Annotated in this window: 35 protein-coding genes and 1 other RNA gene; 24 read left to right on the forward strand and 12 right to left on the reverse strand. The window is 69.8% G+C overall.

Going from position 1 to position 51,109, the window contains the following annotated elements; all coding sequences use genetic code 11:
• The first annotated feature begins 329 nt into the window (after positions 1 to 329).
• The gene (locus ITJ60_RS19300) at positions 330 to 6,659 is read left to right on the forward strand and encodes an RHS repeat-associated core domain-containing protein (protein ID WP_194647625.1); all 6,330 of its coding nucleotides are present in this window, start codon (positions 330 to 332) and stop codon (positions 6,657 to 6,659) included.
• A gap of 2 nt (positions 6,660 to 6,661) precedes the next feature.
• Positions 6,662 to 7,123: a DUF4265 domain-containing protein gene (locus tag ITJ60_RS08415; protein WP_194647626.1), complete on the forward strand. Its 462-nt coding sequence runs from the start codon at positions 6,662 to 6,664 to the stop codon at positions 7,121 to 7,123.
• 406 nt (positions 7,124 to 7,529) lie between these two features.
• On the opposite strand, the gene rnpB is transcribed toward ITJ60_RS08415, so the two are convergent.
• From rnpB to map, 3 genes are all read right to left on the reverse strand, one after another.
• An RNA gene (gene rnpB, locus ITJ60_RS08420) (RNase P RNA component class A) lies at positions 7,530 to 7,890 on the reverse strand.
• Positions 7,891 to 8,153: 263 nt separating this feature from the next.
• Positions 8,154 to 8,903 (reverse strand): polyphosphate--glucose phosphotransferase, encoded by a 750-nt coding sequence (gene ppgK, locus ITJ60_RS08425; protein ID WP_111087008.1) that lies wholly within the window; start codon positions 8,901 to 8,903, stop codon positions 8,154 to 8,156.
• 58 nt (positions 8,904 to 8,961) lie between these two features.
• Positions 8,962 to 9,825, reverse strand: a complete 864-nt coding sequence (map, locus tag ITJ60_RS08430) for a type I methionyl aminopeptidase (protein WP_194647627.1) — start codon at positions 9,823 to 9,825, stop codon at positions 8,962 to 8,964.
• A gap of 184 nt (positions 9,826 to 10,009) precedes the next feature.
• Here map and ITJ60_RS08435 point away from each other — a divergent pair, with 184 nt between their 5' ends.
• From ITJ60_RS08435 to ITJ60_RS08460, 6 genes are all read left to right on the forward strand, one after another.
• Complete coding sequence (locus ITJ60_RS08435) at positions 10,010 to 10,189, forward strand: SPOR domain-containing protein (protein WP_111087009.1); 180 nt, start codon at positions 10,010 to 10,012, stop codon at positions 10,187 to 10,189.
• A gap of 109 nt (positions 10,190 to 10,298) precedes the next feature.
• Positions 10,299 to 11,636 (forward strand): type I glutamate--ammonia ligase, encoded by a 1,338-nt coding sequence (gene glnA, locus ITJ60_RS08440; protein WP_111087010.1) that lies wholly within the window; start codon positions 10,299 to 10,301, stop codon positions 11,634 to 11,636.
• 13 nt (positions 11,637 to 11,649) lie between these two features.
• Complete coding sequence (locus ITJ60_RS08445) at positions 11,650 to 14,601, forward strand: bifunctional [glutamine synthetase] adenylyltransferase/[glutamine synthetase]-adenylyl-L-tyrosine phosphorylase (RefSeq protein ID WP_194647628.1); 2,952 nt, start codon at positions 11,650 to 11,652, stop codon at positions 14,599 to 14,601.
• A 503-nt stretch (positions 14,602 to 15,104) separates the two neighbouring features.
• Positions 15,105 to 16,706, forward strand: a complete 1,602-nt coding sequence (locus tag ITJ60_RS08450) for a glycosyltransferase family 2 protein (RefSeq protein ID WP_159574059.1) — start codon at positions 15,105 to 15,107, stop codon at positions 16,704 to 16,706.
• Complete coding sequence (locus tag ITJ60_RS08455) at positions 16,699 to 18,261, forward strand: glycoside hydrolase family 26 protein (RefSeq protein WP_194647629.1); 1,563 nt, start codon at positions 16,699 to 16,701, stop codon at positions 18,259 to 18,261. Before ITJ60_RS08450 ends, ITJ60_RS08455 begins: the two co-directional genes overlap by 8 nt.
• Positions 18,258 to 19,685, forward strand: coding sequence for a UDP-glucose dehydrogenase family protein (locus ITJ60_RS08460; RefSeq protein WP_194647630.1), 1,428 nt, complete (start codon positions 18,258 to 18,260; stop codon positions 19,683 to 19,685). Before ITJ60_RS08455 ends, ITJ60_RS08460 begins: the two co-directional genes overlap by 4 nt.
• A gap of 180 nt (positions 19,686 to 19,865) precedes the next feature.
• Here the strand turns inward: ITJ60_RS08460 and glnA (ITJ60_RS08465) are convergent, their stop codons facing one another.
• On the reverse strand, positions 19,866 to 21,290 hold the full coding sequence (glnA, locus tag ITJ60_RS08465) for a type I glutamate--ammonia ligase (RefSeq protein WP_194647631.1): 1,425 nt from the start codon (positions 21,288 to 21,290) through the stop codon (positions 19,866 to 19,868).
• Between the two features lie 141 nt (positions 21,291 to 21,431).
• Here glnA (ITJ60_RS08465) and ITJ60_RS08470 point away from each other — a divergent pair, with 141 nt between their 5' ends.
• A complete protein-coding gene (locus tag ITJ60_RS08470) occupies positions 21,432 to 21,887 on the forward strand; it encodes an RDD family protein (RefSeq protein ID WP_123292673.1) in 456 nt (151 codons plus the stop codon).
• A 201-nt stretch (positions 21,888 to 22,088) separates the two neighbouring features.
• Here the strand turns inward: ITJ60_RS08470 and ITJ60_RS08475 are convergent, their stop codons facing one another.
• A complete protein-coding gene (locus ITJ60_RS08475) occupies positions 22,089 to 22,802 on the reverse strand; it encodes a DUF4191 domain-containing protein (protein WP_111087017.1) in 714 nt (237 codons plus the stop codon).
• Between the two features lie 128 nt (positions 22,803 to 22,930).
• On the opposite strand from ITJ60_RS08475, the gene ITJ60_RS08480 reads away from it, so the two are divergent.
• On the forward strand, positions 22,931 to 23,761 hold the full coding sequence (locus ITJ60_RS08480) for a hypothetical protein (RefSeq protein ID WP_194647632.1): 831 nt from the start codon (positions 22,931 to 22,933) through the stop codon (positions 23,759 to 23,761).
• Positions 23,762 to 23,872: 111 nt separating this feature from the next.
• On the opposite strand, the gene sucB is transcribed toward ITJ60_RS08480, so the two are convergent.
• From sucB to ITJ60_RS08495, 3 genes are all read right to left on the reverse strand, one after another.
• The gene (gene sucB, locus ITJ60_RS08485) at positions 23,873 to 25,372 is read right to left on the reverse strand and encodes a 2-oxoglutarate dehydrogenase, E2 component, dihydrolipoamide succinyltransferase (RefSeq protein ID WP_194647633.1); all 1,500 of its coding nucleotides are present in this window, start codon (positions 25,370 to 25,372) and stop codon (positions 23,873 to 23,875) included.
• A gap of 73 nt (positions 25,373 to 25,445) precedes the next feature.
• Positions 25,446 to 26,819 carry a dihydrolipoyl dehydrogenase gene (gene lpdA / locus ITJ60_RS08490; RefSeq protein ID WP_123292677.1) on the reverse strand — a complete coding sequence of 458 codons (1,374 nt, stop codon included), beginning with the start codon at positions 26,817 to 26,819 and terminating at the stop codon, positions 25,446 to 25,448.
• 154 nt (positions 26,820 to 26,973) lie between these two features.
• Positions 26,974 to 28,452: a leucyl aminopeptidase gene (locus tag ITJ60_RS08495; protein ID WP_194647634.1), complete on the reverse strand. Its 1,479-nt coding sequence runs from the start codon at positions 28,450 to 28,452 to the stop codon at positions 26,974 to 26,976.
• 75 nt (positions 28,453 to 28,527) lie between these two features.
• On the opposite strand from ITJ60_RS08495, the gene ITJ60_RS08500 reads away from it, so the two are divergent.
• The 6 genes from ITJ60_RS08500 to ITJ60_RS08525 all read left to right on the forward strand — a co-directional run bounded on the left by ITJ60_RS08500 (position 28,528) and on the right by ITJ60_RS08525 (position 34,994).
• Positions 28,528 to 29,457, forward strand: a complete 930-nt coding sequence (locus tag ITJ60_RS08500) for a proteasome assembly chaperone family protein (protein WP_194647982.1) — start codon at positions 28,528 to 28,530, stop codon at positions 29,455 to 29,457.
• Between the two features lie 156 nt (positions 29,458 to 29,613).
• Positions 29,614 to 30,933, forward strand: a complete 1,320-nt coding sequence (locus ITJ60_RS08505; RefSeq protein ID WP_123938178.1) for an MFS transporter — start codon at positions 29,614 to 29,616, stop codon at positions 30,931 to 30,933.
• Positions 30,934 to 31,126: 193 nt separating this feature from the next.
• A complete protein-coding gene (locus tag ITJ60_RS08510) occupies positions 31,127 to 32,377 on the forward strand; it encodes an RNA polymerase sigma factor (RefSeq protein ID WP_123292681.1) in 1,251 nt (416 codons plus the stop codon).
• 4 nt (positions 32,378 to 32,381) lie between these two features.
• Positions 32,382 to 33,641 (forward strand): MurT ligase domain-containing protein, encoded by a 1,260-nt coding sequence (locus ITJ60_RS08515; RefSeq protein WP_194647635.1) that lies wholly within the window; start codon positions 32,382 to 32,384, stop codon positions 33,639 to 33,641.
• The gene (locus ITJ60_RS08520) at positions 33,638 to 34,411 is read left to right on the forward strand and encodes a type 1 glutamine amidotransferase (protein ID WP_194647636.1); all 774 of its coding nucleotides are present in this window, start codon (positions 33,638 to 33,640) and stop codon (positions 34,409 to 34,411) included. Before ITJ60_RS08515 ends, ITJ60_RS08520 begins: the two co-directional genes overlap by 4 nt.
• Positions 34,412 to 34,508: 97 nt before the next feature.
• On the forward strand, positions 34,509 to 34,994 hold the full coding sequence (locus ITJ60_RS08525; protein ID WP_194647637.1) for a hypothetical protein: 486 nt from the start codon (positions 34,509 to 34,511) through the stop codon (positions 34,992 to 34,994).
• A gap of 79 nt (positions 34,995 to 35,073) precedes the next feature.
• Here the strand turns inward: ITJ60_RS08525 and ITJ60_RS08530 are convergent, their stop codons facing one another.
• Complete coding sequence (locus ITJ60_RS08530) at positions 35,074 to 35,298, reverse strand: hypothetical protein (protein ID WP_071255055.1); 225 nt, start codon at positions 35,296 to 35,298, stop codon at positions 35,074 to 35,076.
• Between the two features lie 168 nt (positions 35,299 to 35,466).
• On the opposite strand from ITJ60_RS08530, the gene ITJ60_RS08535 reads away from it, so the two are divergent.
• On the forward strand, positions 35,467 to 37,593 hold the full coding sequence (locus ITJ60_RS08535) for a DNA gyrase/topoisomerase IV subunit B (protein WP_194647638.1): 2,127 nt from the start codon (positions 35,467 to 35,469) through the stop codon (positions 37,591 to 37,593).
• 456 nt (positions 37,594 to 38,049) lie between these two features.
• Here ITJ60_RS08535 and ITJ60_RS08540 read toward each other — a convergent pair whose 3' ends face one another.
• A complete protein-coding gene (locus ITJ60_RS08540) occupies positions 38,050 to 40,536 on the reverse strand; it encodes a DNA gyrase/topoisomerase IV subunit A (protein ID WP_194647639.1) in 2,487 nt (828 codons plus the stop codon).
• A 26-nt stretch (positions 40,537 to 40,562) separates the two neighbouring features.
• Here ITJ60_RS08540 and ITJ60_RS08545 point away from each other — a divergent pair, with 26 nt between their 5' ends.
• The gene (locus ITJ60_RS08545; RefSeq protein ID WP_194647640.1) at positions 40,563 to 41,729 is read left to right on the forward strand and encodes an alkaline phosphatase family protein; all 1,167 of its coding nucleotides are present in this window, start codon (positions 40,563 to 40,565) and stop codon (positions 41,727 to 41,729) included.
• A gap of 48 nt (positions 41,730 to 41,777) precedes the next feature.
• Here ITJ60_RS08545 and sepH read toward each other — a convergent pair whose 3' ends face one another.
• Entirely contained in the window at positions 41,778 to 42,803 is a 1,026-nt protein-coding gene (sepH, locus tag ITJ60_RS08550; protein WP_194647641.1) for a septation protein SepH, read from the reverse strand.
• A 276-nt stretch (positions 42,804 to 43,079) separates the two neighbouring features.
• Here sepH and ITJ60_RS08555 point away from each other — a divergent pair, with 276 nt between their 5' ends.
• Positions 43,080 to 43,379 carry a DUF4193 domain-containing protein gene (locus ITJ60_RS08555; RefSeq protein WP_031263038.1) on the forward strand — a complete coding sequence of 100 codons (300 nt, stop codon included), beginning with the start codon at positions 43,080 to 43,082 and terminating at the stop codon, positions 43,377 to 43,379.
• Positions 43,380 to 43,482: 103 nt separating this feature from the next.
• Here the strand turns inward: ITJ60_RS08555 and ITJ60_RS08560 are convergent, their stop codons facing one another.
• Entirely contained in the window at positions 43,483 to 43,914 is a 432-nt protein-coding gene (locus tag ITJ60_RS08560) for a DUF3093 domain-containing protein (RefSeq protein WP_111086383.1), read from the reverse strand.
• A 69-nt stretch (positions 43,915 to 43,983) separates the two neighbouring features.
• Here ITJ60_RS08560 and dut point away from each other — a divergent pair, with 69 nt between their 5' ends.
• The 5 genes from dut to dxs all read left to right on the forward strand — a co-directional run bounded on the left by dut (position 43,984) and on the right by dxs (position 51,033).
• Positions 43,984 to 44,472, forward strand: a complete 489-nt coding sequence (dut, locus tag ITJ60_RS08565; protein ID WP_194647983.1) for a dUTP diphosphatase — start codon at positions 43,984 to 43,986, stop codon at positions 44,470 to 44,472.
• Complete coding sequence (locus ITJ60_RS08570; protein WP_228510001.1) at positions 44,469 to 45,206, forward strand: DUF3710 domain-containing protein; 738 nt, start codon at positions 44,469 to 44,471, stop codon at positions 45,204 to 45,206. The genes dut and ITJ60_RS08570 overlap by 4 nt, the downstream gene beginning before the upstream one ends.
• A 25-nt stretch (positions 45,207 to 45,231) precedes the next feature.
• On the forward strand, positions 45,232 to 46,023 hold the full coding sequence (locus tag ITJ60_RS08575; RefSeq protein WP_194647642.1) for a DUF3159 domain-containing protein: 792 nt from the start codon (positions 45,232 to 45,234) through the stop codon (positions 46,021 to 46,023).
• Positions 46,024 to 46,152: 129 nt separating this feature from the next.
• Positions 46,153 to 48,969, forward strand: coding sequence for an aconitate hydratase AcnA (gene acnA, locus ITJ60_RS08580; RefSeq protein ID WP_194647643.1), 2,817 nt, complete (start codon positions 46,153 to 46,155; stop codon positions 48,967 to 48,969).
• Between the two features lie 132 nt (positions 48,970 to 49,101).
• The gene (dxs, locus tag ITJ60_RS08585; RefSeq protein WP_194647644.1) at positions 49,102 to 51,033 is read left to right on the forward strand and encodes a 1-deoxy-D-xylulose-5-phosphate synthase; all 1,932 of its coding nucleotides are present in this window, start codon (positions 49,102 to 49,104) and stop codon (positions 51,031 to 51,033) included.
• Positions 51,034 to 51,109: the final 76 nt, after the last annotated feature.

Raw genomic sequence — 51,109 nt, forward strand, 5'->3', positions numbered from 1 at the left:
TGCGCGAGCACACCGTAGCGAGACCCCGAACCCGGCGAAGACCCCCGAACACGGCACAGCGCACAGCCACGAGGCGGAGTTCGCCCGAACCGGCGGGCATGGCCAGGTGGGTGATAGTCCTCACAGCTGCAGAGGCGCGAGGCCCGGATCTCCGCGGATCAGGCCCGGATCACCCGCGTTCGGGGGGCACCTGTCTATGTGTTCCTGATCGATACGATCCGGAAGCCATGTGAGCCGGGGTGCTCGGTGGTCGATCATCATCGAGCAGGGGGACAGGTGCGCAGAGCATCCGCTTTCATCGTCGCGACCACGTTGCAGGAGCGTGACGCGTGAACCGGCATCGCGCACGTCGGCGAACGAAGCAGCAGACGATCCTCCGAACTGGAGTCGCAACCGTCGCTGCCGGAGCGCTCATCGTCACCGCGCTGGTGTTCATCCGCACAGGTGAACTGCCGGTCGTCGCGGACCTCGGTAAGCCGGTCGCTGGCCGCTCGGCTCCGAAGGTCGAAGCAGAAGCGAAGTCCGCGTCGTGGAACTCGCAGACGACGAAGACCAGGCATCTGCAGAAGCGCACCTGGAACCTCGAACTCGATCGCTCCGGAGCGGACGACGAGGCTTCCTCCGCTGCCGTGGGAGCAACCTCCGCGACACGCGCCGGGGCGTGGACTGCCGTCGGTGACACGTCGATCTCCGTCGCGTCCGCGACCTCGAGCGGTGCCTCGTCGAAGGGTGCGATCCGCGATGTCACGGTAGCGGTTCGTTCACAAGCCGCTGCGAAGAAGCAGCACCTGCAGGGGGTCGTGCTGACCCTGCGCCGATCGGACGGCTCCTCGAAGCGCGCACCCGTCGCTGTGCGCATCCCCAAGAAGCTGCTGGCCCAGCAGTTCGGAGCGGACTACGCAGCACGCACCCGCTGGGTGCAGATCGACGGCAAGCGGAAGTACTCGCAGACCACAGCGACACCGGTCGCGACCAAGACGACCGCCTCGGCCATCACACTGACGCCCTTCGTGTCGTCGCGGTTGATGACGCTCGCAGCGACGGCGGCGGCGACGTCATCGTCGGGGACAGGATCGTTCTCGGCATCGTCGCTGAAGGAGTCGGGCAAGTGGGACGTCTCCGCGCAGACCGGTGACTTCTCGTGGGAGTACCCGCTCACGGTTCCCCCCGCTCCTGGGGGACCGTCGCCGTCGCTCGCGCTCACCTACGACTCCCAGTCCATCGACGGTGAGACCGGATCGACGAACAACCAGCCTTCGGCCATCGGCGACGGCTGGGAGCTCGGCGGCGGTGGCTTCATCGAACGGCAGTACGTCTCTTGCTCGCTCGACGACGGAGCGAGCGGCCCGGTCAAGACCTCGGGTGACGAGTGTTGGAAGGCCGACAACGCCACCCTCTCGCTCGGCGGGCACAGCGCGCAGCTCGTGCGCGACTCCGCGAGTGGGGTCTGGAAGATGTCGTCCGACGACGGCTCACGGATCGAACACCTCGTCGGCACGGCAGCCGGGTGCTCGGCGAACGGGACGCACGACACCGATTGCTGGCGGGTGACCACCACCGACGGAACGCAGTACTACTTCGGCAAGAACCAGCTCCCCGGCTGGGCGAGCGGAAAACCCACGACGAACTCGACCTGGACCGTTCCGGTGTTCGGCAACGACGCCGGCGAACCCTGCCACGCCTCGACGTTCGCGGCCTCGTCCTGCATGCAGGGGTGGCGCTGGAACCTCGACTACGTCGTCGACGTGCACGGCAACGCTGAGGCGCTGTACTACGACGCCGAGACGAACAGCTACGCGAAGAACGGTGCCACGACGACGTCGTACACGCGCGGCGGTCAGCTGGACCACATCGACTACGGCCTGACACCGTCCACCGTCTACGCGGCCAGTGCGGCCGTGGGCAGAGTCGCCTTCGGCTACGACGCGTACGGGCGATGCAGTGACACCACCCACGCCAACTGCACGAAGGAGGACCTTTCAGCAGCCGCGACCAAGCCCGCGAAACCCGCTTCGTACCCTGACGTCCCCTGGGACCAGTTCTGCACCTCCGCGTGCACCGCGAACAAGGCGCCGACCTTCTGGACGGACGGCATGCTCAACACCATCACGGCGTCGGTGAAGTCGGGTTCGACCTACGCGGCCGTCGACAAGTGGACCCTCTCGCACTCGTTCCCCGCGCCCGGCGACGGCACGACGGCTGCCCTCTGGATGACGCAGGTGCAGCACACGGGCTACCAGGGCAGCGCATCCGCTTCGACCCCTCCGGTGAAGTTCAACGGTGTGCGTATGCAGAACCGTGTCTGGGCGGTCGACGGGCTCGCACCCCTCGACAAGCTCAGGATCTCGTCCATCACCGCCGAGACGGGTGCGGTCACCTCGGTGAACTACTCGGCACAGGACTGCACGGCGGCGGAAGCCGACGCCATCGAGAAGGGCGCCGCGACGAACTCCCGTCGGTGCTACCCGCAGTGGTGGTCGCCGGACATCACGCCGCCACAGGAGCCGAAACTCGACCTCTTCCACAAGTACGTCGTCATGAGCGTCGTCGACGACCCGAGGACCGGCGGCGGCGCGGATCGGCCAGTCGAGACGTCCTACGTCTACACGGGCACCCCGGCGTGGCGGTACAACTCGTCGCCGACCGTGCCCGTGAAGAAGCGGACGTGGTCGCTCTACGCCGGCTACGACACCGTCGAGGTCCACACCGGCAGCGCTTCCGATCCCGCTGCTCAGGGCGACACGGAGTACACGTTCTACCGAGGGCTCGACGGTGATCGCGCCGGGACCTCCGGAGGGCAGAAGTCCGTCGACGTCAGCGGAGCTCCGGGGGTCACCGACTCCGCGTGGCTCGCAGGCCAGACCCGCCGCACGGTGGTGCGCAACGGTGGCGGTGGCGCGGTCGTGTCGGACACGGAGTCCACGCCGTGGGTCGGGGATGTCGAGGCAGACGACGGAGCGGACACCGCGCGCATGGTGCGTGACGGCTCGGAACGGATGTCCGAACCGCTCGCGAACGGCGGCACCCGCACGAGGACGACGGTGACGACGTCGAACGATGACGGCAACCCGACGCAGGTGGCAGTGTCTTCGTCGGACGCGGGAGCGACCTGCACCACGACGTCGTACGTGCCGAACAACACCTCGGCTTGGATCATCGGGCTGCCGCTCGAGCAGAAGAGTGTCGGCACAGCATGCGGCGGTGGCGCTCCCGCTCCGAGAGATGTCGTCTCGGATCAACGCACCAGCTACGACGGCGCGGCCATCGGGGCGACCCCCACCAAGGGTGATCCGACCCAGGTCCAGCAGGTGACGGGTTTCTCGGAGAGCGATCCCGTTTGGACGACGACGGCGACGAAGAGCTACGACGCCATCGGCCGTGAGCTCTCCAGCAAGGACGCGCTCGGGCGTGCGACGACGACGTCCTACTCGCCGTCGACGGGTGGCCCGGTGACGTCGACCACGAGCGTGAACCCGAAGGGGTGGAAATCCACGGCGGTCACCGACCCCGGGCGCGGGTCAGTGACGTCCTTCACCGACTTCGACGGCAGCGTCACGACGGCGGACTACGACGCGCTCGGGCGGCGGGCCAAGGTGTGGCTCCCGGGTCACGCCAAGGCGGACAACCCCACCACGCCGAACTACGCCTTCGCGTACACGGAGACGCCGACCGCTCCGCTCGCGGTGGCGACCACGACGCTGAACTCCACGGGGACGACGACCGGCTACGTCCTCTCCGACGGGCTCGGCCGACAGGTCCAGAGCCAAGACCCGTCCGGTGCAGGTGGCAGCATCGTGACCGACGTCGGGTACGACGACCAAGGCCGCTCGGTGAGCCAGAACAACGCCTACTGGGCGAGCGGCACCACGCCGTCGGCCACCTTGTTCGTGCCGGTCAGTCAGCAGCAGGTCCAGTCGAGCGAGGACACGTCGTACGACGCGGTCGGACGTCCCACCGCGGTCATCGCGAGGAGCTACGCCAAGGAGCGGTTCCGTGCGACGACGCGGTACCTCGGTGCCGACGAGGTCGATGTCGTGCCGCCCTCCGGAGGGACCCCTTCGAGTACGTTCTCCAACTCGATCGGGCAGAAGACCGTCCTCCGGCAGTACCTCGGAGGAGGTGCCATCGGCGCATCGGCTCCGCACCAGGACACGACCTACGGGTACGACGCCCGCGGTGACCTCACGTCGATGATCGACCCCGCGGGGAACAAGTGGTCGTGGACGTACGACGTGACCGGCAAGGCGGTGGCCAAGACCGATCCTGATGCAGGGACGACCACCTCCGTCTTCGACGCCGTCGGCAACGAGACCAGCACGACGGACGCGCGAGGAGTGACACTCGCCACGAGCTACGACGACCTCAACCGCGCGACAGCGATCCGGACCGGCTCATCGACGGGACCGCTCGTGTCGTCGTGGTCCTTCGACACGGTCAAGGTGGGCCAGCTCAGTTCCGCGACACGCTACGTCGGTTCGACGGCGAGCACCCCCGGGGTCGCCTACACGACCTCCGTCACGGGGTACGACGGCGGCAACCGGCCGACAGGGCAGACCCTCTCCATCCCGGAGGGCGCTCCTGCGTTCGCGGGGACGAGCTTCACCACGAAGACCGCGTACACCGCGGACGGGAGCATCGGCTCGTACACGACGCCTGCCATCGGAGGCCTCGCTGCCGAACGCTTGTCCTACACCTACAACGCGCTCGGTGAGGTCTCGAGCCTGAGCGGGATCAAGAGCTACGCGGGAATCACCTACGACGCGCTGAACCGCCTGACCCAGACGAGCCGGGACGGTACGGTGCCGAACACCTCGTCGTACACGCGCGATCCGCTGACCGGTGACGTCATCGGCATCCAAGACCAGACCGGTACCGGCTCCTCGACCGTGACCCAGGCAAAGCGGACCTACACGCGGAACGACGTGGGTGCGGTCACGTCCGCTTCGACCGTCGGTGCCGCCGGGGCCGAGACGCAGTGCTACAAGTACGACTCGCTCCTCGAGTTGACCAGCGCATGGACGCCGAGTGCTTCGGACTGTGCAGCGTCGCCGACGGCGCAGGCCCTCGGCGGTCCGTCTCCGTACTGGGTCGAGTACTCCTACGACAAGGCGACCGGCAACCGCACCAGTGCGACAACCCACGGGGTCGGTGGCACGGCCGACGAAGTCGACACGTACCACTACGGCGATCCGGGGAGCCCAAGGCCGCACGCCGTGCAGTCGGTGGACAAGCAGGTCGGGGGTGAGACGACGTCCGAAGGGTTCGAGTACGACGCCGCGGGTGACACGACCGCTCGGGGGACCGCTGCCCTCGAGTACGACGCGACCGCGAAGGTGACGAGTATCTCCGACGGGGCACAGTCGCAGTCGACCGTGTACGACGCCTCTGGCAGTCAGTTGCTGCAGGTCGACCCGAAGGACGGCGCGACGCTCTTCCTGGGCGACATCGAACTGCATCAGGCGAACGGGTCGAGCACCACGACCGCAACACGCACGTACTCCATCGCGGGAACAGCGGTTGCCGAGCGCGACGCGACCGCTCTGGCCAACACGGTGTACGCACTCGACACCGACGTGGACGGCACCGTAGACCTCGAGACGAACGTGCTGACCGGTGAAGTGACCCGTCGTTGGTTCACACCATTCGGTGAGCAGCGAGGAGGTGCGAGCAGCTGGACGTCGAACCACGGCTTCCTCAATCAGGCGGCATCGAGTTTCACGGACCTGACCCACCTCGGTGCCCGTGCGTACGACCCGTCCCTCGGGAGGTTCCTGTCCGTCGACTCGGTCCTGAACCCGGACCAACCGCAGCAGAACAACGGGTACAGCTACAGCGGCAACAATCCCGTCTCGAACCCCGATGTCAGCGGCATGTGCCCGGCGTGGCTCTGCGCGCTCACGAAGGCGATCAACAAGATCGTGAAGGCCGTGCGAACGATCGTCTCGGCGATCAACAACTGGCTGCGTCCGTCGACACGGCCGGCGCCGGTACACGCTGCGTCGTACACGCCCTGGTCCGGCCACTACGCCACCGCCGCGTCGTCCCGTGCTCCGACCTGCACGTGGGGTGCGTCGTGTGGCATCGGGATCTCGCCACCCCCACCGAAGAAGTCCAACGCGACGACACCCGAGAAGTGGGTGATCTTCGGGTCCGCAGCCGCCCTCGGAGCGGTCTTCCTCGCTTGCCTGCTCCTCACCGAGGGGCTGTGCGGGTTCGCCGCTCCTGAGTTCGGTGCGGCCGAAGCCGGCGTCCTGGCGGGCGACGTCGCTGCGGCGAGCACCGTCGAAGGAGGCGCGGCCACCGGGGCCGCGGAGGCGGGTGCTGCGGAAGGCTTCGGCCTGCCGAAGGGATCGGCGGGCGGTGCTCGCGCCGGCAAGAACTTCACCCCGAAACTGAAGGCGGGCACGAAGGCGAAGGGAAACGTCGGGAGCCCCGAGGCGCCGAGTTACAAGTGCACCTACTGTGGCGAAAACACGCAGACCCCCCATCTCGACCACGTCATCCCGAAGAGCAAGGGCGGCGATGGCGCAGAGAGCAACATCACCCTCGCGTGTCCGCCCTGCAACCTGTCCAAGGGCGCGAAGGACTTGCCCGGCATGGGGCAGGAAGGCTACAACTACAGGGAGTGGATCCCACCGCTCATGCGAAAGGAACCATAGGAATGCCGGACTACACCGTCGTCACGCACGAGAACCCAGTGCTCGGGGTCGAGAAGGTCGTCCGGGTGGAGCTTGATCCGTCGTGGGACCCGATCCGCTACGAAGACTTGACGATCATCATCCTCGACGACGGCCGCAACGTTGTGAGCTGTGTCCCCTTGTTCGCGAAGAATGTACACCTGGGAGACATCATCAATACGGTCGAGAATCCTTCGACCGGACAGCTCGAGTACGGGGGTCGTGTCGACCGGGGACAGTCTTGGGTCTTCAGAATCAGTCCTCGCGATGAAGAGGCTTTCCGCATCGCTCACGACGTCATCCACGAATTCGGCGGTGCCGTCGAGACGTGGGGCTCGATCACAGGAGTAGCGATCCGAGGGGATGCGGCTGCCGACCAGTTCGCGGACCGGTTGCAGCAGCTGGAAAACGACGGACTCCTCGAGTACGACACCGCAGAGCGCTGAGAGGCGGACACGGGACAGCACCCGTTGCGCACGTCCCCCGGGCCCGGGGGAAGTCCGATCGGCGAACGCCGATCTCGACGGCTCGGCGGTCACGGTCAACGATGTGAGCGGAACGAGCTTCCGGCTGTGAGTGCCCCTGCGCCGCCGGTTGTCGCGTTCGAGGCCGACAACCCGCACTCGTCGTTCGCTGCGACGTTTTGGAGGCGCGGTGCCAGCGGGCACCGCGCCTCCCGTCTGTGGTGCACGGTGCGGGGTGTGGTGGCGCGGGGCGCACGATGCGGGGTCCGTCGCCTGGTGCGAGCTTGCACGCTCGGTGCGACGTTGTGGCGCTGCACCGAGCGTGCAACGTCGCACGGGATCGCGAGCGCCGCACCGTGCGTCGAGCACCGGTCTCGTGGAAGTGGGGCGAATGGGCCGGCCGTACGCCGGGTTCTGTCCCGCCGCTTGCACGGCGGTGACGGCCATCTCTCTCGGACCGACGTTGCCGTCGGCCTCCAGCGGTCTACCCGAGGACTCGGCGAGCAGCCTCAGCGTCCTCTGTCTGACCTTGCTCCGGGCGAGGTTTACCGAGCGGATCCGGTCACCCGGACCCCTGGTGGTCTCTTACACCACCGTTTCACCCTTACCGACGTTGCCGCCGGCGGTCTGCTTTCTGTGGCACTGTCTCGCGGATTGCTCCGGGTGGGTGTTACCCACCGCCCTGCTCTGTGGAGCCCGGACGTTCCTCGGCACTCCCGGGGGAGTGACGCGACCGTCTCACCGACCCATTCGCAGGTCCGAGTCTACCGGCCCCGCGCCCGTGTCTCGGCCCGGCCCCGGCCCCGTCCCCGTCCCCGTCCCCGAGGTTCCGAAATCTCGGCATGTCGGCGCGCACGAGGGGTCTCCGTCGAACCTCGGCGAACCGCAGACGGCGAGTCGTGGAACCTCGGCGCCAGCGGCCGGGCGCGTCGAATCGCACCGACGCCGCCCGGTGCACGCCGCACGGTGCGGGCCGGTGGGAGCGGGGTCGACGGCCCGACCGACCTGCGGGTCAGGCGCTGCGGGCAGCCAGGGTCGCGGCACCGATGATACCGGCGTTGTTGCGCAGCGTCGCCGGGATGATCTCCGCCTGCAGGTCGAGCAGCGGCAGGAACTCCTCGTACTGCTTCGACACGCCGCCGCCGACGACGAAGAGCTCGGGGGAGAGCAGGGCCTCGAGCGTCGAGTAGTAGGTCTGCAGACGCTTCGCCCAGTGCTTCCACGACAGGTCGTCGCGCTCCTTGGCAGCGAAGGACGCGCGCGACTCGGCGTCGTGCCCGTCGATCTCCAGGTGTCCGAGCTCCGAGTTCACGATGAGCACACCGTCGTTGATGAGCGCGCTGCCGATCCCGGTGCCGAGTGTCGTGACGATCACCAGGCCGTCCTTGCCCTTCGCCGCACCGAACTGCTGCTCGGCGAACCCGGCGGCGTCGGCGTCGTTCACGAAGTGGATGGCGCGGCCGAGTTCCTTCTCGAACAGTGCCTCGGCCTCGAAGCCGATCCACTTCTTCGAGACGTTCGCGGCCGACATGGTCTTGCCGTCCCGCACGATCGCGGGGAAGCACACGCCCACGGGGACGTCGGCCGCCGGTGCGAGCTCGTCGAGGATCGAGGCGACGACGGCGGTGATGTCGTGGGGCTTCCCGCCTTCCGGAGTGGCCTTCTTGATGCGGTCCGTGGTCAGTTCACCGGACGCGACGTCGACGATCGCGCCCTTGATGCCCGTACCACCGATGTCGACGCCGACTGCGAGGGAGGTCATGAGGTTGTCGTGCCTTTCGGTTGCCTGCCGGAGTGCCCGGTCAGGAAGGGGTGTCCGGTCAGGAGACGGTGAGGAGCTCCGCGCCGCGTTCGGTGACGACGAGGGTGTGCTCGAACTGCGCGGTCCACGACTTGTCGCGCGTCGAGACCGTCCAGTCGTCGGACCAGATGTCGGCCTCGATCCCGCCGAGGGTCAGCATGGGCTCGATGGTGAACACCATGCCCTGCTCGATGACGTCGTCGTACTGCGGCGCGTCGTAGTGCGGGATGATCAGACCGGAGTGGAAGGCACGACCGACTCCGTGGCCGGTGTAGTCGCGGACGACGCCGTAGCCGAAGCGCTTCGCGTACGCCTCGATGGCGCGGCCGATGACGTTCACCTGCCGGCCGGGGGCGACGGCCTTGATGCCGCGCTCGAGGGCGAGCCGCGTGCGGGTCACGAGGTCCTCGACCTCCTGCGACGCCTGCCCGACGATGAACGTGCGGTTCGTGTCGCCGTGCATCCCGTCCTTGTAGGCGGTGATGTCGATGTTGACGAGGTCGCCCTCCTGCAGGACGGAATCGTCGGGGATGCCGTGGCAGATGACCTCGTTGAGGCTCGAGCACAGCGACTTCGGGTACCCGCGGTACCCGAGCGTCGACGGGTAGGCGCCGTGTGCGACGACGAACTCGTGGCCGATGCGGTCGAGTTCGTCGGTGGTCACGCCCGGACGGATCGCTGCGCCGACGGCGTCGATGGCCTGCGAGGCGATGCGGCCAGCGATGCGGATGCGCTCGACCTCGTCGGGGGAGTACGTGTCGCCGAGGCCGTGCTCGTGCGGTTCGACCTTGCCGACGTACTCCGGGCGTTCGATGTCCTTCGGGACGGTCCGGAGCGGGGAGACGCGGCCGGCGGTCAGGTGTCCGTGTTGGTCCCGGGGCATGCCGACCACTCTAGCCGCGGCGCGCCGCGCCGAGCGCAACCGCCCTACGGTGCGGCCCGACGGGGTGGGCGTGACCGCCCTGGGGTGCGGCCCGACGGGGTGGGCGTGACCGCCTGGAGGCCCGGTGCCGGTCCGCCGGGCCGGCACCGGGCCTCCAGGCAGTCACCTGGGTACGGTGGGCGACATGAGCGACGAACGCATCGAGTCCCAGTGGTGGTTCAACGACAAGACCGGCCAGGTCGAGCAGGGTCCGCAGTCCCCGCAGCGCGACCGCATCGGCCCGTTCGACACGCGCGAGGAAGCGCAGCACGCGCTCGACCGGATCGCGGCGAACAACGAGAAGTGGGACGCCGACGACCAGTGACGGCACGGTGACGGACCACTGACGCGTCGCACGGCCCCGCGCACGCCGCGGGACCACTAGCCTGGGACGAGGCCCGCCCGCGGCCACCCGATACACGGAAAGGTCGTGCATGGACAAGCAGACGGACTTCGTGCTCCGCACCATCGAGGAGCGCGGCATCAAGTTCATCCGACTCTGGTTCACGGACGTCATCGGGACGCTGAAGTCGGTGGCGATCGCCCCGGCCGAGGTCGAGGGTGCCTTCGCCGAGGGCATCGGGTTCGACGGCTCCGCGATCGAGGGCCTGTCCCGCTCGTACGAGGCCGACGTGCTCGCGCACCCGGACCCCTCGACGTTCCAGATCCTGCCGTGGCGCGGCGAGGTCGACCCGACCGCGCGGATGTTCTGCGACATCACGACGCCGGACGGCCAGCCCGCCGTCGCCGACCCGCGCAACGTGCTGAAGCGCACGCTGGCCCGGGCGAGCGAGCGTGGCTTCACGTTCTACACGCACCCCGAGATCGAGTTCTACCTGCTCAAGAGCCGTGAGTGGAAGGACGGCGGGCCGCAGCCCGTCGACCAGGCCGGCTACTTCGACAACGTCCCCGGCGGCAGCGCGCACGACTTCCGTCGTCGCTCCGTCCGGATGCTCGAGGACCTCGGCATCTCGGTGGAGTTCAGCCACCACGAGGCCGGCCCGGGCCAGAACGAGATCGACCTCCGCTACGCCGACGCACTGACGATGGCGGACAACATCATGACCTTCCGCACGGTCGTGAAGGAGGTCGCGATCGAGCAGGGCGTCTACGCGACGTTCATGCCGAAGCCGATCTCCGGGCAGCCGGGTTCGGGCATGCACACGCACGTCTCGCTCTTCGAGGGCGACCAGAACGCGTTCTACGAGGCCGGCGGCGAGTACCAGCTGTCCCGGACCGCCAAGCACTTCATCGCCGGTGTGCTCAAGCACGCACCGGAGATCACCGCGGTCACGAACCAGTTCGTGAACTCGTACAAGCGCCTCTGGGGTGGCGACGAGGCCCCGTCCTTCGTCACGTGGGGCCACAACAACCGTTCGGCGCTCGTGCGCGTGCCGCTGTACAAGCCCAACAAGGGGCAGTCGTCACGCATCGAGTACCGCGGCATCGACTCGGCGGCGAACCCGTACCTGGCGTACTCGCTGCTGCTCGCGGCGGGGCTCAAGGGCATCGAGGAAGAGTACGAGCTGCCGGCCGAGGCCGAGCACGACGTCTGGAGTCTCACCGACGCCGAGCGTCGTGCCCTCGGGTACAGCCAGCTGCCGTCGAGCCTCGACCACGCCCTCAGCCTGATGGAGGACTCCGAGCTCGTCGCCGAGACGCTCGGCGAGCACGTGTTCAACTTCGTGCTCCTCAACAAGCGCCAGGAGTGGAAGCGCTACCGCGACCAGGTCACACCGTTCGAGCTCGACACCAACCTCGGCGCCCTCTGAGCGAGCGCACCACATGACCGGTCGGACGACGTCGTCGCGTTCCGAGTTGGCCCGCCTGGGCTTCGCCGAGCTGTCGGAGAGCCTGGAGCGGATCGCCGACCTGGAGGCGCGGTTCGGCTCCGTCGTGCCGCTGCCGGTCAGCGGCACCCCGGCGCTCTGGGGCATCACCGCGGATCCCGACGGTGCGCTGCGGCTGCTGGAACGGCTGTTGGAGCGCGCTCCGGACGAGCTCCGCCCCGTCCTGGCGGACGAGGCCGCGACGGAGCGGCTGATCCGCCTGCTCGGCGCCTCGGTCGGCCTCGGTGAGTTCCTGCACCGTCGCCCTGCCGAACTCGCACTGCTGCTCGAGCCCGTCGTCGCACCCTGGTCGCAGGAGCGGTACACGGCGTCCTTGCTCGAGGCGATCGACGGTGCCACCGGCGAGGACGCACGGATGTGCCTGCGGGTGCGGTACCGCCGGCACCTCGCGCAGATCGCCCTGTACGACGTGCTGCACTCGTCGCCGACCGAGGCGTTCCCGGCCGTCGCTGCCGGACTGGCCGACCTGGCCGGCGCAGCGCTCGATGCCGCGGTCGACGTCGCCCGGCGCGAGGTGCCGTTCCCGGCGGCCGACGTCGCCGCGACCCCGCTCGCGGTGATCGCGATGGGCAAGGCCGGCGCGCGCGAGCTCAACTACGTCAGCGACGTCGACGTCATCTTCGTCACCGAGGCCACCGACGACATCGGCACCGACCGTGCCGTCCTCATCTCGACGCGGATCGCGATCGCCGCGACCCACGCGATCACCGACCTGGCCGCCGAACCCGGTCTGTGGGAGGTCGACGCGAACCTGCGACCGGAGGGCAAGGACGGCGCCCTCGTCCGTACGCTCGACTCGCACGTCGCGTACTACGAGCGCTGGGCGAAGTCGTGGGAGTTCCAGGCGCTCCTCAAGGCCCGGCCGATCGCCGGCTCGGCCGACCTCGGTTCGCGCTACGCCGAGGCCGTCGCACCGTTCGTCTGGAGCTCGTCGGCGCGCCCCGGGTTCGTCGAGTCGGTGCAGCGGATGCGCGAGCGCGTCACCGACCACATCCCCGACGGCGAGGTCGACCGGCAGCTGAAGCTCGGTCCGGGCGGCCTGCGCGACGTCGAGTTCACGGTGCAGCTCCTGCAGCTCGTGCACGGACGTGACGACGAGTCCGTGCGCGTCCGTTCCACCCTCGAGGCGATGGACGCCCTGACCGCCGCCGGGTACGTCGGACGGGCCGAGGCCGCCCACTTCGGTCCGGACTACGCGCTGCTCCGCGTCCTCGAGCACCGCATCCAGCTCCGCCGACTGCAGCGGACGCACCTGATGCCGACCGATGAAGAGGAGCTGCGCGTCCTCGCCCGGTCGAGTGGTCTGGCCACCTCGGCCGCAGCCCTCGAGACCCGGTGGCGCGCGGTCAAGCTCGAGGTCCGCGGCCTGCACGAGCGGCTGTTCTACCGTCCGCTGCTGTCCGCCGTCGCCACGACCGAGGGCGAGATCGTGCTGACCGACGACCAGGTCGTCGACCGGCTCGGCGCGATCGGGTTCGTCGACCCGCCCGGTGCGCTGCGGCACATCCGGGCGCTCACCCAGGGCACGAGCCGACGCGCGGCGATCCAGCGGAACCTGCTGCCGGTGCTCCTGCGGTGGATGGCCGAGGGGCCGGCGCCGGACCGGGCCCTGCTGGCGTTCCGACGGCTCAGCGACACGCTGGGGGAGTCCAGCTGGTTCCTCCGGATGCTCCGCGACTCGTCCGGGGCTGCGCACTCGCTGACCACCGTGCTGTCGGAGTCGGCGTTCCTGTCCGGTCTGCTCGAGCGGTTCCCCGAGGCCGTCGCCTGGCTCGACGAGCCCGAGTCGCTCCTGCGGGCCCGCCCGATGGACTCGTTGCTCGCCGAGATGACCGCGACGACGGCGCGGCACGGCAACGACGTCGACGGTGCGGCGAGCCTGCTGCGCTCGGCGCGCCGCCGCGAGACCCTCCGCCTCGGCATGGCGGCGGTGCTCGGCCACCTCGACGTGGACGCCCTGGGCGCCGCACTCAGCGACGTGACCGAGGCGACGCTCGCCGGGGCCCTCGCGCTCGCCCGACGTGACGCCCCCGCGGACTTCGAGTTCGGGATCATCGCGATGGGCCGCTACGGCGGACGGGAGCTCGGCTTCGGTTCCGACGCCGACGTCCTCTACGTGTACCGCGCGCCGGACCTGGCGACCGAGGTGGCCTCCCGGACGGCACAGACCATCGTGCGCGAGCTGAACCGGCTCACCGAGGACACCGTCCACCCGCTCGACCTCGACATCGACCTGCGCCCCGAGGGCAAGAACGGCCCGGTGGCGCGCACGCTGGAGTCCTACGGCGCCTACTACGCCCGGTGGTCGCTGACGTGGGAGGCGCAGGCGCTGCTCCGTGCCCGTGGCGCAGTCGGCGACGCCCAGCTGCTCCGGGACTTCGAGCACCTGGCCGACCGCACGCGCTACCCGGAGCGCATCGACGAGAACGAGGTGCGCGAGGTCCGGCGGATCAAGGCCCGCGTCGAGTCCGAGCGACTGCCGCGCGGTGCTGACCCGGCTCGTCACCTGAAGCTCGGGCGCGGCTCGCTCAGCGACGTCGAGTGGTTCGTCCAGCTCCTGCAGCTGCAGCACGCACTCGAGTTCCCCGCGCTCCGCACGACCTCGACGCTCGAGGCACTCGACGGTGCCGTGGCCGCCGGGCTCGTCAGCGCCGAGGACGGCGAGCGGCTCGGCGCGGCCTGGCGCTTCGCCTCGCGGACGCGCAGTGCGCTGGTGCTCTGGTCGGGGAAGACGACCGACGTCCTGCCCGTCGACCGCGTCCAGCTCGAGGGTGTCGCGCGGCTGATGGAGTACCCGCCCGGCTCGGCGAGCGAGCTCGAGGAGGACTACCTCGGCGTGACCCGACGTGCACGACAGGTCTTCGAGCGCGAGTTCTACGGCGCCTGACCCAGCGGCGACACGCCCGAGGTCGCGCGCACGGCACGGAACCGAGCAGTCGTCGGAGGTTAATTCCCCGTGTCGCGCGGTGTCCCCCGTTGCGACGACGGCCGTACCCCTGTTCGGACCGCGCCGGTACTGTTACCACGTCGTGACCGAACTCCCACCGGACCTCCAGGCGCTCATTTCCGGTGCCCCCCGACACGCCACGTGACCACCTGCTGACCGGGGCTTTCCGTCGGAGTCGACCCGCGCCTCCCGGCCCCGGTCCACGTGTGTACCGGCGGCCGATGTCGGGCAGGTGGTCCACAGGAGTGCTGTCAGCACGAGGGGGGACCACCGGTCCCGGTGGAGATGGGGACAAGTGTGTACCCCGTAACGCGCTCGTAACGCCCCCGGACGGGGGTCGCGTTGCGCCGGGGTTCAGGTTTCTGCGTCAATGGGGTCACCCGAACCGACCCTGATTCCCCAACGTCGCGGAATCTCCACCTCGAACGTTGAAGCAGGGATCAGTGTTCACCTTCATTCTGCAGATCAGGCAGATGGTCGAAGGCCACCCCGAGTTCTACCTGTTCGCCGTGTACTCCGCGGTGATCTGGTTGCTCTGGTTGGTCAAGGTCGTCATCTCCGCCCGCTACCGCCCGTTCACCGGCACCTTCGTCGGTACCACCAGCGTCGTCGTCCCCGTCGTGGACGAACCGCTCGACCTGTTCCGCGACGTCATCGGTCGCATGGTCGAGCAGCGACCCGGCGAGATCATCGTCGTCATCAACGGCGCCCGCAACGAGGCGCTCGAAGCCGTCTGCGACGAGTTCGCCCCGCTCGTCCGCTGGACGCACACGCCCATCCCGGGCAAGCGCAACGCCGTCAAGGTCGGCACCGAGATGTCCAACGGCGACATCACGGTGCTCGTCGACTCGGACACCGTGTGGACCCCCGGCGCGCTCGAGGAGCTCCTCAAGCCGTTCGCCGACGAGTCCGTCGGCGGTGTCACGACCCGGCAGCGCATCCTCGAACCCGAGCGCAGCTGGATCACGCGCTGGGCCGACTGGCTCGAGAACTCGCGGGCGCTCTACTCGATGCCCGCGCAGAGCGTCCTCGGGCAGATCGGCTGCCTGCCCGGGCGCACGATCGCCTTCCGGCGGAACATCCTGATGCGCGTCATGGACAAGTTCATGCACGAGAAGTTCATGGGTGTGTTCCTCGAGGTCTCCGACGACCGCACGCTCACGAACCTCACGCTCAAGGAGGGCTACCGGACCGTCTACCAGTACACCTCGCTGGTCTACACGGACGCTCCGCTGCAGGTGAAGAAGCTGTTCAAGCAGCAGCTCCGCTGGGCCCGTGGCTCGCAGTACAACACGCTGCGCATGCTGCCGTGGATGCTCGGTCACGCCCCGGTGCTGGCGGCGTTCTTCATCACCGACATCATCCTGCCGTTCATGCTCTTCGGCGTGATCGCCGGCTGGATCTACCGGGCCTTCACCGGGCAGGGCGAGAACCTGTACCAGGGCATCCTGTCGCAGTACGGCTTCTCGACGGGCTTCGTCTACGTCGCCGCGCTGATGGTCGTCTCGTCGGTGCTCAGCATGGCCATCCGGCAGATGCGTCACCTGGCCGAGAAGCCGAGTGACTTCTTCCGCCTGCCGATGTTCATCATCGTGTCGACGTTCTTCCTCATGCCGATCCGGCTCATCGGCTTCTTCCGCCTGGCGCACGCGTCCGGCTGGGGGACCCGCGCCGGTGCCTACGCCGGCGGTCCGATGCAGGAGGACCCGTCCGACGCCGCGCAGCCGTCGTCCTTCGGCACCGAGACCCCGGTCAGCCCGATCGACGCCGCGGACCGTGCTCGGGCCGTCGACGGACGCGTGCCGCTCGGCAGCGACCAGGTGGCCGTGGACCGCGCGTTCGACGAGCTCTTCGGGGCCGACGCCACCACCAACTCCACCACGACCGTGCTCGCGACCCGGCGCGAGGCCGCTGCCGCAGCAGCAGTGCAGCCCGCAGCCCCACGGACCGCCCCCGTGAAGGCCCGCCGGTACAACCCGTACGCCGCGATCCCGTACTGCATCGGCATCGCGATCTTCGTCCTGGAGGCCTTCCTCATTGTCTGACATCATCCGCTCCTCCAGTACCTGGTGGGCGCAGTCGAGCAAGCACGCCCGCTGGACGGCCGTCGGCACGACCGCCATCGTCCTCGCCCTCGCACTCATCACCTGGTCGGTCTGGGTCTCCCCGGCCGGCCCCGTCTCCACCGCCGTGCACCAGGCCCTCGGGGTCACCGCCCCGAAGGCCAAGAAGGTGTCCGCCGCCGAACTGCAGACGCAGCTGGACGCCGCCCAGGACCGCATCTGGGCGCTCGAGGGAAAGCTCGACTCCCGCACCGCCCAGGCCGGGTCGCGTGGCGACCAGATCACGGAGCTCAAGGCGCAGATCGCGTCGCTCCAGTCCCAGCTCGGTGCCGCGAAGGGCTCGGGAGGCTCGTCCTCCGTCAACGCGTCGGGTTCCGGTGCGAACGGGGCCGGCGCCTCGGGCTCCGGTACCGGGTCCGGGTCGGTCGCGTCCGACAACGGGTCGGGCAGCGGCTCCGCCGGTGGATCGGGTACCGGTTCGGGTGGCGGCAACGGTGGGGTGACCAACCCCAACCCCGGCCCCTCGACCGACCCGGGCACCACGCCCGTCGCCGTGCCGACCAAGGCCGAGATCCTCGGGCAGCAGTCGCGCTGGTACGGCCTGTACACGGCGCAGTCCCCGTTCAACTGGGCCGAGTACGACGAGGTCTCCCGGCAGGTCGGCACCGCGTCGAACATGACCGGGTTCTTCCAGGGCTTCGACCAGGCGTTCAACGCGAGTGCGATCCAGCGCTCGTGGGCCAACGGCCGCGTGCCGCTCATGACCTGGGAGACCGCCCCCGCGCAGACCGGCAACGACCAGAAGTACGTCGCCGGCTACACGAACCAGGACATCACCGACGGTGACTTCGATGCGTACCTGACGAAGTACGCCAAGGCGCTGAAGGCCAACGGGCAGCCGATGGTCATCCGTCTCGACCACGAGATGAACGGTTCTTGGTACAACTGGTCCGAAGGTGACGCCCAGCAGAACGCGAAGCAGTCGTACGTGAAGATGTGGCAGCACGTGCACGACGTCTTCCAGGCGAACGGCGCGAACGACTACGTCATCTGGAACTGGGCGCCGAGCCGCATCGACAAGCTCGGCAACGCGAAGTACCAGACGCTCGAGTACATGCAGAACTACTACCCGGGTGCCGACTACGTCGACTGGGTCGGCATGAGCGGGTACTACCGCACGGCCTCCGAGGACCCGACCTTCGCGAACACCTTCGCCGCCACCGTGCAGCAGCTGCGCGAGGTCGCACCGGGCAAGAAGATCCTGCTCAGTGAGATCGGCGCCACCGAGAGCGGCACCACCGTCTCGGGCGGCCAGAAGTCGAAGTGGATCAACTCGCTCTTCGACGCCCTGGCCGACCCCGCCAACGCCGACATCATCGGGTTCTCGTACTTCAGCGAGACCGCGACCACGGTCGTGGACGGCGTCCGCTCCACCAACGACTGGCGACTCAACTCGCGAGCCGACTCCCTGCAGGCATTCGCCGAGGGCATCAAGCGCAACGACATCGACTACGACCTGCAGGAGGTCACGCCATGACCGCGTCCAAGAAGTCGCCCGACCACGCCGACACCCGTCCCGCACCCGTCATCAGCGTCATCGGCACCGGCTACCTCGGTGCCACCCACGCGGCCGCCATGGCCGAGATGGGCTTCGAGACCATCGGCGTGGACGTCGACCCGGCGAAGCTCGCCGCGTTGTCCGCCGGCGAGGTCCCGTTCTTCGAGCCCGGCCTGCCCGAGCTCATCACGAAGCACGTCGCGAGCGGCAAGCTCCGGTTCACCGCTGACATCGCCTCGGCCGTCGCCGCAGCCGACGTCCACTTCGTCTGCGTCGGCACCCCGCAGAAGGCGGGCTCGCACGCCGCCAACCTGGCGTACGTCGAGAGCGCCACCCGCGGCGTCGCCGAGAACCTCACCCACCCGGGACTCATCGTCGGCAAGTCGACGGTCCCGGTCGGCACCGCGGCGCGACTGCGCGGCATCGTCCGCGAGTTCACGCCCTCGGGGATCGACGCCGAGCTCATCTGGAACCCGGAATTCCTCCGCGAGGGCAAGGCCGTCGAGGACACCCTGCACCCGGACCGCCTGGTCTGGGGCGGCGCGTCCGAGGCTGCTGACGCCGTCATCCGCGAGGTCTACGCCGCGCCGATCAGCGAGGGCACCCCGGTCATCACCACGGACCTCGCCACCGCGGAGCTCGTCAAGGTGAGCGCCAACGCGTTCCTCGCCACGAAGATCTCGTTCATCAACGCGATCTCGGAGATGTGCGCGATCACCGGCGCCGACGTGTCGACGCTGGCGGATGCCCTCGGGCACGACGCCCGCATCGGCCGGAAGTTCCTGAACGCCGGCCTCGGGTTCGGCGGCGGGTGCCTGCCGAAGGACATCCGAGCGCTCATGTACCGCGCGAACGAGATCGGGGCGGGCCAGGTCGTCGGCCTCATGCAACAGGTCGACGAGATCAACATGGGCCAGCGTCAGCGGGTCATCGACATGGCGATCGACTCGGCCGGGGGATCGGTGCTGAACCGTCGAGTGGCCGTGATCGGTGCCGCGTTCAAGCCCCTCACCGACGACGTGCGGGACTCCCCGGCGCTCAACGTGGCCGCTGCGCTCCACCTGCGCGGCGCCCAGGTCACCCTCTGGGACCCCGAGGCGATGGAGCCGGCGAAGCGCTCGTTCCCGACACTGAGCTACGCCGCGTCGATGACGGACGCGATCGAGGGCGCCGACGTCGTCCTGGTGCTCACCGAGTGGGACGAGATCATCACCGCCGACCCGGTCGCCCTCGGTGACCTCGTCGGCCGCCGCGTCGTGATCGACGCGCGCAACTGCCTCCCGGTCCACGACTGGGTCAAAGCGGGGTGGACCGTCCGTTCCCTGGGGCGGCCCACGCCGGTCACGGGTGCACCCGTGAGCGTCGCAGCGGGGACGAACGACTCGTTGGCCACGGCTCGCTAGTCACCGTTCGCGAAGCGGGGTCCGTGCCGGACCGGCACCGGGCCTCCAGGCAGTCGCCGCAACTGCCCGACCCGCCGAAGCGACAGATTCCTGCGGATGGTTCGCGGCACACAGTCGCTGTCGCGGAACACACGAGGGCCCCGCACCTGACGGTGCGGGGCCCTCGTGTGTCAGCGACGATCAGACGCCGAAGTACAGCTCGTACTCGAACGGGTGCGGGCGCTGCGCCAGCGGGAGGATCTCGTTCTCACGCTTGTAGTCGATCCAGGTCTGGATGAGGTCCTCGGTGAAGACGTTGCCCTTCGTGAGGAACTCGTGGTCCGCCTCGAGGAAGTCGAGCGCCTCGTCGAGGGAGCCGGGGACCTGCGGGATGTTCTTCGCCTCTTCCGGCGGGAGCTCGTAGAGGTCCTTGTCGACGGGCTCGTGCGGCTCGATGCGGTTCTGGATACCGTCGAGGCCCGCCATCAGCTGTGCGGCGAAGGCGAGGTACGGGTTGCCCGAGGCGTCCGGCGCGCGGAACTCGATGCGCTTGGCCTTCGGGTTGGTGCCCGTGATCGGGATGCGGATCGCAGCCGAACGGTTGCCGGCCGAGTACACCAGGTTGACCGGCGCCTCGAAGCCCTTGACCAGACGGTGGTACGAGTTGATCGACGGGTTCGTGAAGGCGAGCAGCGCCGGAGCGTGCTTCAGCAGACCGCCGATGTACCAACGGGCGAGGTCGGACAGGCCGCCGTAGCCGTTCTCGTCGTAGAAGAGCGGCTTGCCGTCCGACCAGAGCGACTGGTGGGTGTGCATGCCCGAGCCGTTGTCGCCGAAGAGCGGCTTCGGCATGAACGTGGCGACCTTGCCCCACTGGTCCGCCGTGTTCTTGACGATGTACTTGAACTTCAGGATGTCGTCCGCAGCGTGGACCATCGTGTCGAACTTGTAGTTGATCTCCTGCTGGCCGCCGGTGCCCACCTCGTGGTGCGAGCGCTCGAGCTCGAAGCCCGCGTCGATCAGCTTGAGGGTGATGTCGTCGCGCAGGTCAGCGGTCTTGTCGACCGGCGACACGGGGAAGTAGCCGCCCTTGTACGGGGTCTTGTTGGCGAGGTTGCCGCCCTCTTCGTCACGACCGGTGTTCCAGGCGCCCTCTTCGGAGTCGACCGCGTAGAACGACTCGTTCTGGGTGACCGAGTAGCGGACGTCGTCGAAGATGTAGAACTCGGCCTCGGGGGCGAAGAACGCGGTGTCCGCGATGCCCGTCGACGCGAGGTACTTCTCGGCCTTCTTCGCCACCTGGCGCGGGTCGCGGCCGTAGATCTCGCCGTTCCGCGGGTTGTAGATGTCGAAGATCATGATGAGCGTGCGCTCGGCGCGGAACTGGTCCACGTAGGCGGTGGTCACATCGGGGATCAGCTGCATGTCGGACTCGTGGATCGACGCGAACCCGCGGATCGAGGAGCCGTCGAAGAGCTGGCCGACCGAGAAGAAGTCCTCGTCGACGGTCGAGGCGGGGATGTTGAAGTGCTGCTGCACACCCGGCAGGTCCGTGAATCGGATGTCGAGGAACTTGACGTCGGTGTCCTTGATGAAGGCCAGGACCTCGGAGGAATCGCTGAACATGGGGGCCGATCTCCAATGGGTTGGGTGATGTCGGAGGTACCGATCAAGGCACCTCCGACGAGGCTATTGACACGGGGTTTCCCGGACGTGACTGAATTGTTTCGGGCGTGTTACGGGCGGCCGGTCGCCTACGCTTGGGGCATGGCTCGCAGCTCCTCCAGTCCGTCCGCGCCCTCCGAGCACCCCGACGGCTGGCCGGGCAAGGACCTCGGTCTGCCGGAGGAAGGACCCCGCAGCGTCGGGCGGATCGGACGGCGGATCGTCGCCCTGCTCATCGACGGTGCACTCGCCGACCTCATCGCCTACGTGACCGGGGTCTGGTCGCCGGTGAACGGTTCCGGGGACATCGCGCACTCGTGGGTGCAGCTGGCGATCTTCGCCGCGCTCCAGGTGCTCTTCATCTGCCTGCTGTCCGGATCGTTCGGGCACATCTGCGTCGGGCTGCGCGTCGTGCCGATGCGCGGGGGCTACGTGGGGGTGTGGCGTCCGGTCGTCCGGACCGTCCTGCTCTGCCTGGTGGTGCCGGCGCTCATCATCGACCGGGACAGCCGTGGCGCGCACGACCGCATCGCCGGCACGGTGCTCGTCCGCCGCTGACCCCGGCCCGCGCCCGCGCCCGCGCCCGCGCCGGCGCGCGCCGCACCGCACGGTGCGAGGTTGATCACTCCGTGCGTCGTTCCTTCCTCGCACCGAGTGAACAACCTCGCACCACCCGCGGCGACCACCGACCCCAGCGCGCGCAGAACGCCCCCGACCTGGCACGGTCGGGGGCGTTCTGCGTGGTGGTTCGGGGACGGGTCAGCGCGGACGTCCGGCGCGGGCACGCATCGGGTCCATGCCCTTCGGGATCGCGGCGGCGGGGCTCTGCGTGAGCGAGTCGAGGCGGTTCGCGACGGCCAGGACCTCGTTGCGGTTGAGCGACTTCTTGAACTTGTTCATGGCACGGGGGAGCTTGTGCAGGGTGAGGGTGTCGTCGCCGTCACCGACGCTGACCACGTGGACCGCGACGTTCGGGACGATGCGCTGCACCTTGCGACGTTCTTCGTCGACCTGACGCTTCAGGTTGCCGCGCTGGCCCTCGGTGATGAGGACGACGCCGGGACGCCCCACCGCGCGGTAGACCGCGGACTGCGAGCGTCCGTGCACGGCGACGGGCATCTCGCTGGAGCGCCACTGTCGACGCAGCGAGTTGGAGAGCACCGCACCGACGGCGCCGGGCTGGCCCTCGATCTGCGAGTACGCCGCCCGCTCGGCCAGCCGGCCGAGGACGATGAGGAAGAGCAGCACGCCCATCAGGACACCGGCGACGATCCACAGGATCATCGCGAGCCAGTTCTGGCCCGGGAGCACCAGCGCCAGCACGATGCCGAGGACGACGGGGCCGACGAATGCGAGGGCGAACCACCAGACGGACGACGGGTCGGCCCGTCGGGTCATCTGGAAGACCTGGAACATCTGCTTGAGACGCCCCGGCTCCTTCGCCTTCGTGTCTGTGGAAGTGCTGCGTGCCATGCTGACAGGATACGGCCTCCGCGGTCCGGGGGAGACCGCAGTCGGTCCGGCTGTGCGCGAACACGCGTTGTCCACAGACCGGACAGGACGGACAGGAGGCCCGAGCCGCCTCCGCCACGCTCGTCACCATGGACACGAGCACCGACCAGAGCGTCGACGACGCCCGAATCGACCGTTGGGTCGCGCCGGCCGACGACGCTGCCGTGGCGGCCTGGATCGCGGACCGGTGCACCACCGGGCACCGCCACCTGGTCCCCGTCGAGGCGGTGGGCCGCACCGAGGCGGGCGGGCTCGTGACCCTGCTCGACCGCCCACGCGGGACGCCGCTCCCGGTGGCGCTGGACCGCCTCGGCACCCCGACGACCGGGGTCGCGGTGACGCTCTGCGTGCCGCTGCTCGAGCTCCTCGTCGCGGCGGTGGACGGTGCGGTGCGGCTCGGCGTCGCCCGGATCGACGACGTCCTGGTGGACGACGCGGGTGCCGTGGTGCTGTGCGACCGCCCGGCTGGAGCCGTCCGCGACGGGACGGAGCTGCCCGGTGACGATGCTGCACGGGTCCTCGTGCTCGCCGCGCGGGTCGTCTGGGACCGTGTCGACCCGCGAGATCCAAGTCGCGACGACGTGGACGCTGTCCTCCTCGCGGCGCTCGACGGCGACCGCAGCACCGTGTGCGCCGCGCTCGAGGCGGTCCGGGGTGCGGCGCCTCCGCGGCCGTTCCGGTGGACCACACCGCCGGCCGACCTGGTGTTCGTCGAGGCGGACCCGCCGCTCGACCCCACAGGCCCGGCGGCTCGACTGCGCGAGGTCGTCGAGCTCGGCATCCCGCTCGGTGCCGGTCGGCGGTTGCCGCTCCGCCGCGCCGTGGTCGGTGTCGTCGTCGCGATCGGTACGGTCGTCGCCGCGGTGTCCGTGCTCGGTGCCGGAACGGACGCCGGGACCGGTGCAGGTGGTGGTGGCTGACGCGCCCGGACACCCCCGGACGCCCCCGGACGCCGAAGAACCGGAGCGGGAACGGGAACGGCCCCGGCTCCCCACGAGGGGGAACCGGGGCCGTCGGCCGTGGTGCTGGGGTCAGTACCCGAGGTTGGGGGCGAAGTTGCCCTCTTCCAGGCGGTTCTTGACCGCGACCAGGTAGCGCGAGGCGTCCGCACCGTCGATGATCCGGTGGTCGTACGACAGCGCGAGGTAGACGAACGAACGGATCGCGATCGCTTCCTGGCCGTCGACCTTCACGACCGCGGGACGCTTCGTGACGATGCCGGTACCGAGGATCGCCGACTGCGGCAGGAACACCACGGGGGTGTCGAACAGCGCGCCACGCGAACCGGTGTTCGTGAGCGTGAACGTACCGCCCGCGAGCTCGTCGGGCTTGAGCTGGTTGTTCCGGGTGCGCTCCGCCAGGTCCGCGATGGACTTCGAGAACTGCGCCAGGTCGAGCGAGGCCGCGTCCTTGATGACCGGGGTCAGCAGGCCGCGCTCGGTGTCCACCGCGATGGAGACGTTCTCGGACTCCGGGTAGACGATCTCGTCGCCTTCCACGGTCGAGTTGATCTTCGGGTGGGCCTTGAGCGCCTCGGACGCCGCGAGGGCGAAGAACGGCATGAAGGAGAGCTTCGAACCGGTCTTCTCGAGGAACTCCGACTTGTGGGCGTCGCGGAACTGCGCCACCTTCGTGACGTCCACCTCGACGACGCTCGTGAGCTGTGCGGTCGAGGTCATCGACTGCACGGCGCGCTCGGCCACGACCTTGCGCAGGCGGGTCATCTTCTCGCGGGTGCCGCGCAGCGGCGAGACCTCGGCGACGAACGGACCGGACGCGGCGGCGGGTGCAGCTGCACCAGCGGCGGCCGGCGCCTTCGCGACGGCAGCGAGCACGTCCTCCTTCCGGATGCGACCGCCGACACCGGAACCGGTGACGGTGGACAGGTCGACGCCCTGCTCGTTCGCGAGCTTGCGGACGAGCGGCGTGACGTAGCCGGAGGCTGCGCCGTCCTGCGTCGGGTTCGGCACCGCAGCGGCGGTGGTCGCGCTCGGCGCGGCCGGTGCGGGTGCGGCAGCGGCCGGCGCCGGGACAGCGGCCGGGGGTGCGGCGGCGGGCGGCGGAACGGGAGCGGCCTGCGGGACCGGAGCGGCGGCAGGCGGTGCGGACGGGGCCTGCGGGGCCGCGGGCTGCGTCTGTCCGGCGGGGGCCGGCTCGGGCTCGGTGGGCTCCGGGGCGGGGGTCTCGGACTCCTGCTCGGTGCTCGGCTCGGCCTCGGGGGCCTCTGCCTCGGCAGCGGCCTCGTTCGAGGACTCGTCGGACGAACCGGAGTCGGCGGAACCGGAGTCGGACGAACCGTCGCCGATCTTCACCAGCGCGGTACCGACCTCGACGGTCTCGTCCTCCTGCACGAGGATCTCCTCGATGACGCCGGCGACGGGCGACGGGATCTCGGTGTCGACCTTGTCGGTCGAGACCTCGAGCAGCGGCTCGTCGACCTCGACCCGGTCACCGACGTTCTTCAACCATCGGGTCACCGTGCCCTCGGTGACGCTCTCGCCGAGCGCCGGGAGGCTGACGGATTCGCTCATCGGGTGGACTCCTCTTCGCGGGGGGTTGCAGTTGTTGTGGATGTCATTGTCACAGGGCGCGGACTCGTGCGGGTCACAGCGCGTGCAGCGGCTTGCCCGCGAGGTGCATGAACGCCTCGCCCAGGGCTTCGTTCTGCGTCGGGTGCGCGTGCACCAGCGGAGCGATGTCCTCCGGGTACGCCTCCCAGTTCACGGCGAGCTGGGCTTCACCGATGAGCTCGCCGACGCGCGCGCCGATCATGCTCACGCCTACCACGGGGCCGTCGACGACGCGGACGACCTTGACCGAACCGGACGTGCCGATGATGTGGCTCTTGCCGTTGCCGGCCAGGTTGTACTCGTACGAGTCCACCTTGTCGGCGCCGTACTCGGCCTCGGCCTTGGCCTGCGACAGGCCGACGGAGGCGACCTCGGGGTCGGAGTACGTGATCTTCGGGATGTTCTTGTCCTCGATGATCACCGGGTTCAGGCCGGCGATCTCCTCGGCGACGAAGATGCCCTGCTGGAAGCCGCGGTGCGCGAGCTGCAGGCCGGGGACGATGTCGCCGACCGCGTAGACGTTCGGCAGGTTGGTGGCGAGGCGCTCGTTCGTGGTGACGAAGCCGCGGTCCATGGCGACGCCGACCTCGTCGAAGCCGACGTTCTGCGTGACCGGGCCACGTCCGACGGCGACCAGCAGGACGTCGCCGTCGAAGGTCTTGCCGTCCTCGAGCGTCACGACGACGCCGTTCTCGTGCTGCTCGACGCCCTGGAACCGGACACCGAGCGAGAACTCGATGCCGCGCTTGCGGAAGGCGCGCTCGAGCTGCTTCGACATGGATTCGTCCTCGGCCGGGACGAGGTGGGGGAGCGCCTCGACGATGGTGACCTCGGCGCCGAAGGACTTCCAGACGCTGGCGAACTCGACGCCGATGACGCCGCCGCCCAGGATGACGACCTTGTTCGGCACGTAGTCCATGCGCAGTGCGGTCTCGGAGGTGATGACGCGGCCGCCGATCTCGAGCCCGGGCAGGGACTTCGAGTAGGAGCCGGTCGCGAGCACGACGTTCTTGCCGACGATGTTCTGGTCGCCGACCTGCACGGTGTTCTGCGAGGTGAGTCGACCCCAGCCCTCGACGACGGTGATGCCGCGGGCCTTGATGAGGCCCTGCAGGCCCTTGTACTTCGAGGTGATGACGCCCTGCTGGTACTCGATGACCTTCGGGACCTCGACACCGGCGAACTCCGCGATCACGCCGTACTTCTCGGCGTCGCGCGTCGCGTCGGCGACCTCGGCCGCGTGCAGCAGCGCCTTGGTGGGGATGCAGCCACGGTGCAGGCACGTCCCTCCGAGCTTGTCGCCCTCGATGAGCGCGACGCTCATGCCGAGTTCGGCGGCCCGGAGCGCAGCGGCGTAGCCACCGCTCCCGCCACCGAGGACCACGACGTCGTAAGTCTGTTCCGTCACCTGGTGCAACTCCCTCGTGCGTGTCGGGCCGATCGGGCCCTACGTGGACACCGCGGGGGCGGCGTCCGACGGTCGGACCGCGTGGTTCCGGTCCCGTCCCGTGCAGTACCGGTGGGAGGTGCGTCGATGCCCCGTCCCACCGGTACCAAACCTACTACTCGGACTGGAGGTCTTCTGCGAGCGCGATGAGCGTGCGGACCATCACACCCGTCGCGCCCTTGCCGAGCCACCCGTAGCCGCCGCCCTTGTGCTCGGACGGACCGGCGATGTCGAGGTGCGCCCAGGGGATGCCCTCGCCGACGAAGCGCTCCAGGAACTTGCCGGCGAGCAGCATGCCGCCGGCCGGGTTGCCGACCGTGGCGTTGACCATGTCGGCGACGTCGCTGGCGAGCCGGGCGTCGAGTTCCTCGGGCAGGGGCATCGGCCAGATCGGCTCCGACACGCCCTCGGCCACGGCGCGGACCTTCGCGACGAGGTCGTCGCTGCCCATCAGGCCGGTGGTGCGGTCGCCGAGCGCGACGACCTGCGCGCCGGTCAGGGTGGCGACGTCGACGATCGCGTCGGGCTGCTCGAGCGAGGCGGCGGCCATGCCGTCACCGAGCACCAGGCGGCCCTCGGCGTCGGTGTTCGTGACCTCGACGGTCTTGCCGTTCTTGAGGGTGAGGACGTCACCCGGGCGGGTCGCCGTGCCCGACGGCATGTTCTCGGCGAGTGCGAGCCAGGCGGTGACGCGCACGTCGAGGCCCAGGCGTGCGGCGGCGACGGTCGCGGCGAGCACCGTGGCGGCGCCGGTCATGTCGGTCTTCATGCCGAGCATCGACGCCGCCGGCTTGAGCGAGAGCCCGCCCGAGTCGAACGTGATGCCCTTGCCGACGAGGGCGAGGTGCTTCGTGGCGGACTCCGGTGTGTAGCGGACGACGACCAGGCGCGGGGGACGCGCCGAACCACGGCCGACTCCGAGGATGCCACCGAAGCCCTGCTCCTCGAGTGCCTGCTCGTCGAGCACCTCGACCGTCAGGGGCAGCCCCTCGGCCTGCGCGCGGGCGACGTCGGCGACGTCGGCGGGGCCGAGGTCGCCGGCGGCGGTGTTCACGAGGTCGCGGACCAGCGACGCGGCATCGGCCACGATCGCCGGACGGACCGCGGCGTCCGTCGCGGCGGACGGCGCGAGGACCGTCACGCGCTGGTCGCCACGCGTCGGCCCGGTCGTGCCGGCCCCCTTGTGCCGCGTGAAGGCGTAGGCGCCGAGTGCAGCACCTTCGAGTGCGGCCTCGACGAGCACGTCGGTGTCGGTCGGCAGCGCGAGGGCGATCGACGCGGCGTGCGGCAGCTGGCGGACGGCACTGCCGGCGGCCGAGCGGTAGGCGGCGGCGTCGGTCCCGGTGCCGAGCCCGATGAGCGCGATGCTCGCGGCGTCGACGCCGACGGCCGGGATGCGCACGAGCTGGTCCTTGGCGCCCATCGCGCCGATCGCCGCGAGGTCGAGGTCGTCGAGCGCCGAGAACGGCGTCGTGGCCGGCTGGGCGATCGTCGCGGGGGCACCGTCGGCACCGGGCCGGACACCGACCACGAGGACGTCGGCGGAGATCGAGGAGGGGGCGGAGGAGTCGGTGGAGAGCGTCGGTCGGACCATGCTCCAACCCTATCCACGCACTGTTCGCTGTCGGCGTGGCCGTCCCGCGCGGGGGCGTCGGTGGCCCCGCCTAGCATGGGGACGGTGAACCACCCCGAGGAGCTCTACACGTTCGACGAGGCCGCCCCGACCGTCCCGGCCGGGCTGCACCTGGTCGCCGGGCTCACCGGCTTCGCGGACGCCGGTTCGGCCGTTGCCCAGGTCACGACGTCGGTGCTCGAGGACCTCGACACCCAGCTCGTCGCCGAGTTCGATCCCGACGTGCTGCTCGACTGGCGTGCTCGCCGGCCCGTCATCACCTTCGAGCACGACCACATCGCCGCCGTCGAGCCGCCCCGGCTGGCGCTGCACCTCGTGCGCGACGAGATCGGCCAGCCGTTCCTCTTCCTGTCGGGGTACGAGCCGGACTTCCAGTGGAACCGCTTCGTGGACGCCGTCACCGGCCTGGCCGCCCAGCTCCAGGTCGCGGACACCACCTGGGTGCAGTCGATCCCGATGCCGGTCCCGCACACCCGCCCGATCAGCCTGACCGTCTCCGGCACCCGCGCCGACCTCGTCGAGCAGATGAGCGTCTGGAAGCCCGAGACCCAGGCGCCGGCGAACGTCCTGCACCTCGTCGAGCACCGGCTCGCATCCACGGGCGCGCAGGTCACCGGGCTCGTCCTGCTCGTGCCGCACTACCTGTCGGACACCGAGTTCCCCGACGCGGCCGTCGCGGCCCTGTCCGGCATCGCCGCGGCCACCGGCCTCATCTTCCCGACGGACGCCCTGCGCGAAGCGGGTCGCGAGTTCCTCACCCGGGTCGAGGAGCAGGTCGCCGGCAACGCCGAGCTGCAGCGACTCGTCGGTGTGCTCGAGGAGCGGCACGACACGTACATGGAGGGCAACCCGGTCGCGTCGCCGCTCACGGACGTCGACGGCGAGGTGCCGACCGCGGACGCGATCGCGGCCGAGCTCGAGCGCTTCCTGGCGGATCGTCGCACCCAGGGTGACGGCGGCGAGTAGCCGGGTCGGGCCCTGAACGGTCCGGAACGGCGGTCTGGAGGCCCGGGGCGGGCCCGCACCGTTCCTCCCGTCGGTCGTCCGGTCGCGACCAGGACGTCACCAGCGTCGGCGACACACGTCGCGTATCCGGCTCCGCCGGATCGGTAGCCTGTCGGGGTGAACTCCCGTCGCGCGTACCTGATCTGGGGCATCGCGGTGCTCGCCTACGTCCTGGCGGTCGTGCAGCGGTCGTCGCTCGGGGTGTCCGGGGTGGACGCGCAGGACCGGTTCGCCGTCTCGGCGGCGGTGTTGTCCACGCTCGCGGTCGTGCAGATCGCCGTGTACGCCGGACTCCAGATCCCGGTGGGCGTCGCGCTCGACCGGGTGGGGCCGCGCAAGCTCGTCCTGCTCGGCGCCGCGCTGCTCGTGGTCGGCCAGGCCGTCGTGGCCTTCTCGCCGACGATCGGCCCGGCGATCGCGGGCCGGGTGCTCGTGGGCGCCGGCGACGCGATGACGTTCATCTCGGTGATCCGCCTGGTGCCGATGTGGTTCAGCGGCCGGATCCTGCCGCAGATCTCGCAGTGGACGGGCAACCTCGGGCAGATCGGCCAGATCCTGTCGGCGTTCCCGTTCGCCGTGCTCCTGCACGCCGCGGGGTGGACGCCCGCGTTCGGGGTCGCCGCCGCCGCGAGTGCCGTCGGGCTCGTCCTGGCGTTCGTCTTCGTCCGCAACGGCCCCGTGGTCGTGCGGACCGGAACGATCCCACTGCCGCACTCGTGGGGCGCCGCGTTCCGGACGTTCGGGCACGCGTTGCGTCGACCGGGCACGCAGCTCGGGTTCTGGTCCCACTACGTGACGCAGTCGTCCGGCACGGTGTTCTCGCTGCTCTGGGGCGTCCCCATGCTCCGCGGGCTCGGGTACAGCCCCGCCGAGGCCGCCGGCTTCCTGACGATCATCGTCGCCGTCGGCTTCGTCGCCGGGCCGGTGCTCGGGCTGCTGTGCGCGCGGTTCCCGATGCGCCGCTCGAACCTCGTGCTCGGCGTGGTCGTGCTGCTCGCCGTGGTGTGGACCGCGATCCTGCTCTGGCCCGGTCACCCGCCGACCTGGCTGCTCGTGCTGCTCGTCGTGGCGATGGGCATCGGCGGCCCCGGTTCGCTGATCGGGTTCGACTTCGCCCGGACGTTCAACCCGGTCGGTTCCCTCGGCTCCGCGAACGGCGTCGTCAACGTCGGGGGCTTCCTGGCGGCCTTCGTGATGATGTACCTGATCGGGCTGCTGCTCGACGTGATGTCCCGGGTCACCGGCGAGACGGTGTTCGCGTGGGACAACTTCCGGGTGGCCCTCACGGTGCAGTACCTGGTGGTCGGGTTCGGCGTCGCGATGCTCCTGCACGCGCGGCACCGCACGCGCCGGGTGCTCCACGCGGAGGAGGGAATACGCGTCGGACCGCTCTGGGTTGCACTCGTTGCGCGCCTGCGGAAGCGGCACGTGCAATAATGATCACGGACCCACTCAGGACCCCCATCCTGTCGGAGCACTTCGGAGCGCCGATCAACCCGGGGGACTTGACATGGGTCTTAGTGCTGCCCGGAACGGTAGGACTCGACGACGCGGGGGACTGCGGCTCGGGCCCTGGGCGGCGAGGGAGGCCACGACCCCACGAACGTGGCACGACGAGAGAGGTGATCGCATGGCTGCCCGGAGCACGACGATCGATCCCACGAAGGACACTCAGCCCGAAGGTGCTGTGGCAGAGGACGCCACGGACGCCGAGGGAACCGCCGCGCCGAAGAAGCGCGCCACCAAGGCCCCCGCCAAGAAGGCCCCGGCCAAGAAGGCCGCCCCGAAGGCGAAGAAGGTCGACCCCGTCGACGAGGCGAACGAAGCCACCGACGAGCCGACCGAGGACGTCGAGGACACCGACGACAAGGCGATCAAGCCCGACGCCGCCGCAGCGGTCGCCGCTGGCGCGCTCGTCATCTCGCAGACCGACGACGACGAAGCCCCGGTCTACTCGACGACCATCACGGGTGCGACCGCCGACCCGGTGAAGGACTACCTCAAGCAGATCGGCAAGGTCGCCCTGCTCAACGCCGAGCAGGAGGTCGAGCTCGCGATGCGCATCGAGGCCGGTCTGTTCGCCGAGGACAAGCTGCAGCACTCGACCGGGCTGACGAAGCCGGCCGAGCGCGAGCTGCGCTGGGTCGCCCGCGACGGTCAGCGCGCCAAGTCGCACCTGCTCGGTGCGAACCTCCGCCTCGTGGTGTCGCTCGCCAAGCGCTACACCGGCCGTGGCATGCAGTTCCTGGACCTCATCCAGGAGGGCAACCTGGGCCTGATCCGTGCGGTCGAGAAGTTCGACTACACCAAGGGCTTCAAGTTCTCGACGTACGCGACGTGGTGGATCCGCCAGGCGATCACCCGCGCCATGGCCGACCAGGCCCGCACCATCCGCATCCCGGTGCACATGGTCGAGGTCATCAACAAGCTCGCTCGTGTCCAGCGCCAGATGCTGCAGGACCTCGGTCGCGAACCCACTCCGGAAGAGCTCGCCCGCGAGCTCGACATGACCCCGGAGAAGGTCGTCGAGGTGCAGAAGTACGGTCGCGAACCGATCTCCCTGCACACGCCCCTGGGCGAGGACGGCGACTCCGAGTTCGGTGACCTCATCGAGGACACCGAGGCGGTCGTGCCGGCCGACGCGGTGGGCTTCACCATGCTGCAGAAGCAGCTCGAGAGCCTGCTCGACTCCCTGTCCGAGCGCGAGGCGGGCGTCATCCGCATGCGCTTCGGCCTCGGTGACGGCCAGCCGAAGACCCTCGACCAGATCGGTGACACGTTCGGCGTGACGCGTGAGCGCATCCGTCAGATCGAGTCCAAGACGATGGCGAAGCTCCGCCACCCGTCGCGGTCGCAGTCGCTGCGCGACTACCTCGAGTAGGCCGATGCGGTTCTTCATCCCGATCCTGATCGGGCGGATCCTCCGCGCCCTCGCCCGAGCGCGGGGCGGGGGATCCGCCTACCCCGGGTACATCGTGCTCAAGCTGGTGCCGGACTTCCTGCAGCACGTGACGAAGCAGTTCCCGAACGGCGTCGTCTTCGTGCTCGGGTCGAACGGCAAGTCGACGACCACGCACATGATCTCGGACATCGTCCGGGCGCACGGGCTCCGCGTCTTCACGAACCCGTCCGGGGCGAACCTGCCGCAGGGCATCGCGTCGGCGCTGCTGTCCGAGGTGTCGCTGACCGGTCGCCTGAAGGCGGACATCGGCATCCTCGAGGTGGACGAGGCCTTCGCGGTCGAGCTCGCCGGCATCCTGTCGCCGTCCACGGTGACGATGCTCAACGTGCAGGTCGACCAGCTGTACCGGTTCTTCGAGACCGAACGCGTCGCCGACATGATGCTCGACACCGCGGCACTGTCCACGGCGAACGTCATCACGAACCGCGACGACCAGTTCCTCGATGCTTACGCCGCGCGGGCCGGCCAGCGGGTGCTGCGCTTCGGTGCGAGTGCCGAGGTCGTCGCCGCGGCGCCGAACGGCCTGCAGAACGCCGACGACTTCGACCGGCAGGACGCCCAGCCGAACGCCGCCGAATCAGAGGTCGTCGTGAACACCGGTGACGGTGCGACGATCCGCTTCGACGGTGCCGACATCGCGGTGCGCCTGCCCGCACGCGGCCTGCACTACGCGGTCGACGCTGCTGCTGCCACCGCCACGGCCAGCGCGGCACTCGGCACGCAGTTCCGCGCCGACGCCGTCACGAAGGCCTTCGGCACGATGAAGCCGGCGTACGGCCGCGGGGAGCGACTGCCGATCGCCGGTGAGTCCGCCGAGTTCACGATGTTCAAGAACGCCGCGAGTCTCCAGCTCAACCTCGACGCGCTGCCGGACAGCCCCGAGCAGGTCCTCATGGCGATCGACGAGGGCACGCCGGACATCTCCTGGATCTACGACATCGACTTCTCGAAGCTCGACCACGTGGACGTCGTCTCCGGTGACAAGGCCTGGCAGATCGCGATCGCCCTCGAACACGCCGGTGTCCGCATCGGCCGGGTCGAACCCGACGTCGAGGCAGCGATCACGCTCATGGAGCACCTCGGGTCGACGACCAGCGGGACGAAGAACTTCATCGTCAACTACGAGATCATGATGATCGCCCGCAAGGCCCTCGGCCACCCGGACATGGAGAAGACCGCATGACGGCCGACCGGCTGACCATCCTGCACGTCTACCCCCGGCAGATGGGCGTCTCGGGTGACCGCGGCAACGTCGCGGCCCTCGTGCGCCGCGCTGCTGCCGCCGGCCTCGACACCGAAGTGGTCGAGTACGCGCCCGGCGACGACCTGCCCGCGGCGGCCGACGTCGTGGTCATCGGCAACGGCCCGCTCAGCGCGATGCGGTCGCTCGGTGCCGACGTCGCCCGCATCGGTGCTCCGCTCCGTTCGTTCGCGAGCGACGGCGTGCCGGTCATCGCGGTCGGCGGCGGGTTCGACCTGGCGACGAACGAGGTCGTCCCCACCGAGGGTGCTCCGCTCGTCGGGTTCGGCGTGTTCGACGCCCGAGCCGTCCGCGGTGCCGCACGTCGGGTGAACTACTTCGTCCTCGAGACCCGGTACCCGCTGCTCCCCGGCGCGCCGAAGCGCCTCGCTGGCTTCGAGGACCACGCCACCACCATCGAGCTCGCGGCCGGGGTCAGCCCGTTCGCCGACGTCGTGTCCGGTGGTGGCAACCAGGCGGGAGCCCCGGTCGAGGGTGCGATCGTCAGCACGTCGTTCGGCACGCACACGCAGGGTCCGATCCTGCCGCTCAACCCGCAGCTGACCGACGGTGTCCTCGCCGCAGCAACCGCACGGCTGGGTCGCGAGTACGCACCGGACCCGGAGCAGACGGCCACCATCGACCGCTACGCACGCGAAGCGCGCGCGACGGTCGACCGCTACGTCGACAAGGCGTTCAAGCGCATCGCGTGACGCTCACGAAGGCCGGGTCCCGATGGGACCCGGCCTTCGTCGTCTCCGATGGGTGGCAACAATTGCCAGGTTGGTCCGTTGGTGTGCAGGATGTGACATGTTGGAAGCCGACAAAGGAGGCTTCATGCTCACCAACAAATCCGTCCTCGCCCTGGTCGGCGCACTCGTCGTGACACTGACCACTGCCGGAGCCGTCGTCCAGACAGCTCCTGCTGAGGCCGCGACGCCCCGCATCAGTTCGGCCTGCAGTTCGGTGCCGACGACCACGACCGAGTTCGACGGGGTTCCGGGAACGATCTTCTACAAGCGGCTCCAGTGCCTTGGCAGCATGGCCGGGTACTACGGTTACAAGGGGCCGATCGACGGGATCATGGGTCCGAACTCCTGGACGGGCGTCTCCGAGCAGCTCGCGAAGGGCGGGTATTTCCGTGCAGGCGACCTCCACAACTGGCAGAGCCCCGAGATCATCCGGGCACTGCAGCGATGGGCGGCCGCCCACGGCCGCTACAGCGGCCCCATCGACGGTGTCTGGGGGCCGAACAGCTACCGCGGCGCCGCCTGGGCGCTGAACCGCGCGTTCTGAGACGGGCAACAGCAAGACGGGAGGCCCGGTGCCAGCTGGCACCGGGCCTCCCGTCTTGCTGTGCTCGCGCCTTCGCGCGCTACTTCGACTCGTAGAGTCGGCTGCTCTCGTCGTGCCACTCGATGGCGGTCGCCGCGAGCTTGTCCTTGAACTCGGCGCCGTGGTGCGCGCAGAAGAAGAGCTCGCCGCTCGACATGGTGGCTCGGATGTAGGCCTGCGCTCCGCAGCTGTCGCAACGGTCGGCGGCGGTCAGCTGGTGGTTGCTGACTTCGTCGATGGAGGGGTCCTGCACGGTCTGGGTCATTGCTGTGCTCCTCACGGATCGCAGGTGGTGCCGGGTGGTTGCACCATTTCAACACGTGATGCCTGAGAACGATGCATTGTGCAGCGCTGTTTCGCTGAGCGCGGATCGGTTGTCCCCAGTGCGAGTGTCCGCGCCGAGGGTGTCGGTACCGCTCGGTAGCATCGGACGGTGAGCTCCGACTACTCCGCACGCCATCTCTCCGTCCTCGAAGGGCTCGAGGCGGTCCGGAAGCGTCCGGGGATGTACATCGGCTCGACCGACTCCCGCGGGCTCATGCACTGCCTGTGGGAGATCATCGACAACTCCGTCGACGAAGCCCTGGCGGGGCACGGCGACGAGATCGGTGTCGTGCTGCACGCCGACGGTTCGGTCGAGGTCCGCGACACCGCCCGAGGCATCCCGGTGGACGTCGAACCGAAGACCGGTCTGACCGGGGTCGAGGTCGTGTTCACCAAGCTGCACGCCGGCGGCAAGTTCGGCTCCGGCTCCTACGCTGCCTCCGGCGGTCTGCACGGCGTCGGCGCCTCGGTGGTCAACGCCCTGTCCGAGCGCCTCGACGTCGAGGTCGACCGCGGCGGCAAGACCTACGCCATGTCGTTCCACCGCGGCGAGCCCGGCACGTTCGACGACGCCGAGGGCATCGGTCCGGACGCCCCGTTCAGCCCGTTCACCTCGGGCAGTGAGCTGCGGGTGGTCGGCAAGGTGAAGAAGGGCGTCACGGGTTCCCGGATCCGGTACTGGGCGGACCGGCAGATCTTCACCGCCGATGCGCGGTTCAGCACGGACGACCTGGTCACCCGGGCACGGCAGACGGCGTTCCTGGTGCCCGGGCTCGGCATCACGATCACCGACGAGCGCGTGGCCTCGATCGAAGCCGCCGCTGCGCGTGCCGAGGCGACGGGGACCGCCGTCGAGGCCGGCCCGGTCGTCGAGCGCTTCCGCTACGAGGGCGGCATCGGCGAGTTCGTCGAGCACCTCGCGGCCGACACCGCCGTCACCGACGTCTGGCGCGTGCAGGGCACCGGGACCTTCACCGAGACCGTCCCGATGCTCGATGACAAGGGCCACATGGTCTCCACCTCGGTCGAGCGCTCCTGCGAGGTGGACCTCGCGCTGCGGTGGGGCGACGGCTACGAGGCGGTGTTCCGCAGCTTCGTCAACATCATCGCCACGCCGAAGGGCGGCACGCACCAGGCCGGCTTCGAGTCCGGTCTGGTCAAGGCCGTCCGCGCGCAGGTCGAGGCGAACGCCCGCAAGCTGAAGGTCGGGCAGGACAAGCTCGACAAGGACGACGTGCTCGCCGGCATGACCGCCGTGCTGACCGTCCGACTGCCCGAGCCGCAGTTCGAGGGACAGACGAAGGAGATCCTCGGCACGCCAGCGGTCCGCAAGATCGTCGACCAGGTCGTGTCGAAGCGCATCACCGAGATCCTGACGTCGACGCAGCGCACCGAGAAGGCCCAGGCGGCGACCCTGCTCGAGAAGGTCGTCGCGGAGATGAAGACCCGCATCTCGGCCCGCGCCCACAAGGAGACGCAGCGCCGGAAGAACGCGCTCGAGAACTCCTCGTTGCCGACGAAGCTCGCGGACTGCCGGTCGCAGGAGACCGAGGGCACCGAGCTCTTCATCGTCGAGGGCGACTCGGCCCTGGGGACCGCGAAGCTCGCACGCAACAGCGAGTACCAGGCGCTGCTGCCGATCCGCGGCAAGATCCTCAACGTGCAGAAGGCGTCCGTGTCGGACATGCTGTCGAACGTCGAGTGCGCGTCGATCATCCAGGTCATCGGCGCCGGCTCCGGCCGGACGTTCGAGATCGACCAGGCGCGCTACGGCAAGGTCATCATCATGTCGGACGCCGACGTCGACGGTGCCCACATCCGCACGCTGCTGCTCACTCTGTTCTTCCGCTACATGCGACCGATGATCGAGCAGGGCCGGGTGTTCGCCGCCGTGCCGCCGCTGCACCGGGTGGTCGTGGTGAACCGCGGCAAGCCGAACGACACGCTCTACACGTACTCCGAGCAGGAGCTGCAGACCGTGCTGAAGAAGCTCGAGAAGACCGGCAAGAAGTACCAGGAGCCGATCCAGCGGTACAAGGGCCTGGGTGAGATGGACGCCGATCAGCTCGCCGAGACCACGATGGACCGCGCGCACCGGACCCTGCGGCGGGTGAACATCACGCATGCCGAGAGCGCGGCGAAGGTGTTCGAGCTGCTCATGGGCAACGACGTGGCCCCGCGCAAGGAGTTCATCCTGGCCGGCGAGGGTCTGGACCGCGACCGCATCGACGCGTAGCCGCGCGGCGGCGCCCGCCCGAGTCTCGGCGGTGCTGGCCCGAGTCTCGGCCTCAGCGACTCGTCTCGGACTGCGGGCTCCGAGTTCGGTCGCTCAGCCCGAGTCTCGGTGCCGCCAGAGCGACACCGTGCCGCCACCGTGCGCGGTCCGTACCGCCAACGCGACAGTGTCCCGCGAACTGTTGGCGGACTTCTGTCGCTTCCGCGTTGGCGGAGCGAGCGGTCTGGACGGGGCTGGCCCGCGCCTCCCGGCCAGCGAGTCTCGCGGTGGGCGACCGGACTCGGGTGCCGGACCGCGAACGATGTCGCGCAGACCGAGTCTCGGTGCCGCCAGAGCGACACCGTGGCGCCACCGTGCGCGGTCAGTGCTGCCAACGCGACAGGGTCCCGCGAACTGTTCGCGGGACACTGTCGCTTTCGCGGAGAGAAGCCCGCCAGAGCAGGGCGCCGCCGCGCCCTACGCGTCGCCAGCGGTGCCGTCGAGCGCCGCGGCACTGCCCCCGATCGAGCCGATGACGGCCTCGAGCGGCGCCCCCGACCCGTCACGCTTCGACAGCCAGTCGGGCAGGGTCCGCGCGGCGCCGTCCGTACCGACCGCATGCGGGGGAGCGATGCCCGCCCAGCCCACGGTGAGCCCGTCCTCGCCCTTCAGGAACGCGTGCGCCCGGACACCCTGGGTCGCCCGGCCCTTGGCGGGGAACTCGGACAGGGCGGAGACTTTGGCGCGTCCGGAGTCGGTGCCCGGCAGTGCCGTGGAGGTCGTGGACACCGTGGCGACCACAGCGTCGTCGGACCGGGCGACGGACCCGAACCAGATCACCGAGGACCCGGACGCCAGCGCCATGCCCGCGACACCGCCGGCCGGCAAGCCCTGGGCACGGACGCCGGACGCGGGGAAGCGCAGGAGCTGGGCGTTCGAGCTGATGAACACCAGGTCGTCGGACTCGGGTGCCTGGGCGGCGCCGACCACCGCATCGCCGGGCTTCAGGCTGATGGCGACGAACTCGGGCTTGTCGGGCCAGGCTCCGGGGACGACGCGCTTCACGACGCCCTGCGCGGTGCCGATGGCGAGGGAGTCCGACGACGCGCCGGACAGGTCGACGAGTGCAACGACCGTCTCGCCCTTGGTGAGCACCAGGAAGTCGGTGACCCGTACGCCGGCGTCGAGGCGGACCGCGGCGGGCGGCACCGCCGGCACGTCGACGGGGGAGAGCCGCAGAACCCGCCCGGTCGAGGTCAGCGCGCCGACCTGGCCCCGGACGGTGCTCACCACGGCGGACCGGACGGCGTCGTGCTTGGAGCGCTTCGGTACCCGGACGATGCTGAGCTCCGACGTCGGGATGTCGACGCGGATGAGCCGTCCGGTGGTCGAGAGGAGCACGCGGCACGGCGAGTCGGCGACCTGGAGCGACTCCGGGTCGACCGCGGCCTTGCGACCGCCCTTGACGGGGGCGTCGGCCTCGGTGAGCAGGGTGCGGCGGGGGGTGGCGAACTTGTCGGAGACCTCGGTGAGCTCGAGCGCGACCTGGGCACGGAGCCGTTCGTCGGACGCCAGGAGTTCCTCGAGCGCAGCGATGTCGGCGAGGAGCTGGTCGCGCTCGGCCTCGAGCTCCATGCGCGAGAACTTCGTCAGGCGTCGGAGCCGCAGTTCGAGGATGTACTCGGCCTGCACCTCGGACAGGTCGAAGACGTCGCGGAGACGGCTCCGTGCGGCCTCGGAGTCGTCCGAGGTGCGGATGACCTGGATCACCTCGTCGATGTCGAGGATCGCGATGAGCAGTCCCTCGACCAGGTGCAGCCGCTCGCGACGACGCGCGAGTCGGTACTCCGACCGCCGGGTGACGACCGACAGCCGGTGCTGCACGTAGACGTCGAGCAGCTCGCGCAGCCCGAGCGTGCGCGGCGACCCGCCGACGAGCGCGACGTTGTTGATGCCGAAGCCGTCCTCGAGCGGAGTGTGCTTGTACAGCTGCTCGAGCACCGCGGTGGGGTTGAACCCGCTCTTGATGCCGATCACGAGCCGGAGCCCGTGGTTGCGGTCGGTCAGGTCGTTGACGTCCGAGATGCCGACGAGCTTCTTGGACTGGACGCCGTCCTTGATCTTCTCGATGACGCGCTCGGGGCCGACCAGGTACGGCAGCTCGGTGACGACGAGCCCGACCTTGCGCGGGGTCAGGTTCTCGACGCTCACCTTCGACCGGGTGCGGAACGTGCCACGCCCGGTGGCGTACGCGTCGCGGACCCCGGAGAGCCCGACGATGGTGCCGCCGGAGGGCAGGTCCGGCCCCGGCACGAACTCCATCAGCTCTTCGAGGGTGGCCTGCGGGTTCATCAGCAGGTGCTTCGCGGCCTCGACCACCTCGCCCAGGTTGTGCGGCGCCATGTTCGTCGCCATGCCGACCGCGATGCCCGACGCGCCGTTGACGAGCAGGTTCGGGAACGCCGCGGGCAGGACGCCGGGCTGCATGATCTGGTTGTCGTAGTTCGGGACGAAGTCGACGACGTCCTCGCCGAGGCCCTCGGTCATCGCCATCGACGGTTCGGCCAGGCGGGCTTCGGTGTACCGGGCGGCAGCGGGACCGTCGTCGAGCGACCCGAAGTTGCCGTGGCCGTCGATCAGCGGCACGCGCATCGTGAACGGCTGCGCCATCCGCACCAGGGCGTCGTAGATCGCGCCGTCGCCGTGCGGGTGCAGCTTGCCCATCACCTCGCCGGTGACGCGGGCGCTCTTGACGTGCCCGCGGTCGGGCCGCAGGCCCATCTCGGCCATCTGGTACAGGATGCGCCGCTGGACGGGCTTCAGGCCGTCGCGCGCATCGGGCAGCGCCCGCGAGTAGATGACGGAGTACGCGTACTCGAGGAAGGAGCCCTGCATCTCCTCGGAGACGTCGACGTCCTCGATGCGCTCACCGTCGGGCAGGCCGACTGCGTCCGTGCGTGCCATGGCACCTTTCTGGAAGACTCGTTGGAATGGGAACAAGCGTACCGACGGCCCCCGACGCCGCCGCGAACCTCGCCGACGTCTTCCCGAGTTGCCTCGTGGCGCTCGGGGTTGCGGACGGCGCGTGGTCGCGAGACCACGGCCTGGAGGCCCGGATCGCCCTCCGTCCCGCCCGTTCCGCGATCGTCGTCCTGGTCGACGGCCTCGGGAGCGTCGCGCTGTCGGCTCGCGCCGGGCACGCCCGCTGGCTCACGGCCGCCAAGGGCTCCGGCACCGCGAAGAAGCTGCGCAGCGGGTTCCCGACCACGACGGCCGCGGCACTGAGCACCCTGACCACCGGACGGTCGCCCGGCACGCACGGCGTCGTCGGCTACAGCGGCTGGAACCCGGACACCGGCGCCGTGATGAACCTGCTCGGCGGGTGGGACACCGAGGTCCCCGCGGACTGGTTCCTCACCGAGACGCTCTTCACCCGTGCCGCGGAGCTCGGCGTCGACCCCGTCGTCGTCGGCCCCGACCGGTACCGGGCGTCGGGCATGACCGCGAACGTGCTCGGCGGCGCGCGGTACGTGTCGGCGGACACGATCCCGGAGCGCATCGACGCCGCCCTGGCCGAGACCGCCACCGGTCGGTCGCTCGTGTACCTGTACGTGCCGGAGCTCGACTCGATCGGCCACAAGTCCGGGTGGCAGTCCGACCGGTGGACGGCGACGCTCGAGCTGCTCGACGGTGAGCTCGCGCGCCTCGATGCAAGCGGTGCGCCGGACGTGGGTGTCCTCGTCACCGCGGACCACGGTGTGCTCGACGTGCCCGACCACGCGAACATCGCCATCGACCCGCTCCTGTTGACGGACGTCGTCGGGGTGGCGGGCGATCCGCGGTGCCGCCAGCTCACGGTGGCACCGGGCACCGACGTGCGCGGGCTGGTCGGGGCGTTCCGAGCGCGCTACGGCAAGAAGGCGTACGTCGCGAGCCGCGACGAGGCGATCGCCGCCGGGTGGTTCGGTGCGGTCTCGCCGCAGGTGGTCCCGCGCATCGGCGACGTGATCGTCGTGGCGCGCGGGTCGTGGGCGTTCAACGACGACCGCGCGCTGCGTGACGGCGAGGTGCCGAAGCGCATGATCGGCCAGCACGGCGCGATGACCGACGAGGAGACGTTCGTCCCGCTGCGGCTCGCCGGGGCGTTCGCGCAGTAGCAGCCGGCCGCGACCGACCACGCGGTCACCGCCAGCCGGACGGTCGGCTCAGGCCGGGTCCTCCGGGCGGGTGCCGAAGACGATCTCGTCCCAGCTCGGCATCGACCGACGGTTGCGCTTCTTGCGCTCCGCACGGCCCTCGGCTTCGGGCGCCGATGCCGGACGGGCGTCGGCCGACGGCGGGACGGTGTCGCCCTCGGGCTCGTCGTCGAACCCCTGCAGCGGGATGTCGACGACGCTGATCGAGGTTCCGCGGGCCGGCTCGTCGCGCTGCTCGCCGAACGAGGCGGCCTCGCGCTCCCCGCGGCGGCGACGGAGGGCCTCGAGCAGGTCGGCGGTCTCGTTGCCGGGTGCGCGCTCCTCGACGGCCGCCTGGCCGATCCGGGGCAGCGGTGCTCGGAGCGGCGCGCGGTCGGGGACGTCGGGGTTCGTGACGGACTCGTCCTCTTCCTCGACGCGGAAGGCGCCGGAGTCGAAGCGGGTGCCGTCGTCGTGCTGCTGCTCGTACTCCACGGCGCGCAGGCGGGGCGCGATGCCCTCGTCGTCGGTGTGCGAGAGCCGGTGCGCGTCGCCGTTGTCCGGCACGAGCGTCGAGGTCTTCGGGTCGAAGCGCCACTGGGCGTCGTGCTCGACCTCGGCGGCGGTGTAGCGGACCCGGACCTGCCAGCCGCTCTCCGGGTGCTTCCACGAGCCCCAGCTGATGGCGGTGGCCTCGCCGGCCTCGAGCTTCGCGGTGATCGCCGCGCCGAAGGTGTCGGGGGCCTCGTCGTCGACCGGGGTCACCGGGACGCGGTGCGAGGCGTCGAGGACGAAGGCGCGCTCGGCGAGCACCGGGCCCTCGAAGCGTCGGACGTACTCGACGTCGACGTCGAGCGCGGCCGCGACGTCGGCGGCGTCGGCACCGCCACGGATGCGTGCCTGGACGTCCTTGGGGGAGACCCGCTTCTGCGGACCGGCGTCGGGGTTGGCCTGGCGGACCTGCCCCGGCAGGGAGGACGTGACGGGCAACCGGAACTCGGTACCGCCGTCGGTGGCCAGGAGGATCGCGCCTGCCTCGACTCCGATGACTCTCACGTCTTGCATGGTCCAGCCTTCCCAGCGTCGCGTACGGTCGTGCGTCGTACCCCGTGAGTATGCAGTGGTCGCGGACGGTTTCCACGGAGGCGCACGGGCGTGCCGCGGAGTCTGCGAAACAGTGGCGACGGGTGTCGGGAATGTCCCGATCCGGTCACGGGTTGCAGCGCCGTGACGACCCGCCGCAGATCTCGGTTTGCACTCTGGCGGGCTGTAGTGCAAACTGTCGCCGCCGATCACCCGGCGACGACCTCTCGATACGAGAAATGGATGGGCATGGCCACCGATTACGACGCCCCCCGGAAGACCGATGACAACTCCGATTCGGAGTCGATCGAGGCCCTCAAGGAGCGCGTTCCCGACAAGATGTCGGGGGTCGTCGACGATGATTCGGACAACCCCGGCAGCTTCGAACTCGCCGGGCAGGACCTGAGCGACGTCGACCTCGACGTCGTGGTGCTGCCCCCGCAGGTCGATGAGTTCACCTGCGTCGAGTGCTTCCTCGTGAAGCACCGTTCCCAGCTCGACCACGAGTCGAAGCTCGGGCCGGTCTGCGCAGAATGCGCGGCGCTCTAGACGCACCGATGACCGAAGGCCCCGCATCCTCCAGGATGCGGGGCCTTCGTCGTGCGGTGCGGGGCGGACGTGCGCCGGGCCTCCCGGTCGTCCGCAGGGTCCGTCAGGACCGGAGCGCCTCGACCACCTTGGTGGGCTGCCGGACGCTGACCAGCCAGTAGGGCGTCGGGTCGGCGTCGTCGCGGACCTCGACCTTGACGACCCCGCGTACGTAGCCGCGGAAGAGCGTCCACGCTCGCGCGTCGAGCTTCGGGCCGCGCTGCGTGGTCGCCTCGGCGCCCTCGAACGCCTCGACGCTGCCGACGAGAGCGCGGGGGAGGTGCGCCTTGCCGGCGCGGAACTCGCTGTCCGTGACCTCGATGGTGGGTGCGAGTGCCCACAGGAGCACGAGGACGCCGAGCTCCATGCCGATCGCCACGAGCACCCCGGCGAGCACGCTGATGGGCAGGAACACGAGCAGGGTGGCGGGGATGACGAGCGCCGTCGCCAGGTACAGGGCGGGCGGGGCCCAGAGTCGTTCGCGGTACAGGGTCACGGGTCCATTCGACCACGACTCGGGACAGGTCACGGTCGGGTCACGTCTCTGCACTACCCTCGACACGTGATGGAACCAGTCGACGTCCTCTGGACCGGGGAGAACCGCCCCGGACACGCCCACCCCGGCGACGCCGGTGCCGACCTCGTCTCGACCGAGGCCTTCGTGCTGCAGCCGGGCGAGCGCCACCTGGCCGCGACCGGGCTGCGGATCGCGCTCCCCGAGGGGTACGCCGCGTTCGTGGTCCCGCGCAGCGGGCTCGCCGCCAAGCACGGCATCACCATCGTCAACAGCCCGGGCACGGTCGACTCCGGGTACCGCGGCGAGATCAAGGTCTCACTGCTCAACACCGACCGGTCCGAACCGTACGAAGTGCACGTGGGTGACCGCATCGCACAGCTGATCGTCATGCCCGTGCCGCGGGTGACGTACACGCGTGTCGAGGAACTCCCCGACAGCGTCCGGGGCCAGGGCGGCTTCGGCTCGTCCGGCTACGGTGACCGGAGCGGTGCCGTGACCGGCGCCGCCGATGATGTTCAGGAAGGAACGCGCGCATGAAGTTCGGTCGACGCAAGCGTGACGAGGTCGAGGGCGCCGAGGTCGAGGTGGCCGAGGCCGTCGCCGACGAGGTCGAGATCGCGGACACGACCCCCGAGGTCGACATCGCGACGGACGCCGACGCGGACCTCGACGAGGTCGACGCGGTCGCCCCGACGGACAAGTCCGCTCCCGAGGACCGCGCCGAGAACGGCCCGCACGACGAGACCGAGGCGAACCTGGTCCGTCCGTACGTCGACCTGGGCGGTGTGAAGGTCCTGCCGCGCGAGGGCCTGCACCTGCGCCTCGAGGTCGAGGAGGGCTCGCAGCGCGTCGTCGCGGTCGGGCTCGACTACGACGACTCGACGCTGCAGGTCCAGCCGTTCGCCGCACCCCGCTCGACGGGGTTGTGGCACGAGATCCGTGCGCAGATCGCCGAGCAGATCGAGCGCCAGGGCGGTGTCGTGACCGAGGTCGACGGCCCGTTCGGCCCCGAGCTCCGTGCGTCCGTGCCGGTCGCGGTCGACGGCGACGGCGGCACCGCCGGCGTCCGTCCGGCCCGCTTCGTCGGCGTCGACGGCCCCCGTTGGTTCCTGCGCGGCGTGATCGCCGGCAAGGCCGCTGAGCAGCCCGACGACGCGAGCGAGATCGAGGAGCTGTTCCGCAGCGTCGTCGTCGTGCGCGGCACGACGCCGATGCCGCCGCGCGACCTCATCCCGCTGCACATGCCGAAGTCGACGCAGACCGCGATCTGACGACCTGACCCGCCCTGGAGGCACGGTGCCGGAACACGACGACACCCACCGACCCGAGACGGCCTGGTCCGAAGCCGTGCCCGCGTCGGCTGGAACACCTGACGCTGCGTCGGTTGCGCCGTCGTTCTCGGCGCAGTTCCGCGACGCGGTGCAGAACGCGGGCATCGCCCGCGTCGCCCCCGGCGAGGCGCCCTCCGGGCGCGCGCTGCTCGGAGCGGTCGGCGGGATCCGCGGGCTCGCCGAGTCGGTGCTGCCCGGGTTCGCGTTCCTCGTCGTCTACGCGATCACGAAGGAGCTCGTGCCGAGCGTCGTGATCCCGGTCGTCGTCGGACTCGTCTTCGTCGTGCTCCGCCTGGTCCAGCGACAGTCGCTGACGATGTCCTTCGCGGGCATCCTCGGCGTCGCGGTGTCGGCGGGCCTCGCGCTCATCACCGGACGCGCCGAGAGCAACTTCATCCCGGGGATCATCATCAACTCGGTGTGGTTGGTCGGGCTCCTCGTGTCACTGGCCGTTCGCTGGCCGCTCATCGGTCTGGTCGTCGGGTTCCTGCTGCCGGCGAACGAGGACGGCTCGCACGTCGACTGGCGCGCCGACCCGGTCAAGCGCCGCGTGCTGACGGTCGCCACCTGGATCTGGGTCGGACTCTTCGCACTCCGTCTGGCCGTCGAGGTCCCGCTGTACCTCACCGCGCAGGTCGAGCTCCTCGCCGGCCTCAAGCTCATCCTCGGCGTCCCGCTCTACGCCGCCGTGCTCTGGGTCACGTGGCTGCTGGTCCGCACCGTGTTCGTGCGGAGGGACGACGCCGCCACGGTGTAGAGTTGTCTCGACATCAAGAGACTTTCCCGTCCGGCGCTCCGGCGTCAGCGGGATTAGGTTTGCCTTGCTGGTGGGACGGACCACGGCCCGCGATGATGAGGGCAAACCGATCAGTAGGGAGGCGGCACGGTGGCTGCAGTCAATAGCTTCGGCTCGAAGGACACACTGTCGGTTGGGGGTGTCGACTACGCGATCCACCGGATCGACACGGTGCCCGGGCACGAGAAGCTCCCGTACAGCCTGAAGGTGCTGCTCGAGAACCTCCTCCGCACCGAGGACGGCAAGAACGTCACCGAGGCGCAGATCCGCGCGCTCGGCTCCTGGCGCCCCGACGCCGACCCGGACACCGAGATCCAGTTCTCGCCGGCGCGCGTCGTCATGCAGGACTTCACGGGCGTGCCGTGCATCGTCGACCTCGCCACCATGCGCGAGGCGATGGCGGACATCGGCGGCGACCCGAACAAGATCAACCCGCTGTCCCCGGCCGAGATGGTCATCGACCACTCGGTCATCGCCGACCTGTTCGGCAGCACGGACGCACTCCAGCGCAACACCGACCTCGAGTACGAGCGGAACGGGGAGCGCTACCAGTTCCTCCGCTGGGGCCAGACCGCGTTCGAGGACTTCAAGGTCGTCCCGCCGGGCACCGGCATCGTGCACCAGGTCAACATCGAGTACCTGGCGAAGGTCACCTACACGCGTGACTTCGACGGCGAGACCTACGCGTACCCGGACACCCTCGTCGGCACCGACTCGCACACCACGATGGTGAACGGGCTCGGCGTGCTCGGCTGGGGCGTCGGCGGCATCGAGGCCGAGGCAGCGATGCTCGGCCAGCCGGTGTCGATGCTCATCCCGAAGGTCGTCGGCTTCAAGCTCTCCGGTGAGATCCCCGCCGGCGTGACCGCGACCGACGTGGTGCTCACGATCACGCAGGAACTCCGCAAGCACGGTGTCGTCGGCAAGTTCGTCGAGTTCTACGGCGAGGGCGTCAGTGCCGTCCCGCTCGCGAACCGCGCCACCATCGGCAACATGTCGCCCGAGTTCGGTTCGACGGCGGCGATCTTCCCGGTCGACGACGTCACGCTCGACTACCTGCGCCTGACCGGTCGCGACGAGGCGCAGATCGCCCTGGTCGAGGCGTACTCCAAGGCCCAGGGCCTGTGGCACGACGCGTCGGTCGAGCCGGCCTACTCCGAGTACATGGAACTCGACCTCTCCACGGTCGTGCCGTCGATCTCGGGGCCGAAGCGTCCGCAGGACCGGATCGAACTGTCCAAGGCGAAGGACCAGTTCGAGGTCGACCTGAACAACTACACGACCCCGAGCGAGCAGACCGACCTCGACGACGCGGTGGAGGAGACCTTCCCGGCCTCCGACCCGATCGCCGCGGGCTCGACCAACGAGGACACCAACCTGCACGAGCACGTCTACGTGTCGAGCGCCCCGTCGACGGCCTCGGCCCCGACGAAGGTCGCGATGGACGGGGCCGACCCGTTCACGATCGACCACGGTGCCGTCGCGATCGCCGCGATCACCTCGTGCACGAACACGTCGAACCCGTCCGTCATGATGGCGGCCGGCATCCTCGCGCGGAACGCCGCCGCCAAGGGCCTGACCTCGAAGCCGTGGGTCAAGACGACGCTCGCCCCCGGGTCCAAGGTCGTCACCGACTACTACGAGAAGGCCGGTCTCACGACCTACCTCGAGCAGCTCGGCTTCTACACGGTCGGCTACGGCTGCACCACCTGCATCGGCAACTCGGGCCCGCTGCCCGAGGAGATCTCGCAGGCCGTGCAGGACAACGACCTCGCCGTCACCGCGGTGCTCTCGGGCAACCGCAACTTCGAGGGGCGCATCAACCCCGACGTCAAGATGAACTACCTGGCGTCCCCGCCCCTGGTCATCGCGTACGCCCTCGCCGGGTCGATGCACTTCGACTTCGACAAGGACGCCCTCGGCAAGGACCAGGACGGCAACGACGTCTACCTGCAGGACATCTGGCCCGACGCGGCCGAGGTCCAGCAGGTCATCGACGAGTCGATCGACACCGAGATGTTCACCCACGAGTACGGCTCCGTGTTCGATGGCGACGACCGCTGGAAGAACCTGCCGACCCCCACGGGCGACACCTTCGAGTGGGACCAGGAGTCGACCTACGTGCGGAAGCCCCCGTACTTCGAGGGCATGACCATGCAGCCCGACGCGGTGTCGGACATCTCCGGCGCCCGCGTGCTGGCGAAGCTCGGTGACTCGGTCACGACCGACCACATCTCGCCCGCCGGCTCGATCAAGGCGGACAGCCCGGCCGGCAAGTACCTGGCCGAGCACGACGTGGACCGCAAGGACTTCAACTCCTACGGCTCGCGTCGCGGCAACCACGAGGTGATGATCCGCGGCACGTTCGCGAACATCCGTCTGCGCAACCAGCTGCTCGACGGCGTGGAGGGCGGCTACACCCGTGACTTCACGACCGCCGACGGCGAGCAGTCGTTCATCTACGACGCCTCGCAGCACTACCAGGAGCAGGGCATCCCGCTCGTCATCTTCGGTGGCAAGGAGTACGGCTCGGGCTCGTCGCGCGACTGGGCGGCCAAGGGCACGAACCTGCTCGGCGTCCGCGCGGTCATCACCGAGAGCTTCGAGCGGATCCACCGCTCGAACCTCATCGGCATGGGCGTCGTCCCGCTGCAGTTCCCGGCGGGCGAGACGGTCGAGTCCCTCGGGCTGGACGGCACCGAGGTCGTCTCGATCTCGGGGTTGACCGAGCTCAACGAGGGCCGGACCCCGAAGACCGTGCACGTCACCGCGACCCCGAGCGAGCACTCGCCCGCCGGCAAGCAGCCGGTCGAGTTCGACGCGGTCGTCCGCATCGACACCCCGGGTGAGGCCGACTACTACCGCAACGGCGGCATCCTGCAGTACGTGCTCCGGTCGCTCGTCTGAGTGACGTGAGCACGGGTCGCTGACGCGACCACACGACGGACCGGAGGCCCGTGGCGACACCGCCACGGGCCTCCAGTCCGTCTGCCGGTCACGCGGATATGGTGGGGGATCAGCCCCACGAAAGGAGCGCCCGTGAGCCTGCTCAGCAGCATCACGTCGCCGCGCGACCTGAAGCGTCTCTCCGACGTGCAGATGACCGAACTCGCCGCCCAGATCCGCCGGTTCCTGGTGGCCGAGGTCGCGAAGACCGGTGGGCACCTCGGGCCCAACCTCGGGGTGGTCGAGCTGACGCTCGCGATGCACCGGGTGTTCGACTCGCCGAACGACCCCTTCGTGTTCGACACCGGGCACCAGTCGTACGTGCACAAGCTCGTCACCGGGCGGCAGGACTTCTCGAAGCTCCGCGAGCGAGGCGGCATCGCCGGCTACCCGCAGCGGAGCGAGTCCGAGCACGACATCGTGGAGTCGTCGCACGCGTCGTCGTCCCTGTCGTGGGCCGACGGGATCTCCCGCGCGTTCGGGCAGACCGGACAGACCGACCGCACCGTCGTCGCGGTGGTCGGTGACGGCGCCCTCACCGGTGGGATGACGTGGGAGGCGCTCAACAACATCTCGGACGACAACGACCGTCGCCTGGTCATCGTCGTCAACGACAACGGCCGCTCGTACGCTCCGACGATCGGCGGCATGGCGCGGTTCCTCAGCTCCATGCGCACGCGGCGTGAGTACCGGGCGCTCTACGAGACCTCCCGGGCCGTGGCCGACCGCTTCGGCGCGCCCGGCCGGGCCGTGTACCGCGGGATGCGCGGGGGGCTCCACGGGTTCCTGTCGCGCTTCACGAACAACGAAGCGCTGTACTCGAACCTCGACATCAAGTACATCGGGCCGGTCAACGGACACGACCAGCGTGCGATGGAGGCAGCGCTCCGGCAGGCGAAGGCCTACGGCGCCCCGACGATCGTGCACGCGATCACCGAGAAGGGCCACGGGTTCGAGCCCGCCCTGCGCGACCAGGCCGACCAGTTCCACGCCGTCGGGCACATCGACCCGGAGACGGGGGAGTCGCTCGACGCCGCGTCGGGTCCGTCGTGGACCTCGGTGTTCGCGTCGACCCTGGCTTCTGTGGGCGATTCGGACCCCCGTGTCGTCGCGATCACGGCTGCGATGCTCCGGCCGACCGGACTGCACCTGTTCCAGGAGCAGCACCCCGACCGCGTGTACGACGTCGGCATCGCCGAGCAGCACGCCGTGACGACCGCTGCGGGTCTCGCCTACGGCGGCCTGCACCCCGTGGTGGCGCTGTACGCGACCTTCCTCAACCGCGCCTTCGACCAGGTGCTGATGGACGTCGCGTTGCACAAGGCCGGCGTCACGTTCGTGCTCGACCGTGCCGGCATCACCGGGCCGGACGGGCCGTCGCACCACGGCATGTGGGACCTCGCGCTGCTGCAGGTCGTGCCCGGCATCCGGATCGCGGCGCCCCGTGATGCGGCGACCCTGCGTGAGGAGTTCCGCGAGGCGATCGCCGTCGACGACGCCCCCACCGTGCTCCGGTGGTCGAAGGGCCAGGTCGGGCCGGACATCCCCGCCGTCCGTCGTCTCCCCGACGGTGTGGACGTGCTGCACGCCGCTGCGGACGGCGTCGAGGACGTGCTCTTCGTGGCCGTCGGCTCCATGGTGCCGACAGCGCTCGAGGCCGCGGCGCTGCTCGAGGCGCAGGGCATCGGCGTCACCGTCGTCGACCCGCGCTGGGTGGTCCCGATCCCGGGCTCGCTCATCGAGCTGTCGCGGACGCACCGGCTCGTCATCACGCTCGAGGACGGTGTGCGCGTCGGCGGCGTCGGGACCCGTCTCCGGCAGGACCTGCGGGCAGCCGGGGTCGACACCGGCGTGAATGAGCTGGGGTTGCCGGACGAGTTCATCGACCACGCGACCCGGTCGCAGATCCTCGCCGACGTCGGGCTGACGGCGCAGGCGATCGCCCGCGACGTGATCGACCAGGTCGTCGGGACGAAGCTGCCGCAGGCGAAGCCCGCGCGGTCGCGGGAGTCCGCGGACCGCTAGGCGGGGCGTGTGGCGCGTGGTCGGGCGTGCGGGGCGTGCGGCAGTCCCGCGTCGCGCCCCCGCGCGGGCGGGGGGG

This window comes from Curtobacterium sp. VKM Ac-2884, from assembly GCF_015350945.1.
GTDB lineage: Bacteria > Actinomycetota > Actinomycetes > Actinomycetales > Microbacteriaceae > Curtobacterium.

Excerpts from the sequence above, each read along its gene's own strand:
- ITJ60_RS08545 (WP_194647640.1), top strand. The coding sequence starts at position 40,563 with ATGGGAACAAGCGTACCGACGGCCCCCGACGCCGCCGCGAACCTCGCC.
- ITJ60_RS08475 (WP_111087017.1), bottom strand. The coding sequence starts at position 22,802 with ATGGCACGCAGCACTTCCACAGACACGAAGGCGAAGGAGCCGGGGCGT.
- ITJ60_RS08415 (WP_194647626.1), top strand. The coding sequence starts at position 6,662 with ATGCCGGACTACACCGTCGTCACGCACGAGAACCCAGTGCTCGGGGTC.
- ITJ60_RS08530 (WP_071255055.1), bottom strand. The coding sequence starts at position 35,298 with ATGACCCAGACCGTGCAGGACCCCTCCATCGACGAAGTCAGCAACCAC.
- ITJ60_RS08515 (WP_194647635.1), top strand. The coding sequence starts at position 32,382 with ATGCGGTTCTTCATCCCGATCCTGATCGGGCGGATCCTCCGCGCCCTC.
- ITJ60_RS08570 (WP_228510001.1), top strand. The coding sequence starts at position 44,469 with ATGAAGTTCGGTCGACGCAAGCGTGACGAGGTCGAGGGCGCCGAGGTC.
- ITJ60_RS08540 (WP_194647639.1), bottom strand. The coding sequence starts at position 40,536 with ATGGCACGCACGGACGCAGTCGGCCTGCCCGACGGTGAGCGCATCGAG.
- ITJ60_RS08435 (WP_111087009.1), top strand. The coding sequence starts at position 10,010 with ATGAGCGACGAACGCATCGAGTCCCAGTGGTGGTTCAACGACAAGACC.
- ITJ60_RS08555 (WP_031263038.1), top strand. The coding sequence starts at position 43,080 with ATGGCCACCGATTACGACGCCCCCCGGAAGACCGATGACAACTCCGAT.
- glnA (WP_194647631.1), bottom strand. The coding sequence starts at position 21,290 with ATGTTCAGCGATTCCTCCGAGGTCCTGGCCTTCATCAAGGACACCGAC.
- ITJ60_RS08520 (WP_194647636.1), top strand. The coding sequence starts at position 33,638 with ATGACGGCCGACCGGCTGACCATCCTGCACGTCTACCCCCGGCAGATG.
- ITJ60_RS08460 (WP_194647630.1), top strand. The coding sequence starts at position 18,258 with ATGACCGCGTCCAAGAAGTCGCCCGACCACGCCGACACCCGTCCCGCA.
- dut (WP_194647983.1), top strand. The coding sequence starts at position 43,984 with ATGGAACCAGTCGACGTCCTCTGGACCGGGGAGAACCGCCCCGGACAC.
- ITJ60_RS08500 (WP_194647982.1), top strand. The coding sequence starts at position 28,528 with ATGGGGACGGTGAACCACCCCGAGGAGCTCTACACGTTCGACGAGGCC.
- ITJ60_RS08495 (WP_194647634.1), bottom strand. The coding sequence starts at position 28,452 with ATGGTCCGACCGACGCTCTCCACCGACTCCTCCGCCCCCTCCTCGATC.
- glnA (WP_111087010.1), top strand. The coding sequence starts at position 10,299 with ATGGACAAGCAGACGGACTTCGTGCTCCGCACCATCGAGGAGCGCGGC.
- map (WP_194647627.1), bottom strand. The coding sequence starts at position 9,825 with ATGCCCCGGGACCAACACGGACACCTGACCGCCGGCCGCGTCTCCCCG.
- sucB (WP_194647633.1), bottom strand. The coding sequence starts at position 25,372 with ATGAGCGAATCCGTCAGCCTCCCGGCGCTCGGCGAGAGCGTCACCGAG.
- ITJ60_RS08510 (WP_123292681.1), top strand. The coding sequence starts at position 31,127 with ATGGCTGCCCGGAGCACGACGATCGATCCCACGAAGGACACTCAGCCC.
- ITJ60_RS08480 (WP_194647632.1), top strand. The coding sequence starts at position 22,931 with ATGGACACGAGCACCGACCAGAGCGTCGACGACGCCCGAATCGACCGT.
- ppgK (WP_111087008.1), bottom strand. The coding sequence starts at position 8,903 with ATGACCTCCCTCGCAGTCGGCGTCGACATCGGTGGTACGGGCATCAAG.
- ITJ60_RS08445 (WP_194647628.1), top strand. The coding sequence starts at position 11,650 with ATGACCGGTCGGACGACGTCGTCGCGTTCCGAGTTGGCCCGCCTGGGC.
- ITJ60_RS08525 (WP_194647637.1), top strand. The coding sequence starts at position 34,509 with ATGTTGGAAGCCGACAAAGGAGGCTTCATGCTCACCAACAAATCCGTC.
- ITJ60_RS08470 (WP_123292673.1), top strand. The coding sequence starts at position 21,432 with ATGGCTCGCAGCTCCTCCAGTCCGTCCGCGCCCTCCGAGCACCCCGAC.